Below are 57,671 nucleotides of genomic sequence, written 5' to 3' on the forward strand. Positions count from 1 at the left end.
AAAGCCGGTCCGTCGGCCCATCCCAGCCTGCGGCATAGCCCATCTTGTGGTCGGGGCGCAGACGGGCCACACCAACCTGTTGCTGGATGAAACCGATCAGGCCGGCCGGGTTCGGGAACTCGTTATTGCGCAGCGTGATCAATGCACCCTTGGGCCCCGCATCGAGCTTTTCGATATTGGCGACCCGACACCATTGTTTGATGGTAACCACATCCAGAAGGTTTTCGACTTCTTTGGGCAGCTTACCAAACCGGTCGATCATCTCGGCAGCAAACTGATCGACTTCTTCACGGGATCGCAATTCCGAGATACGGCGGTAAAGACCAAGGCGCACACCAAGATCGGGCACATATCGATCCGGAATCAGAACTGGCATGCCGATATTGATCTGCGGGACGAAGCTTGCTTCTTCTGATGCGTCGATCTCGCCCTTGGCTTCTGCCACGGCTTCTTCGATCATCTGTTGATACAGCTCGATCCCGACTTCCTTGATATGCCCGGATTGTTCTTCACCCAGCAGGTTCCCTGCCCCGCGAATATCAAGATCATGGCTTGCCAGATTAAAACCAGCCCCCAGGCTATCAAGCGTCTGCATGACTTCGAGACGCTTTAGCGCAGTCGCCGTCAGCTTCTTGCCATGTGGCAGCGTCATATAGGCATAAGCACGTTGTTTGGAGCGCCCGATGCGCCCGCGCAGCTGATAAAGCTGTGCCAGACCAAACATGTCGGCCCGATGGATGATCATGGTGTTGGCGTTCGGAACATCAATGCCAGATTCAATGATGTTGGTTGCCAGCAACAGATCAAATTTACGGTCGGTAAAGTCGGTCATGACCTGTTCAAGGTCACGTGCGCCCATCTGGCCATGCGCCACGTCAAACTTGATTTCCGGCACAAGGTTTTCAAGTTCCTTGGCAACCCGACCCAATTCGTTGACCCGTGGGCAGACATAGAAAATCTGGCCGCCACGATGGCGTTCGCGCAAGATGGCCTCGCGCACGACAACCGGATCGTAGGGCGTGATATAGGTTCGGACAGCAAGACGATCGACTGGCGGGGTTGCAATGATCGACAGTTCCTTGACCCCGGTCAGTGCCAACTGCAAGGTTCGTGGAATTGGTGTCGCGGTCAGGGTCAGAACATGCACATCAGATTTCAGTTCCTTGAGCCGTTCCTTGTGCTTCACGCCGAAATGCTGTTCTTCATCAACAATCAGAAGTCCAAGGTCCTTGAAATGTACACCGGTTCCCAAAAGGGCGTGGGTTCCACAAACAATATCAACATGTCCGCTTTCGATATTGTCCTTGACCAGTTTGGCATTCTTGCCAGTGACAAGACGCGATAGCTGTTCAACGCGAACCGGCAAACCTTCAAAGCGTTCCTTGAAATTCAGGTAATGCTGACGACACAAAAGGGTTGTGGGTGCGACCACGGCGACCTGCTTGCCCGACATGACAGCCGCAAAGGCAGCACGCATGGCGACCTCAGTCTTGCCAAACCCGACATCGCCGCAGACAAGACGATCCATCGGTTTGCCAGCCGAAAGGTCATCAAGCGTATCGCGGATCGCACGTGCCTGGTCCTCGGTTTCGGCAAACGGGAAGCCTGCGCAGAACTCGTCATAGGCGCCTTCAGGGGCCTGAAGTGTTGCGCCTTTGCGCAAGTGGCGTTCGGCAGCGACCTTGATCAGCTTGCCTGCCATGTCGCGGATGCGTTCACGCAGCTTGGCCTTACGCGCCTGCCACGCAACCCCACCCAGCTTATCAAGGATCGAGACACCCTCGTCCGAGCCATAACGTGACAGGACCTCGATATTCTCGACCGGGACAAACAGCTTGTCGCCCCCGTCATATTCAAGTTCCAGACAGTCATGGGGGGCTCCACCCGCTGTAACGGTTTTAAGGCCCAGATAACGCCCAATACCGTGTTCAAGGTGGACAACAAGGTCGCCTTCAGAAATCTCGGACGCTTCGCGCAGGAAGTTGTCGGCCTTGCGGCGCCTTCCGCCAGGGCGGCTCATGCGATCGCCAAGGATATCCTGCTCGGTTACAAACCACAGACCCTTGCGCCGGAAGCCTCGTTCAATATCAAGGATGACCACTCCGACATGTTCATGCGTCAGGTCATCGGTAACGTCTTCCCAGCACTCGCATGGGACGACCTTGCCCACCCCATGTTCGCGCAGCAGCGAGACAATCCTGTCGCGCGAGCCATCGGAATATGCCGCAATGACAACCTGGTTCTCCTTGCCGCGCTGGGTCGTGATGAAATCACGAAGCTCGTCATACAGATTGACGTCCGCACGTGCACGGATATCCCCAAAATCACGGCCTGCGCGCGCCCCAAGGTCATAAATGCCGCGTTCCGGATTTTCATCGTCATAGTACGGCGAAAATTCCAGAACCGGGCGGTCTGACAACAGGCGGTCAAACTCTGCCTGATCAAGGTAAAGCCGTTCTGGTGGTACAGGTTTGTAGACGTTATCGCCCGAAAGACCGCCACCCTTGATATTAAGGCGCGCCTGATAATAATCATCGATCATCTCCAGGCGGTTTTCGATGACCTCATTATACTGATAATCAAGGCTGATGATGGTTTCGGGCACGTAGGCAAAGATCGTGTCCAGACCGTCGTGGAATAGCGGCAACCAATGTTCCATCCCGCCATATTTCAGGCCATTGGAAATCGATTCATAAAGCGGATCGGTCTGCGAAACCGCACCGAACAGCTCGCGATAACCACTTCGGAAACGCGAAATGCTGTCCGGATCAAGATAGACCTCGCCCACAGGTAAAAGAGCTATTTCCTTGATCTTGCCAACGGTACGCTGGGTTTCGACATCAAAGCGACGGATGCTTTCGATCTCGTCGCCAAAGAAATCAAGACGCACCGGCTCTTTCATACCTGGTGCAAAGATATCAACAATGTCGCCGCGAACAGCGTAGTCACCCGGTTCCATTACCTGTTCGGCGCGGTTGTAGCCCATGCGCTCGAAATAAGCGGTCAGGTCTGCGCGGTCGTATTCACTACCAGCTTTGAAGGCCAGCTTGCCCTTGCGCATGACATCAACGGTCGGAACGCGTTGCATTACCGCAGCGGCGGTTGTCAGGACAATACGCCCGTTTCCGGCGGCGGATTCCACACTATCAGCAAGGGTTGTCAGCGTTTCAACGCGACGTGCCGTTACCTCGGAAATCGGTGAAACACGGTCATATGGCAGGCAATCCCAAGCCGGCAGGGTCAGGACTTCGATTTCACCGGCAAAAAATTGCAGTGCCTGGGCCAGTTGGGCCATGCGCTTGTCATCACGCGCTACATGAAGAACGGTTTTGTTCTTGCCGGCACTGTCGAGCAACTCGCGCAAGATCAGGGCGTCCGCACCCTCTGGTACACCGCCTACCCGTTTGCGACCGGTGGTCGATATAATTTCTTTGATTTTATTCAATGTCTTGTCAGGCGTTGCTGAGTGCACGGATCATGCGCAGGACATCGGTATCATACTGCGCCGGTGCCTCTTCCTTGCCGGTAGCCCATTTGAAGAAATCGGCATCCGGCACTTCGTTGATCAGGGTCTCGAATGTATCAAGCTGTTCTTTGGTGAGCGTCGCAAGATGCTTATCCATGAAACGGCCCATCAGGATATCGTTCTCCTTGGTGCCACGATGGCTTCCACGGAACAGCAGCTTTTTGCGGCGCATTTCAAGGTCCGATACGGTGTCGGTCATTATACGATCTCCTGACTTCCTGTGCAGTGCCTTGCGGGCAGCGGCTGCAGCCTGTTCTGTGGCATGGTTTGTACGGCAAAATCTCCTACGGGTCCATGCCGTGATCGGGTCATTTTGCATCAAATGATGACTTGATGGTTGTGGCGGGATAGTTTTGTTGTATACCCGTGCCATAAACGCAATTGTTCTATTAACGTTCTCATCGAAAGTTTCAACGAAAACCGTCATGCGTCCGGAAATTCTGTTCCCGCTTTTTGCTGAAATTGACACGCTGGCCGGTATCGGACCACGCTTGAAGCCGCTGGTCGCGCGCCTGATCGGTGGGGAACATGTCGCCGATCTGTTGTGGCATTTGCCATCGGGCATCATTGATCGCCGGTTTTCGCCGGACCTTTCGGACACCATCGACGGATCGATCGTTACCATGGACGTCTGGGTCGAACGCCATGACCCTGCGCCCAACCGTCGTCGCCCCTATCGTGTGGTCTGTAAAACCCAAAGCGGTACGCTTGTTCTGGCGTTTTTCAATGCACGGGCAAAATACCTGAATGACGTGCTTCCGGTTGGCGAAAAGCGGATTGTTTCGGGCAAGATTGACCATTACCGCGGTGAATTCCAGATCACCCATCCCGACCGGATCGGCACAGAGGCAGAACGTTCTGAAATCCAGACGGTCGAGCCAGTCTATCCGATGTCGGCCGGGGTCACAGGCAAAACCCTTAGCAAGGCGGTACGGGGCGCGCTTGAAACGCTTCCCGATTTACCAGAATGGCATGACCCGGCGCTGGTCGCGCGTCACAAATGGCCGGATTTAAAAACGGCACTCTATACCGTTCACAACCCGCAAGACGAAACCGACCTTTCTCCTGACCATCCGGCGCGCAAACGCCTTGCTTATGATGAGTTGCTTGCCAATCAGCTGGCACTGACATTGATCCGCGCCAAGATGCGCAAACTTGGCGGGCGTGTAACCAAGGGCGATGGACGTCTGCGCGAGGCACTTGGCAACCACCTGCCCTTTGCCATGACCGGTGCTCAGCAACGCGCCCTTGCTGATATCTATGACGACATGGCAAGCGAGGGCCGGATGCTTCGTTTGCTTCAAGGAGATGTCGGGTCGGGTAAGACCGTCGTCGCACTCATGGCCATGCTCAATGCAGTTGAGTGCGGACGTCAGGCGGCTCTGATGGCGCCGACCGAAATTCTTGCACGCCAGCATTTTGAAACCATTTCGCCGCTGCTAGAGAAAATCGGGATCAAATGCGCCATCCTGACCGGTCGCGATAAGGGTAAAGCCCGCAAGACTGCCCTTGAAGGCTTTGCCAACGGAGATGTCCAGATTGCTGTCGGGACGCATGCCCTGTTTCAAAATGATGTCGCCTTCCATGATCTTGCCTTTGCGGTTGTCGACGAACAGCATCGCTTCGGCGTGCATCAACGTTTAATGCTGGCGGGCAAAGGTCAGGCGGTTGATGTCCTGGTGATGACGGCAACACCGATACCGCGAACCCTGACCCTGACAGCGTTTGGAGATATGGAAGTTTCGCGGCTGGATGAAAAACCACCGGGACGCAAGCCGGTTGATACGCGCGTACTGCCGATCGACAAGGTCGATGATGTTATTTCAGGCATCGGGCGCGCCATGCGTAGCGGCACCAAGAGTTACTGGGTTTGCCCGTTGGTCGAGGATTCCGAGGTTCTGGACCTGCAAGCCGCAGAGGAACGTTATCGCGTGTTGGCAGAGCTTTTTGGTGCAGAGCGTGTCGGCCTTGTCCATGGCAAGATGAAGGGCAAGGAAAAGGACGAGGTCATGGAAAAGTTCGCCCATGGCGATACCTCCATCCTTGTCGCAACGACGGTAATTGAAGTGGGCGTGAACGTGCCGGAAGCGACGATCATGGTGATTGAGCATTCCGAGCGTTTCGGTCTGGCACAACTTCATCAGCTTCGCGGTCGGATTGGCCGTGGTGACGCGGCATCGACCTGTTTGTTGCTTTATGGCAGCCCGCTTGGACAGGTTTCCAAGGCGCGTCTCAAAATCATGCGTGAAACCGAGGATGGGTTCATCATTGCTGAAGAAGACCTGAAACTTCGTGGGGCTGGTGAGGTTCTGGGAACACGCCAAAGTGGCCTTCAGGAATACAGACTTGCCAATCTAGAACTGCATGGAGATTTGCTGGCCATCGCAAGGGATGATGCGCGTTTGATTGTCGAGCGTGATCCGGACCTTCAAAAGACCCGCGGTGATGCATTGCGTTTGTTGTTATATTTGTTCGAACGTGATGAAGCGGTTCGATATTTCAGGTCTGGATAAAAAACAAGGGCGCATCAAGATGATGCGCCCTTTTCTGTCGGACATTAACGATGCATTGCGATCACGCGTCTTCGGGTGTCTTGCCATCCTTTGCCTGCGGGTCAGAGTTTTCTGTCCGTGCAGGTATGTCGCGCGAGACCAGGATTGGAACGTTTTCCTTTTCGCGAAGGGTATCGACATCCTCATAGGTTTTTGCCGAGACCTTTGGCTGGTTGCGTTCTGCTTCCGGGCGACGGTCTGGCGGGGTCACGATACCACCCGACATGACCATCTTGATGGCTTCTTCAACCGTCATATCAAGGATCACTACATCACGCTTGGGCACGAACAGCAAAAAGCCCGACGTCGGGTTTGGTGTTGTCGGCAGGAAAATGTTGATGACCTTGTCTTCGGTCAGGTTCTGTACCTCACCAGTCGTTTCGCCGGTGATAAAGCCAATTGCCCACATGCCGCGGCGTGGATACTCCAGAAGCACCGCCTGACGAAACGCATTGGACTGATTGGCCAGAACCGTTTCCAGTATCTGCTTTACCGCACCATAGATGCTGCGCACCGCCGGGATACGGCCAAGAATGCGTTCGTAAAGTTTAATGAGCGCCCGACCGGCAAAGTTGGTGGTGAACCAGCCAACGACGGTGATAAAAACGATTATGACCAACAGGCCAAAACCGGGAATCCCGTATTCCTCATAGCCTACCGGAAGATAGGATTCCGGATTGTAATGGGCCGGGATCAGAGGGATGACCTTGCTATCGACGAACTCGATAAACCACCATGCAATGCCAAAGGTAATCGCAAGAGGTGCACTGACAAGCACACCTGTCAGGAAATAGGCTCTCATCCGGGCAAACATCCCCGGACTTGGAATGACATGATCCGAACCCTTGTTTTCCGGATCATCGTTATTGTCGCGCTTGGCGTTCATTGAGCACCTGTGCAAAAGAGCCAAATATCAAGAACCAAAAACTGCAAGATTAGTCTTTGGTTTTTGGTCATTGTACGTGAGAATATGGCAAAGCTGGGACTTAAGACCGGGTTGTTCCCGCTTATTAAAGTGATAGCAGTAATCAAGTTTGCGGTGCAACCAACAAACCGTAATTCGCAGATCAGAATTGTTGTGGAGACGTTTTGCAGGTCTGGATTGTTGAATATATTTACGATGATGACGGTTCGGTCGGGATCAAGACCGCGAAGGTCCGCGCCCCTGACTATGAAACCGCACGGCAGTTTGCCATCGGCGACGCCCCATCGCGGGATTTTGTGATGTCACTCCATCCGGAGTCCGAGGAACAGTTTCTTGGAACCCCGGGCATTCGGGCGCGTGAAATGACTGGTAAGGTTGTCCACGAAGTCCCCGACCCCGATGATGATTTGGAAGAAGATGATGACGATTACTGAACTTGATGATCAGCGAACCTTTTTGCCGCGTCCTCTTGTCGGGGTTGGTGCCGTTGTATGGCACAAGGACCATGTTCTGTTAATTCAGCGTGGCAAAGAACCCCATTTGGGAACCTGGAGTCTACCGGGCGGTGCGCAGGAACTTGGTGAAACCGTGCGTGATGCCGTTTGCCGCGAAGTTCTTGAAGAAACCGGGGTCAAAATCTCAAGCCCGATCCTTGTTGATGCGGTGGATATGATTTCGACCAACGAGGATGACAAGGTCGAGTATCACTATACACTGATCGACTTTGTAGCGGTGGCGCTTAATCCTGACGTTACGCTTGGCGGGGATGCCGCTGATGCAAAATGGGTTAATGTCAAGGATGTGACCAAGTACGCCCTTTGGAACAAGACCATTGAAATCATCGCCAAATCCCGCGATGTACTCTCGAAGGGTTGAGCGACTCCTTCGCGACGTCAGACAATATCGCATGAAAAAGGCGGCACCAGTTTGATCCCGCCTTTTGTTTTGAATGCAGTGTTGTGCTTACGCCGCTGAATGCTGGGTCAGGACGCTTTCCTGGATTTTCTTGAAAGCGCGCGCTTCGAGCTGACGAACACGCTCGCGGCTAACACCAAAACGTTCGCCAAGTTTTTCAAGCGTGATCGGATCATCGCTCAGGAAGCGGGCCTTGATGATTTCCTGTTCGCGTTCAGGCAATTCACCCAAGGCATTTTTCAGCATGCCGTTATGAAGAACACGTTCTTCGGCATCGGCAACCAGTGCTTCAGGGCTTGGTGCATCAGACGACAGGGTATCGAGATACTCCATCCCCTCGTCTTTTGGCATCGGCGTGTTAAGCGAGAAGTCACGCGCCGCAAGGCGACGGTTCATATCAAGCGCTTCCCGACCGGTCACACCAAGTTTTTCGGCGACCTGATCAGCTTCCTCTGGCGAAAGCTCACCATTGTCATAGATGTTAAGCTGACGCTTGGCCTTGCGCAGGCTGAAGAACAGCTTTTTCTGCGCTGCCATGGTGCCGAGTTTAACCATCGACCAGCTTTGCAGGATGTATTCCGTCACAGCGGCGCGGATCCACCACATTGCATAGGTCGAAAGACGGAAACCGCGTTCCGGGTCAAACTTCTGCACGGCACGCATCAGACCTGTGTTGCCTTCTGCAACGAGGTCGGCCATCGGCAGGCCGTAGCCGCGATAACCGAACGCAATCTTGGCAACAAGACGCAGGTGACTGGTCACAAGTTTATGGGCGGCCTCGGTGTCATCATGATCCTGATAACGGTGGGCCAGCATGTATTCTTCATCTGCCGTAAGCATGGGGAATTTCCAGACTTCACGGAGATAACCCGAGAAACCTTCTTCCTGAGGAACGGCTGGTAATTTAATGGCGCTCATTCTATGTCCTCCTGAGAGGTTTACACGTCGGGATGTGTATTGGATACGGAATCCATCACAAGCTAGATGACGCGCAAACACTATCGGTTGTGAAATAATTCACGTGGACGACCGGAACTCGTTCGAAGACAAGTGCAATCCGGTCGTATCTCATTCCAAAGTCACCTATGGAAGAGGACAGCAGACGCTAATAAGAAGTGTATTCATCGTGTCTCATCCTTACTCGAAGCAAATCGACAATTTACATGTCCGCCAATTGGCCGGACGTTGATCCGGCGGTGCCTTTGGGCCCCCACCCGCATTTATTAATATATCTAAACCCGACCAAATCCGTCAAGAACTTATGACCAGTGTTTCAGTTATATTAATTCCTCGATATCAGCGTTTTAGGATTTATAGCCGACAAAATCAGTCAGGTACTTAAAACGCCAATGGTTAACGCTAGGATCGATATAAGGCGAAACAAAGGCAGCCTTCCAAATTTCAGTTATTACACATCAAAACAGGATTTTTGACCTGATGCCGCCCCAACCGCCCCAACCGCCCCAACCACCACGATCGGCCCGCAGAGATGGATTCCATCAAACACCTGCCATAAGATGGTGGTGAATACAGTTTTGCCCGGAGTTAATATGCCCAGCTTGCCAACGAATGCGCCCTGCCCCTGTGGTACTGGCGACGCTTATGTATCCTGTTGCGGGAAATATCATTCAGGCAACACAAGTGCCGAAACTGCCGAAAAGCTGATGCGATCACGTTATTCTGCCTTTGTACTGCGTGATGGGACTTACCTTCTTTCAACGTTGGCAGAGGAAAATCGTTCCGGATTCAATGCGGACACGATTGCGCAGGACAAGACCAATTGGACTGGGCTGGAAATCATCGACGTTGTTTCGGGTGGTGTGCTTGATCAAACCGGCATTGTTGAGTTCATCGCCCATTTCGAAGAAAACGGAGCCAAGCACCAACTTCATGAGCGATCCAATTTCGAGCGTCGAAACGGCAGATGGCTTTATGTTGATGGTGTTTTTCCCGGGGCTAAGCGCGATGCCGGTGCAGCTTCCGTGAGTTCGGGATCGGTGAAAACCGGTCGGAATGACCCCTGCCCCTGTGGCTCAGGCAAGAAATTCAAGAAATGCTGTGGCTAACCCACAAATTCCAGTGCCCAGCGATGAAATGGTCGCAACAGGTTTTCATGCGCTTCTTTATAAGGCATCCAGATCAATTCGTGATCCTGATCTATGGGCGGGCCAAGCTTTTCGGTCAGCTCGCACTCAAAGAAGGTCGCACGCTTTAACCGATAGCGATCCTTCGCTGCGTTATTGACATACTGAGATGCGAAGCCCAACCGCGATATGATCTGAGCACGGTAACCGGATTCTTCGTAAGCCTCGCGATAGAGGGCATCACGTTCACTTTCGCCGTCCTCGACCCCGCCGCCTAACAGAACGATCCCTTTGGGCGTGCGGGCAACGGCAACATCGCCGTTGTCACGAGAGATAACGGCATAAACGCAGTCCTGAACGCTATAGCTTCGCCCCATGCGCGGGGTTCCAAATATCGGCCCGGCCAAAAAACACTCCCTTAAGCCGCCAAGTATGATCTTCAACCTTAAATCAGGTTTTCTTAAATATTTACAGTCTCGCAGCCAAAAACGATCTGATTTGGGAAGTCCATTTCATGTGTGGTCGGGGTGCTGTTTGTCAAATGCATATCACCCCAAAACCAAAACACCCCAAAACAACCAGTGCTTTGGGGTGCATTGAACTTGATTGGCAAATGATGGCCTAGAACGGGATCTCGTCATCAAGGTCCGGGCTACCGGCCGGTGCCGAACCACCACCCGACGATCCACCGTTCCCCCAACCGGCATCAGAGCCGCCGCCAAATCCGCCGCTGTCCTGGCCGCCGCCATAGCCGCCACCAGAGGACGAGCCGCCACCCATGCCCCCGCCATCGCCGCCGCCGCGGTTATCAAGCATGGTCAGGTTGGAGTTGAAGCCTTCAAGCACAACTTCGGTGGTGTAATTGTCTTTGCCGTCCTGTCCCTGCCATTTACGGGTGCGGAGCTGGCCTTCGATGTAAAGCTTGCTGCCTTTTTTCACAAAGCGCTCGACCACATCCGCAAGACCTTCATTGAACACGACAATGCGGTGCCATTCGGTGCGCTCGCGGCGCTCACCAGACTGACGGTCACGCCACTGTTCGGAGGTTGCGATGCTGAAATTGGCGATCTTTTTGCCAGCCTGGGTAAACCGGATTTCAGGATCGCGGCCAAGGTTCCCGACGAGAATGACTTTATTGACACTGCCAGCCATGGGTTATCTTCCAAAGTTTGTGTTGTCCGCTGTCCCGATTGGTCGGGACTTGTGGGTTATCATTGCGCAAAAATGCGCTGCATTAAAGTTTCAAGTGCAATGCGATCCGTTTCATCAAACGAATTGGCTTCGACACTATCTACGTCGAGCACCGCGATCAACTGTCCATCCGCATTAGTCACCGGCACGACGATTTCCGAATTGGTCCGGCTATCGCACGCGATATGCCCCGGGAACGCATGAACATCGGCGACCACCTGCGTTTCAAGTTTAGAGGCAGCAGCACCACAGACACCGCGCCCGAATGGAATGCGAAGGCAGCCAAGCGTGCCCTGGTACGGACCGACGACCAGTTCGTTTTCCTTATGGGGATCAACATTATAGAAGCCCGTCCAGAAGTAATAGTCGAACTTTTGCGAAAGGATACAGCAAACCGTCGCCATAAGCGCGGTCACGTCCGTTTCGCCTTCGGTAATGCTGATCAGTTCTTTTTCTGCTTCTTCGTAAAGCGCTTGTTTCTGTTCGGTCTGCACGATGTACTCCTTAACTTTCGCCGATAGGAACTACCCCGTTCCGGTCTGTTGAGACAAGGGTAAACTGGACAAATGGAAAACAAAAAACGCCCCTGACAGGTAAGTTGTCAGAGGCGTCAGATAGATAGCTGTTAACTGCGATATCGCTCAGATACGCTTGCCGCTTTCGACATCAAAGAGATGGATTTTCTCGGCCGGAACGGACAGATTTATTTTCTGTCCTTGCGTGAACTGATGGGTTCCCTGCAGTCGAAGCGTGACGTTATCTGCATTTGCGCCAAAATCCAGATATGCCAGCGTTTCCGCACCAAGTGATTCCACCATGCGCACACTGGCATCAATGCGGCCGTGACCATCACTATGCATTTGCAGATGTTCCGGACGGATACCGACCGTGACATCCCGTCCCCCGTCGACATCGTGATCAAGTTCGAGTTCGACACCATCGCCAACCGTCACATGCTTTTTGTCGTCCGAGACCTTGCCTTTGAGGAAATTCATCGCCGGCGATCCGATAAAGCCGGCAACGAACTGGCTTGCCGGCCTTTCATAGACGTCAATCGGTGAGCCGATCTGTTCCGCGACACCGCCATTCATGACAATCAGACGGTCTGCAAGCGTCATTGCTTCGACCTGGTCGTGGGTAACGTAGACCGACGTAATTCCAAGACGTTGCTGAAGATTCTTGATTTCAAGGCGCATGTCCACACGCAGCTTGGCATCAAGGTTTGACAGCGGTTCGTCAAACAGGAAGACCTTGGGTTGGCGCACAATCGCGCGCCCCATGGCAACACGTTGGCGCTGCCCGCCTGACAGCTGGCGCGGTTTGCGCTCAAGGTAATCTTCAAGCTGAAGGATGCGTGCAGCCTCACGGACCTTTGCATCGATCTCGGCTTTGCTATGACCGCGATTTTTAAGGCCATAAGCCATGTTGTCATAGTTGTTCATATGCGGATAAAGCGCGTAGTTCTGGAAAACCATCGCAATATCCCGATCAGCCGGTGCGACCTTATTGACGACCTTGTCATCAATGCTGATCTCACCATCAGAAATGCCCTCAAGGCCGGCGATCATGCGCAACAATGTTGATTTGCCACAGCCCGACGGGCCAACAAGAACGGTAAACTCTCCATCCTCGATTTTAAGGTCAATGCCGTGAATGGCCTTATAGCCATTCGGGTACGTTTTTTCGGCCTTGTTAAGCGTTACAGTTGCCATCTTAGTATCCTGTATGCGGATCGGTTGTTTTCAATTCAAACTCGTGGGAGACGGAGATCATTTCTCCGTCTCGACCAGTCCTTTGACGAACATGCGCTGAAAGATCACCACCACCAGTACCGGCGGGATCGATGCCATGATTGTCAGTGCGAATGCTTTGGGAAATTGCGGGATCTGCCCGCCTTCATAAAGCGAGTTATAGACCTGCTTGATCCCGATCACGATGGTGTAAAGCTGATCATCGGTCGTCATCAAAAGCGGCCAGAGATACTGGTTCCAGCCAACCACGAACATGATGATGAAGATCGCGGCAATCATGGTGACAGACAGCGGTACCAGAATATCGATAAAGAAGCGCAACGCCCCTGCACCATCTAGCCTTGCGGCCTCAAGCAATTCGTCGGGGACGGAACGGTAAAACTGCCGGAAGAAGAATGTACCGGTTGCCGAGGCGATCAACGGCAGGATCAGACCGGTATAGCTGTTGAGCAGCCCAAGGCTTGCCACGACCTCATAAGAGGGCACGATGCGCACTTCGAGCGGCAGCAACAGGGTCGAGAAGATGATCCAGAACAGCGGCACAGCCAGCTTGAATCGGAAATAGACAATCGCATAGGCCGCCATCATCGAAATGATCACTTTGCCAATCGCAAAGCCAAGGCCAAGCACCATGCTGTTAAACAGCATCTCAAGCGCGGTCACCCTGCCCTTTGTTGCCTCGGCATCAAACAGGATAGCCCCATAATTGGAAAAGAACTCACCGCCCGGCCAGAATTGAAGGCCGTGCTGGAAGACATATTCACGGGTATGGGTTGATGATGCAAAGGCGACCCAGACCGGAAGGATCATGAAAAGTGCGCCAAGCACCAGAATGGTGTGGTTGGTAAATATACGCCATTTGGACTGATACATGATGACGTTCCCCCTAGTAATGCACTTTGCGTTCGATGAAGCGGAACTGGAACACAGTCAGGACACTGACCATGATCATCAGCAAGACTGACTGGGCCGCACTGCCGCCCATATCCGCACCCAGGAAGCCATCGACATAAACCTTGTAGACAAGGGTTGCAGTCGAGCCACCCGGCGCGCCCTTGGTCGAAACGTCGATAATCCCAAAGGTTTCAAAGAAGGCATATGTCAGGTTGATCACCAGCAAGAAGAAGGTTGTTGGTGCCAGAAGCGGGAATGTGATGGTCCAGAAACGGCGTTCCGGGCTTTTGCAATCAAGGGTCGCGGCTTCCTGTATCGATTTCGGAATGCCTTGCAGTCCTGACAGGAAGAAGATGAAGTTCACGCTGACCTGTTTCCAGACCGCAATCAGAATGACGACAAACGCGGCGTCATTGGGGTTCTCGATGTGGTTAAACTCAAACCCGAAGCTGTTAAAGGCCATGTAAAGGTCGCCCATTAACGGGTTGAACATCATAATGCCAAGCAGGCCAGCCACCGGCGGTGCAATGGCATATCCCCACATCAGAAGTGTTTTATAGGTTTTTGCCCCGCGGATGACTTCGTCGGCGCGCACTGCAAGGAACAGCGAAATCGCGATCGAAAGTACGGAAACAAGAACAGAGAATACGACGGTAAAGATGGCGGAGCGCGTCCATGAACTGCTTGAAAGCACATCTTCAAAATTGCGGAACCAGACAAACTGCGAAGACAGGCCAAAGGCGTCTTCAAGCAAGAAGGACTGGTACAGTGCCTGGGCCGCAGGCCACAGGAAGAATATGGAAATAATCAGAATTTGCGGCGCGATGAAAAGGTATGGCACCGCGCTATGTTCAAATTGTACGCGCTTCATTGTGAACGCAACCTCAAGGCAGAATCAGAAAATGCAAAACAGGGCGGCCAAAAGATCGGCCGCCCCGCATTTGCGAAAAGCAGATTAGTTCGAATAGGTATCGTTGAAGCGATCCAGAAGACCGTTTGCTTCTTCTTCGATGGTCGCAAAGGCTGCATCAACGGTTTCTTCGCCGTTCATGATCTTGTCGACTTCACGATAGATGACTTCGCGGATCTGGACGTAGAAGCCAAGACGGTAACCTTTGGTCCACTCGCCGCCTTCTTCGGAAAGCTGGATGATACCAACTTCGGCATCTGGGCTTTCGTTGTAGTAGCCGTCCGATTTTGCGAGATCATATGCCGCGTTGGTGATCGGAACATAACCGGTTTCTTTGTGCCAGTAGTACTGGGTTTCCGGCTTGGTCAGGAATTTGAAGAATTCAGCTACACCGGCATCCTGTTCGGCATCATGCCCAGAGAACGCGAAAAGAGCAGCGCCGCCAATGAAGGTTGATTTCGGTGCTTCGCCAACATTTTCCCAGTACGGCAGGGTTGAGGTGCCGAAGTCGAACTGTGCGGATTTGCGAAGACCACCGAACGAACCGGAGGAACCGATCCACATTGCAACCTGCTGCTGAACGAAGGCATCCTGGTTGGCGCCCCATGCACGGCCGTAATAACCATAATAGCCAGCGTCTTTCCAGTCTTTGACGTGCTGCCAGTGGTCTTTCAGAGCATCGTTGTTGTAGAGGATTTCAACATCAGTGCTGTCATAGCCGTTGTTGCCCGTCGCCATCTGAAGGTTATGACGCGACATGAAGTTTTCGAAGAAGATCCAAGGGCTGTGCGACTGTGCAAGCGCGGTGTAACCGGCTTCTTTGAGCTTCGGCGCAGCAGCTTCGAATTCCTGCCAGGTTTTCGGAACGTCAACACCGGCTTTGGCCAGCGCTTCTTTGTTGTAATACAGAAGCGGGGTCGAGCTATTAAACGGCATGCCGATCATCTTGCCGTCTGAATCGGCATAGAAGTAGCGAACACCCGGGATGTAATCGTTGATGTTGAAGGCAACATCGTTCTCTTCGAGCAGATCCTGAACCGGCTTAACAGCGCCTTTGGCGTTGATGATGGTGGCTGCACCGGCATCGAAGATCTGAATGATGTTCGGCTGGTTGTTTGCACGGAACGCTGCGATACCTGCCGTCATGGTGTCTTCGTAACCACCTTTGTTGATGGATACGAGTTTGTATTCATCTTGGCTGGCGTTGAAGTCTTCGGTGATCTGGTTGACGACGTCACCCAGGGCGCCGTCCATTGCGTGCCACCAGGTGATTTCGGTTGCAGCCTGTGCGGTGTTGCCGATGGCAAACACGGCAGCAGCGGCCATCAGTGTCTTGCGGAACATTGTCAAGTAACTCCCTATTGAAAACTTGTCGCGAGACGCCGCCCGTAATCCGGCGCCCGGCTAGACGTTCGTTTTCTTCTCGAGGGCGTTTTCACTCAAGTGACAGTTTTCGGAAACTTACTTTTGATGTGCGAATTGGTTGTGATCTGACATAAAAACAGCCAATTTATGATCGAACGAACATCAAAAATATTCATTATGACGCTTGACCACAGCCATCCTCCGACCAGTCTCAACAACAAGAATTAGCTTGGGTTTTAAGGGTGTTGATCAAACCTCTTCGTTATTTCAGTGTGTTGCGGTGCTCTTGTTATGTTTCAGACAAATGAAGTTTTTACGACGGAAGCATGAAAACAGGTCGTTCCGGCGCACGCTTTCGCGATGTTCGAGAAATGTTCATGTTCGAATAATGCGAAAGTTTTCATTCACAGGCGGCATCGACCGCAAAATTGAACCTTTGATTTTATCCCGCAATACGATTGCGGCAGTCGCATCAGCCCTTTACGATGCATGAACCCCGTTTCCAGACACGCAGAGATCGGAGATTCAGGCGTGAGTGTATTTGCCATAAGAAATGCCCGAATCTTTGATGGTAGCGATTTTCTGGCTGATCATGCGGTGCTTGTGAGAGATGGAAAAATTGACGCGATCATTGCGGATGGCAGCGTACCTGATGGTGTCGAAACCATCGACGGCAAAGGACAAACCCTCGCACCCGGTTTGATAGATGTTCAAGTAAATGGCGGCGGCGGCGTATTGCTAAATAACGCACCTGATGTCGAGACGATCAAAACCATGGTCACGGCCCATCGCAAGTTTGGCACCACGGCGATGTTGCCAACCTTGATCACAGACACCCGCGAAAAGATGGAAGCCGCAATCACGGCTGTTCAGGAAGCCATTGACGGTGATCTGCCCGGTGTGATTGGTATTCATCTCGAAGGGCCCTACCTCAACCATCAAAGGCGCGGCGTGCATCCAGATGATCAGATCCGTCACATGGAAGACGATGCCATCGAATTGCTCTCAGGCCTGCGCAATGGTCGAACACTTGTGACACTGGCACCTGAAAATGTTGCGAAAGGCGCGATAAAGGAACTTGTCGCCCGCGATGTGCTTGTATGTGCCGGCCACACAGCTGGTACCTATGAAGACATGATGTCGGCAATTGACGAAGGCATGCAGGGCTTCACGCACTTGTATAATGCCATGAGCCCCCTTTCCCATCGTGCGCCCGGCGTCGTCGGCGCAGCACTTTCCGATGACAGGACATGGTGTGGTCTGATCGCCGATGGCTATCATGTGCATCCAGCGGTCATAAAGGCTTCTGTACGCGCCAAGGTCAAAGGCAAGATGATGTTGGTAACTGATGCCATGCCAACAGTAGGCGCCGTTGAGAAGCGGTTCAAACTGGGGGAAGAAGAAATCATTGCGGTCGATGGCCGCTGTGCGCTTGCGGATGGAACGCTGGCAGGATCGGATCTTGATATGATTTCGGCTGTCAGAAATTGCATGGGAATGGCGGAAGTCAGGCTTGATGAGGCCCTTCGCATGGCTTCGTTATACCCCGCGCAGTTTCTTGGCCTTGATCATGTTCTTGGGCGATTGGCGCACGGGTATCAGGCCGATATGATTTTGTTCGATGATCAGTTCGCGGTTACCCGGAGCTGGGTCAAAGGAGCCGAACAGGCCTGTGTCTGAGCAAAAGTGAGATTTTCCGAAAGTCTATAACGGAAAGCCTTGACCTGAGGCGGCATTTCGAAGATGCATTGGGCTCTGTAACAGTTTGTATGCAGGATCCTCAGGAGATTTTGCTGTTGACCTGTTTTTGCTCTGACCCCCAGGAGGAGTACCCACATGCCTTCCGTTAAACCCGGTGTTGTTACCGGTGCTGCCTACCGCGAACTCGTTGCTGCCTGCAAGCAGGACGGTTACGCCCTTCCCGCCGTCAACATTACGTCTTCAAGCACGATGAACGCAGCCCTTGAAGCTGCTGCAAATGCCGGTTCTGACATCATCATTCAGCTGTCGAATGGTGGCGCGCAGTTCTTTGCCGGCAAGGGCATCAAGGACGCTGCCACTGCCCGTGTTCTGGGCGCTGTTTCTGCTGCCCGCCATGCACAGCTTCTGGCTGAGCATTATGGTGTGGCTGTCGTCATGCATACCGACCATGCCAACCGCAAGTTCGTGCCGTGGGTCGATGAAATGCTGAAATGGAGCGAAAAGGCCTATGCCGAAACCGGCAAGGCGCTATACAGCTCCCACATGCTTGATCTGTCCGAAGAGTCCGTAGAAGACAACCTTGCGACCTGCGAGACCTTCCTGAAGCGGATGTCCGCCATTGAAATGAGCCTTGAGATCGAACTGGGCGTCACCGGTGGTGAAGAAGACGGTATCGGCCAGGAACTTGATACCTCGGTTGAGGAAATCGATCCGCGCCTTTACACCCGTCCGGAAGAAGTTGAAGAAGCCTATCGTCGTCTTTCCCCGCTCGGTCACTTCTCTGTCGCGGCTGCGTTTGGCAACGTGCACGGCGTTTACAAGCCGGGCAACGTCAAGCTGCGTCCGGAAATCCTGCTGGAAAGCCAGAAGTATGTCGCCGAAAAGCACGGCCTTGGGGATCGCCCGCTTGATTTCGTGTTCCATGGTGGCTCCGGTTCGGAGAAAGAGAAAATCGAAGAAGCGGTCAGCTATGGCTGCTTTAAGATGAACATCGATACCGACACCCAGTTCGCCTATGCCCGCCCGGTTGGCGAGTATGTCGAAGCCAATGATCGCGCCTTTAAGTACCAGGTCGATCCGGAAACCGATCAACCCTACAAAAAGCAATATGATCCGCGTGTCTGGATCCGCGAAGCTGAACTTTCCATGGCCGCTCGCCTTGAAGAGGCTTTCAAGGACCTTGGTGCAACCGGTCGCACGGTTACCAAAGGCTAAGTCAGAAAAAAACTGACCTTTTTGGTCACAGGATTTATGAAGCCCGCCGGTCTTGTCCGGCGGGCTTTTTCGTGGCCCCATCGCCTCTGGGATTGTTAATTGCCAGTCTCCTGACAAATACTGACAGGAACTGTCAGGGGTGCGCTTGCGTATAGCTAATGGCTCCTCTATACATTCCCCGAACAATTCAGGAACAAAAGGCCCGACATGCTGACGAAAATTTCGGTTCGCGGTGCGAAAGAACACAACCTTCAGAATATTGATGTGGAACTGCCGCGCGATTCTCTTGTGGTGATTACCGGCCTGTCGGGTTCCGGCAAAAGTTCGTTGGCGTTCGATACCATTTATGCCGAAGGCCAACGACGCTATGTCGAAAGCCTGTCAGCTTATGCACGCCAGTTCCTTGAACTGATGCAAAAACCTGACGTCGAATATATCGATGGCCTGTCGCCAGCAATTTCCATCGAACAGAAAACGACTTCCAAGAACCCACGCTCGACCGTCGGTACTGTCACCGAGATTTATGACTATATGCGTCTGCTCTGGGCACGCGTCGGCATTCCCTATTCGCCTGCAACCGGCCTTCCAATTGTCAGCCAGACGGTATCGCAAATGGTTGACCGCGTTATGGAAATGGATGAAGGCACGCGTCTTTATCTGCTGGCCCCGATCGTGCGTGGCCGCAAAGGCGAATATAAGAAAGAACTGCGTGAATTGCGCGCGCGTGGCTTCCAGCGCGTTAAAATCGATGGTGAAATGTATGACATCGACGAAGCACCGGAACTCAATAAAAAGCTTAAGCACGATATCTCCGTCGTGGTTGATCGCCTGATCGTCAAGGAGGGTATTTCCACGCGTTTGGCAGACAGTTTTGAAACTGCGCTTGAGCTGACTGACGGGATTGTGCTGACGGAAGATGCCAAAACCGGCGAAACCACAGTGTTTTCGGCAAAGTTCGCCTGCCCGGTTTCCGGCTTCACCATCGAGGAAATCGAACCGCGTCTGTTTTCATTCAACAACCCGTTTGGTGCCTGCCCGGCCTGTGATGGCCTCGGAACCCAAATGGAATTCGATCCGATGCTGGTCGTCCCGGATGAAAGCAAGACGCTCGAAAATGGCGCCGTCGCCCCCTGGGCCAGCACGACATCGAAATACTATCTCCAGACCCTGAAATCGGTTGCGAAGCACTTTGACTTCAAAACCAATGTCGCGTGGGAAAAACTGCCGAAGAAGGCCCAGGACATCATCCTGTATGGTTCCGGTGACGAGGAAGTCACGGTGACCTATGATGATGGTTCGCGCAGCTATAAGGTTTCCCGCCCGTTCGAAGGCGTCATTCCCAATATGTCACGTCGTTGGCGTGAAACAGATAGCCAGTGGGCGCGCGATGAGCTGTCAAAATATCAGATGGTGTCAAACTGCCCGACCTGTTCTGGCAAGCGCCTGAAGCCTGAAGCGCTGGCCGTCAAGGTTGATGGCTGCGACATTTCACAGATTACAGACCTGTCGATTGCCAAGGCAGGTGACTGGTTCCTGGCACTGGAAGAAAAGCTGAACGAGAAAGAAACCGAAATCGCGCGCCGTATCCTGCGTGAAATCAATGATCGACTGCGCTTCCTGCGCGATGTCGGTCTGGATTATCTTTCAATGTCACGCACCTCGGGCACGCTTTCTGGTGGTGAAAGCCAGCGTATCCGGTTGGCTTCCCAGATCGGTTCAGGTCTGACGGGCGTTCTTTATGTGCTTGATGAACCATCGATCGGCCTGCACCAGCGCGATAATGATCGTCTGCTTGAAACACTCAAACGCTTGCGCGATCTGGGCAATACGGTTCTGGTTGTTGAACATGACGAGGATGCCATTCGTGCAGCCGACTATGTTGTCGACATGGGGCCAGGTGCAGGTATTCATGGCGGCCGTATTGTTGCCGAAGGTACACCCGAGCAGATCCAGCAGAATCCGGACAGCCTCACGGGCAAATACCTTGTCGGGGTTGAACAGATCGCGGTACCAAAGGAACGCCGCAAGGGTAACGGCAAGGCCATCAGCATCACGGGCGCCACAGCCAACAACCTTCAGGGCATTGATGTTGACTTCCCGCTGGGCAAGTTCATTTGCGTGACTGGGGTTTCCGGTGGCGGCAAATCAAGTCTTGTCATCGAAACGCTGTATAAGGCGTTGGCAAAACGTATGCACAATGCGCGTCACCATCCAGGCGCCCATGACGAGATCAAGGGTGTCGAGCTGATCGACAAGATCATTGATATCGACCAAAGCCCGATTGGCCGAACCCCGCGTTCCAACCCAGTAACCTATACCGGTGCCTTTACGCCGATCCGCGAATGGTTCGCCCAATTGCCAGAGGCAAAAACACGCGGATACAAGCCCGGCCGGTTTTCCTTCAACGTAAAAGGCGGCCGTTGCGAAGCATGCCAGGGCGATGGCGTGATCAAGATTGAAATGCACTTCCTGCCCGACGTTTACGTTGAATGTGACCAGTGCAAGGGCCATCGATATAACCGAGAAACCTTGGAAATATCGTTTAAGGGCAAATCGATATCCGACGTCCTTGATATGACAGTTGAGGAAGGCGCGGACTTCTTCAAGGCCGTTCCATCCATCCGCGACAAGATGGAAACCCTCAAACAGGTCGGGCTTTCCTATATCCATCTGGGACAGCAGGCCACGACCCTATCGGGTGGTGAAGCCCAACGTGTGAAGCTCGCCAAGGAACTGTCAAAGCGCGCAACCGGTCGAACAATCTATATCCTTGATGAACCGACGACCGGTTTGCATTTCCACGACATTCGCAAGCTACTTGAAGTGTTGCATACGCTGGTTGATCAGGGAAATACGGTCGTTGTGATCGAACATAACCTGGATGTCATCAAGACCGCCGACTGGATCATTGATATCGGCCCCGAAGGTGGTGATGGTGGCGGTCAGCTTGTAGGTACAGGAACGCCAGAAGACATCATGGGCAACGAGCGCAGCTATACCGGACGCTATTTGAAGCGCCATCTAGGACTGGAATAAAACATAAGGGCAGCATCCCGCTGCCCTTATTGATTCTGGTGCTGTTTCATGGCCCTAGCCGGGATGCGTTACCCTGTCCTCAACCCGCTTCACCAGCGCAGTGCTGAGCCGTTCGCTAAAGCCAGACAGGAAGGCGAAGACCAGGACGATTGATATCTGTTGACCGGCGGCGGCGGATTGGCTGATTTCGTCAAGATCGTCGATCTTGTGCAATTCATCCAGTGGGATTGGGAGCATCCCGGCCCGCAATGCCAACAACACAAGAATGGCAAAGCAGAACCCCATGCACGGTCGGAACAGAAAATTGAAGAACACGGAAGCCGGCTCCATTTCATCCCACGGAACATCCTTGCCAAGCCGCATCATCATACTTGTCAGGGCCCCGATTGCGCCAAAGCTGCCAACCACGAACAGCAAATCATAGCTGAAACCGAACACCTTGCCGCTGCCCGCGCTGATGATGTTGTCGATCTGAACGAACAACAGCACGGCGAAAACCAGAACGATTGGTGAAAGTGCCAGTGCCAGGGCCGCAATTCGAAGGCTTTTGTTGAATGCCAGCTCTATTGGATTTTCAGGGAGAACCGCTTTGGGATTTTCTTGCTGCGCGTGCTTTAGGTCGTGAAGGTATCCTTGAACAAAACCGTCCCGCCCCTGGTTTAACGCCAGCAGCATGATAATGGCGTCGGATTGTTTACGGTCCCGGACGGCTTCGCTGTCATTGTCGTCATCTTTACGCCACCAACGCAAAAACGATCGTATGACCATCGAAGAGCGCCAGCCCTGACGGGTGGCAACGACGTATTCGATCATGCCTTCTATGTCGGCGGGGCCGAACGCGCTTTCGCCCTTACAACCGAACGGAAATCCAAGACGACGCTCCGATGGAACGGGCTTTTCTTCGATTTCTAGAGTTTCCGGCTCATCCCGGGCATCTGAACAGTCCACGTCGATGATATGACGCCTGCGCGGCACAAGACCAATGACCGGACAATGTGTTGGTTCGTAGCCATAGGGATGATGCGGGTAACTCATGATGCCATCTTCGCGTTATCGGGACAGAACGGCGCTGTTCTTCAAGACGGTTGGGATGTGGTGTTGTGAAAATTTCAGGTCACTACAACATCATGTGATCTTGTTTGCCCCACTTCCGGTGCAATTGACTTGAAATCTGCCCCCTTGCACCGCTATGTGTGTGCCACGTTATCAAATCCACTCTGGCAAGGAGTTCGCACACGTGAATACGGTCAAGCCTGTTCATATTATTGGCGCCGGTCTGGCAGGCAGCGAAGCCGCCTGGCAATTGGCAGAAGCCGGTGTGCCTGTCATCATCCACGAAATGCGACCAACGCGTCCGACCGACGCACATCATACGGACAAGTGTGCTGAACTGGTCTGCTCGAACTCGTTCCGTTCAGATGACAAGGAATACAATGCCGTCGGCCTGATTCATGATGAAATGCGCCGTGCTGGATCGATCATCATGCGCTGTGCTGATCAGCACAAGGTGCCTGCCGGTGGTGCACTTGCTGTAGACCGCGAGGGTTTTTCCGAAGCGGTAACAACCGCACTTGAAAACCATCCATTGATTACGATGGAACGCGGCGAAATTGATGGCCTGCCGCCCGAAGAATGGGAACAGACCATCATCGCAACTGGTCCGTTAACGTCCGGGGCCCTGGCAGACGCCATTCGCAAGGCAACTGGCGAAGAAAGCCTTGCCTTTTTTGATGCGATTGCGCCGATTGTCTACAAGGACAGCATCGATTTTGACAAGGCGTGGTTCCAGTCGCGCTATGACAAGGGCGATGGCAAGGACTACATCAACTGCCCAATGTATGAAGATGAATATAACCGCTTCATCGATGCCCTGATCGAAGGTGAAAAGACCGAGTTCAAGGAATGGGAAAAAGACACACCGTATTTCGACGGTTGCCTTCCGATTGAGGTCATGGCCGAACGCGGGCGTGAAACACTGCGTCATGGTCCAATGAAGCCTGTTGGTCTGACCAACCCGCATAATCCGACCCAAAAGCCACGCGCGATTGTTCAACTGCGTCAGGATAACGCACTGGGCACGCTCTATAATATGGTGGGTTTTCAGACCAAGCTTAAATATGGGGCACAGGTTGAAGTCTTCCGCACCATTCCCGGCCTGGAGAACGCGGAGTTCGCCCGTCTGGGGGGAATTCATCGCAATACTTTCCTGAATTCTCCGCGCCTTCTGGATGGAACTTTGCGTCTGAAATCGCGTCCGGATCTGCGTTTTGCCGGTCAGATTACGGGGTGCGAAGGCTATGTTGAAAGTGCGGCTGTCGGGCTGATGGTCGGTCGGTTCACCGCGGCGGAAAAAGCAGGCAAAAGCATCCCGACCCCGCCGCTTGCCACAGCCATGGGGGCCCTGCTGAACCACATTACCGGTGGCGCGGATGAAAGCACGTTCCAGCCAATGAATGTGAATTTTGGTCTGTTTCCCGACCTTGAGCTAACAAAACGGGTCAAGGGTCGTGACCGCAAAAAGCTCTATACTGATCGGGCCATTCCGCTATTTGACGAATGGCTTGGCGCCGTATCAGCCGCCTGAAGAATTAAAAGCCGCATCCTGTTCGATGCGGCTTTTTCGTTGGATCGTGAAAGACTGTATCAGTATGGGGAAGATTGGCGGGTCAATTTACCCGTGACATCGCGGATCTGTTCGCCATCGCGGAAGCGGCGAAACACCAGATCTAGGTTCCCCTCCTCATCAAGGGTGCGCTTGTAGACCTGCATCTCATACCCGCCTTCATCGTTGATATAGAGGGCGTGGATGGTCAGTGTCTTGTCGACGATCCTTGCCCAGAAGAACGGTTCACCCTTGAGCGGATCATTGGGAATACGTTTCCCGAACAGGCCTGAGCGCATGGCGCTGCCATAGATATCGGCGCGTTCGGTTGCATAAAACTCAACATCCAGTGATACAGTTTTTTCCCGACCATCCGCCTTGTGAATGACAGTCGACCAATCGACGACAAAGCCGCGGTCAGTTTTTTCGATTACAACATCAAGGTCACGTGCCTGAAGTTCATTTTCGGCATGTTCAATTGTCGTACCATGATACGACCCGACAAAGGGATCTATGCTGGCGGCCTGAGCCATGGAAATGGAAGCAAGACACAGCCATAGGGCAGCAATCAGGGTCAGATTACCAAACCAACGCATCCGGGAGTGTGAGATCGAAGTTGACATGTCGGTCCTCATCGCAGGGTTGCCCCTTGTGTCGTGCCCAATTTCAAAGCGTTATCAACGCTACCATGGACAGTTCAACACTGTCCTGACCTTTATCACCTCTTTAAGAGATACTTTTGTGATGATCACGGGGCAAGTGACATCCCATCAATATCTCTTGAGCATCCCATTCAGCGTCAAACGCAGGCTGGCCGGCCGGGCCAAACCAAATTCTGCAGAAAACGGATCGTAATTCGCCTTGGCCAGTTTCCGAAGATAACCATCTGCCAGAACGACCGGCAATGCAGCAGCATGGGCCTGCTTCGGCAAGGCCCGTCGATGTTTGCGGGCCTCATTGATCCGATCACGTGCGAGCAATGCCAACTCGCTGATGAAGTCGCGAATTTCCTGTTTTTTGCGAAATTCGAAGACATCGCCCTGCGCCACTTCATGATGATCCATTCGATCCTTGGGCAGGTAAAGGCGTTTCGAACGACCATGGAATACAATGGCGCGCATGATGCCAACCAATCCATAGGCATTACCGGCAAGACGTGCAGCTTGGCTTGCATCGTCGTCCTTTGCCCCCAGAAGCTTTGCCGCCAGAACACTGACTTGGCCGGATGTTTGATCGATGTAACGATCAAGTTCCTGCTGGGTGGCAGGTTGGCGATCTTCCAGATCAAATTCGCGGGCTGCAATAATCGCTTCAAGCTCCGGGACGTCAAGTTGGCCGTCTTTAACCAATTCGGCAAGGGGCTCGACAACCTCGTGTTTGCGCACCTGTCCTTCGCCCAGTTCAGTCAGGGTGTCACGCCACCATTGCAGGCGAATATGCCCCAGCATAACCTCGCTGACCATTTCACGGGTCTTGGAGACTTCCTGATTAAAGGCATAGAGCGTGAACAGTGATTCACGTTTCTCCGGTGCGGCAAAAAGCGTGCACAGGAAACGATCCCGGTCATGGCGCCTGACATAGTCTGCGCAATGAGAAAGTTTGGGCGTATCGGTCATTTATCCTATCCGATCTTACGTTCCGCACGTTGATCGTCATTTGGGCTATTGCTGAATTCCGGCATGCTTTCGACATATAGCGATTGTGACGGGAAGGCGAAAGCCGCCCCCTCTTCCTCGACAATGCGCTTGAAAGCGATGATGTGACGATTTCGGATGTCACGCCAGGTCACCCAATCCGTGGTTTTGGTGAAATAATAAAGATCAATATTGATCGAACTTGCACCAAAGTCCGAAAAATGAACCATCTGGGCCACGTCGGTCTGCGCAACATCTTCGTCGTTTTTCAGAAAATCACGCAGCTTGTCGACGATGGCTTCCATCTGCTTGGCGGTTGTTCTGTATTCAAGACCAATCACCATCTTGATCCGGCGATGTGTCATGCGCGACCAGTTGATCACCGGTGAATCCACGATCTGGGCATTGGGCATCGTCACCAAGGCCTTGGCAAAGGTGCGTACTTTGGTGGCGCGCAGGCCAACGACCTCTACCGTCCCTTCAAAATGCGGCGTTTCGATCCAGTCACCGCGCTTATACAGATTGTCGGCAAAGATCGTCAGACCGCCAAAGATATTGGCAACTGAATCCTTTGCTGCCAAGGCGACAGCCATCCCGGCAAGACCAAGACCACCGAGAAACGCCGAAACATCAATGCCCCAGTTTTCCAGAATGATAACGCCGCCGATAACGACGATGAGCGTTTTCACACCACGGATAAAGAATTGCCTGAGATCATCGCCAAGCCCGGCACCAAACCGGCCGACCAGCCGATTGAGCGAAACCCCCAGCGGTTCGACTGCCCGAAACAGCGCCCAAAAGACGCAGAAACCAGCCGCGATTGAAATAGCCTCAACAGCAAACGCATCAATTTCTTCGGGGAGTGTCAGTACCTCGGTCGCGAAATATACCCCAAACAGCATGAACAGCGCTTGGAGCGGCAAGGCAAACGCGTCGAGCACATTGGCCATCATGCTTTCCGAGCGCTGCTGTGCGATGCGGCGCAATATACCAAGCGCGCCGCGCACCAGAACACGTTTGAAGATGAAGAACACAACCAGCACCAAAAGCGCACCGATCAGTCTTCCGACCTCTCCGCCGCCAAGCATGTCGACCCAAGAATTCATTTGGCCGATGACCTCTTCATTGAGGTTGTCCAGTTCGGTGGTGATTTCATCCATGGCTTGTAAGCTATTCTGATGTTAAGGTTATTACGACTTCTGACATGACACGACTGTGTAGCACATCGTTCTCTGGCCTTTGTATAACAACTAAATTGGCTCAGGCATATGGCATCATTTGCGTCGGGAAGCATACATGTTATCGGTGGCGGCCTTGGTGGGTCAGCACTTGCAACCTGTATGGCAGAAGACGGCTTTGAGGTTACGCTTTATGACGAGGCGGAACCATTCGAAAGCCGCTGGACGCGCGGTATGCACACTGCGGCCGAGAGCCAAAATGCTGCCGAGCCAGAAGTATTCTATGACCCGCAAGGGCTGGTTGAAGGTTTCTTCGCGCAATACCCGGAAATTCCGAGAAAGCTGATCCGACCTGCCCATTGCGTAATGGGTTTGAAACGTGGACGGCGCAAACATGCCATCGTTTCACTTGATCAGGGTCTCTCACGATCATTGATATCTCGGCGTATCGGCCTGGCAGCAAGGGCCTATACGGCCCTTACTCTTTTTCAACAGCGCTATGCCAGCGAGGAAAGCCGTGTCGAGAGCACACTGGGATCTAGCACCTTTGATTCAGATGACAAAGCGCACCAGCCAGGTACATATCACCGAGATGCACTGACAGTGTTGGCTGAGGTGCTGTTCTCAATGCCAGCGCACAAATGCTCGAAAGCATTGCTGGCCCGTGTTCTGGTTCCCACGCTGCGCGAGATGCTGCGACGTCATCATGAACCGGTTTTTTCTGCTGTTGATCCAATCATTCTCAATGACATCGCCTTGCCTGCCCTGCGCGAGCGATTCATTGCAGCCGGCGGCAAGATCAAAGCGCGGACGAAACTTGGCGACATTGACAGCACATCGGATTACGCCACCGATCTATTGTTTGAGGATGATAGTCAGGTGGTTCTGAAACCCGATGATGCAGTCGTACTTGCGCTGCACCCCGGGCCGTTATGTGATGCGGTGCCAGACATCGGCATTACACCGGCCCCGGCCCGTCGTCTGAGCATGGCATTTGAGATACGCAAACCGTTTGTTGAACCGCGCGCTCTTCTTGCCGGCGACGATATTGTGCGCGCCATTTACTGCACCCGTCGGCACCTTCAAGTTAGTCTGAATAGTTCTTTGCCATTAACAGCTATCCAGAACGCCAATCAATTCGCACAACTTGTTTGGCAACGCTGTGAGTGGCTCTGTGATCAGTATCTTAATCTTGATCTGCAAGCGCGCATTGACACCAGTGATAATGCGGAACACCCCAAGCATCTTTTTATAAATGCAGAAGCCCCGTTTCCAGAAATGACACCAGGAATGGCTGCGGCCAGACAGCACCTGCGCGCCCCCTGGAAAAACCTGTTCCTGTGTGGTGACGCCTTTCCGGTCGATCAGGCACCGGGCCCTGCGGCCCTGTTTTCAAGCGTATCGGATGTGCGCCATCAGCTTGAAAGGTTCTTCGCATAGCATTCAGCTGAAGGGTCTAAACAGCGATCATTGCTGCGGCAACACGACGTGCTTCTGACACCAGAACGTTATAGGTTCGACACGCGGCACCGGTATCCATCGGTTCGATTACAATGCCGTGCGGTCTTAACGCCTGACGCCACTCAATTGGTACAGGTGTTAGACGTGTCCCCATGCCAAGCAACAGGATTTCGATTTCATCGGCCTTTTCTATCACCCGGGAAAAAGAGTCCGGCGTGATGTCGTCTTTTTTCGTAACGTTCCATGAATAGACGGCTTCAGGAAACAGCAGAATTGATCCCGTAACCGTCTCTTCGCCAAATCGAAAAATGCCATCGCCATAGCTGGTGACTATTTTACTGCCTTCGGCGACCAAGGTGCTTACTTCAAGAGACATGCGGGCCCCATTTGCGGTTGTTCGATTAATTTGAATTGGACTTAGTCTGGATTTCACGGAGTGTCGAGGTGCTCTTCAGTAATTTTTCTGCGCCAAAGAATGAACAACCCGGACAAAACGACGATACCGCAACCGACAATCATCAACAGGTCGGGCTCCTCGCCAAACAGGATCATGCCCAGTGCAATACCAAACAACAAGCGGGTGTACCTAAATGGCGTAACTGCGGAAACATCACCAATGCGCATCGCTTTCATTAAGGCAGCGTAGGCAAAAGCCCCCATCAGGATTGCGCCAACGAAATACAAAACGCTTTGCGTATTCATCCACGTAAACGCTTTTCCATCCCAGAATGAAAACATGATGCCAGCCAGTATAATGGCCACAAAACCATAGAAACCAAGGATGGACGTACTTAGTGATACAGGCGCTGCACGGCTGGCAAGATCACGCCCGGCAAAGCCAATCGTGCCAATAACAGCAAGCAGGGATAACGCAGAAAAGCTGTCAGCAGTCGGTCGCAAAATAATCAAAACGCCAATCAATCCGACGATGATTGCCGTCCATCTTCTCCAACCCACCTTTTCGCCAAACAGGAGTGCTGCTCCAAGAACGACAATAATCGGCGTCGCCTGAAGAATTGCGGTCGTCGATGAAAGCGGCGTTAATGCCAATGCGAGGACATAAAACAACCGGCCAATAACTTCAAAAACGATCCGTATGCCCATCGCGCGCGACAGCACGTCAGGATTAAGCAAGTGCTGTTTGTTGATCCGCGCGACAACTGCAAACAGGAGCGCCCCACCGACCCCGAACACAACCAGGACCTGACCAACGGCATGGGTTTCCGAGACAGCCTTGACAAAAGCATCCTCAAAAGAGAACGCCACCATCGCGGCCATCATCCAGATGCTTCCGATCAGATTTGCGCGATGTTCGGGAGGCGATGCGATATGGGGTGTCATCCGTTTCCGCCAGTTCTTGATGGACTTTTTATCGGCTCTCTAGGCACGGAAACCAAAGACCGCAAACGATCAAATCCCGTAAAGAAATGGCCGGGTTTGTTTTCTCACAAACCCGGCCATAGTGTAAATGTCTATCAATCCAATCCGGCAGATCAGGCGCCAGCTTCCTGACCTTCTTCTGCCTCGGGGATCTTGCGTTTCAGGCGCAGCACAACCAGAAGCGGCGAAGCGACACAGATCGAAGAATATGTCCCGATCACGATGCCAAAGATCAAAGCCATGGTGAAACCACGAATGGCTTCCCCACCGAACACAAACAGCGCAATCAGGGCCAGCAAAGTGGTCAATGACGTCATGGTCGTACGGGCCAGCGTCGAGTTGATCGACAGATCAAGAAGATCGGGGATTTCCATCTTGCGGAATTTGCGCAGATATTCACGGATCCGGTCAAACACCACCACGGTATCGTTGATCGAGTAACCTGCGACAGTCAGAACCGCAGCCAGGGTCGCCAAATCAAACTGAATGCCTGTAACGACAAAGAAACCCACGGTAATCAGCACATCATGGAGCAACGCTGCCACCGATGCGATGGCAAACTGCCATTCGAACCGCACCCAGATATAGACCATGATCAGGAATAGCGAGATCACGACCGAATAGAAACCGGCCTCCTTAAGCTCACCACCGACTTTGGGGCCGACAAGTTCGCTCCGGCGGATAGTCACATCATCACCAAGCGCCTCGGTAACCGCAGCAAGGGCTGCCATCTGGGCTTCTTCTTCTCCGTCCTGGCGTTGCAACTGGATCAGAACGTCGTCTGGTTCGCCGAATTCCTGAATGGAAACATCACCAAGGCCAAGGCTGCCAAGATTATCACGCAGCGCATTGATATCGGCCGGACCATCAGTCTTGATTTCAACCAGAATACCGCCACGGAAATCGATGCCAAAGTTAAGACCCTTGGTAAAGAACATCCCAACGGATGCCAGCACCATTACCAAAGACACGATATAGAAAATCTTCCGGAATTTAAGGAACGGGACGTTCACGTCATCCGGGATAAGATGTAAAGGTTTCATATCTTCCCTGTTCCCTTCCTTAAATAACCAGCTCGGTCGGACGACTGCGCTTGACCCATGTCGCAATTAGCAACCGAGTCAGCCAGATCGCCGAGAACATCGACGTGATAATCCCGATGGCCAGCGTCACAGCAAAGCCCTTGATCGGACCTGACCCGAAGCTAAACAGCACAAGCGCTGCAATCAGGGTCGTAATGTTGGCATCAAGAATGGTCGACATCGCGCTGCGATAACCTGCATCGATGGCATTGATGATTGACCTGCCATTTCGCCGTTCCTCGCGGATACGTTCAAAGATCAGAACATTGGCATCAACCGCCATACCGACCGTCAGAACGATCCCGGCAATCCCCGGCAAGGTCAGCGTCGCCTGAAGAACCGACATCACTGCCAGAACAAGGATAAGGTTCATCATCAGGGCGATGTCCGCATAAACGCCAAACCGACCGTAACTGATGATCATAAAGGCGATTACGAAAACAAGCCCGAGAACTGCTGCGAATTCACCTGCCTCGACTGAATCCTGGCCAAGGCCAGGACCGACCGAGCGTTCTTCGAGAATCTGCATAGGCGCAGGCAAAGCACCTGCACGGAGAAGAAGCGAAAGATCGTTGGCTTCTTGAACGCTGAACTGACCGGTAATGATACCGTTGCCACCAAGAATTGGTTCGTTGATGCGCGGTGCGGAAATCACTTCACCATCCAGAACGATGGCAAGGCCACGGCCTGCATTTTTGCTTGTTACATCACCAAACCGCGCGCCACCGGCCGCGTCAAAGCGGAAGGACACTACCGGGCGACCGTCGCTAAAGGTCGGCTGCGAATCAACAAGGTTGTCGCCCGACACCACGATACGACGATCAATCAGATATTCACGGATGCCGGCAGCCTGATCGCTGGCATCAGCAGCCGGCAAGATCATCGTTCCCGGCGGAAGACCCGTTGCACGGGCCTCGGCCGCGGTTTTCTCGTTATTCACCAGATGGAAGTTCATCTTTGCGGTACGGCCAAGAATGGCCCGCAGGCGCGTCGGATCATCAAGACCCGGTACCTGAACAACAATGCGGTTTTCGCCCTGACGCTGGATTGATGGTTCTGTCGTGCCCAACTCATCAACACGGCGACGGACCACTTCCAATGACTGCGCAATCGCGCGGTCTATCAGTTCACGGTAAGCAATTTCGTTATAGGTAACGGTGATGTTGTTACCTTCGCCGCCCAGCTCTGTATTCGGCTCCGCTGTTCGCGCGATTTCGCGGGCTTTTTCCACGTCTTCGGGGCTCAGAACGGTGATTTCTGCACCGTTGGCGCTCGATTCACGTGGGCGGTTGCGGATTCTTTCCTTACGCAGTTCTGTGCGGATTGCATCCGCAAGAGCATCATAGCGTTCGCGCAGGACCGTATCGGTGTCGACTTCAAGCAACATGTGCGAGCCGCCACGAAGGTCAAGGCCGAGATTGATCTGCTTGCCCGGCAAATAGCTGGACTCAGTCGGGAACGTTCCCGACGGCAGGAAGTTCGGCGCAGCATAAATTACGCCCAATGCACACACCAGAAGGACCAGTGCTGCTTTCAATTTGGTAAAATAAAGCATGTTTTTGTGACCGGATCTGTCTGGGTCAACCTTGGTCTGGTTCCAAGGTTCTTGGAACAACGGGTATTTGGTACCGCTTCAGGCCACCGGCAAAATGCAAGAAGGCGGAGCCGTGTGCCCCGCCTCGCTTGATACGAAGAGATCAGTCTTTTTTGGGCTCTTCTTCTTTTTCTTCTTTGTCTTCTTTAGCGTCGCTTTTGGCCGGTTCGGTTTTCGACAGAACCGTGGAAACCATACCGCGCGCTACTTTGACTTTGACGCCATCAGCGATCTCGACCGAAAGTTCATCATCGCCAACGACCTTGGCAACGGTACCGATCAGGCCACCAGCGGTAACAATCTTGTCGCCGCGACGGATCGCCTCGAGCATTGCTTTATGTTCTTTCTGCTTTTTCTGCTGAGGACGAATAAGCAGGAAATAGAAAACAACAAAAATCAGGATCAGCGGCGCAAACTGCATCAGCGCACCTGCGCCATCTCCACCACCAGCGGCCTGAGCGTAAGCCGTCGAAATAAACATTAGGAACTCCTAATTCCTCAGAACAAAAAATATCAACTGCCGGAATATAACGGGGTGTTGCGCCAAAGCAAGGGAGAACCGGTTTTAAAGCGGTAAAATCAACACTTGTGTGCGTTTGTTCACCTTGCGTTGCACGAAAGTCATTATAACAAACACTTCCATTGGCTTGCTGATGTGCTAGCTTTCCGGCCAACAAAAAGTGTCACCAGAAAAAGAAACACCCAAGAGGCCCCGATGACCAGCGATTTCGACACACTTTTACCCGCGCTCGAACGCATTGCCAATGCGCTGGAACGCATGGCACCACCAGCTCGCTCCAAGAACGACCTGAGTGCCGCGGATGCTTTTGTCTGGCAGGCCCAGACCAGCTACCTGCAGCCGGTGCGCAACGTGAATCGCGTCGATATCAGCCTGCTTCAGGGTATCGGGCAGCAAAAAGAAATTCTGTACAACAACACTAAGCGCTTTGCAGACGGCCTTCCGGCCAATAACGCCCTGCTTTGGGGGGCACGCGGTACCGGCAAAAGCTCTATCGTCAAGGCGATGCACGCCATGATCAATGCAGAAAGTCCGGCATCACTGGCACTGGTGGAAATACACCGCGAAGATATTCCGACCCTTCCCGATCTGCTGCATATCCTGCAGGAAAGCGGTCGTCGTACTGTTCTGTTCTGTGACGATCTGTCATTTGATATGCACGATGAAAGCTACAAGTCTCTTAAGGCTGTACTGGATGGTGGTATCGAAGGCCGCCCGAAAAACGTGATTTTCTATGCCACGTCAAATCGCCGACATCTGATGGCGCGCGACATGATTGAAAATGAACGTTCGACGGCAATCAACCCGTCCGAAGCGGTCGAGGAAAAAGTCTCCCTTTCGGATCGGTTTGGTCTGTGGCTCGGCTTCCACAATATATCCCAAGACGTTTATTTCGAGATCATTGATGGTTATGCCAAGGAATTCAAACTCGACATGCCAACCGAAGAGCTGCACGCACGCGCCAAGGAATGGACAGTGACGCGCGGCAGTCGTTCTGGTCGCGTCGCGTGGCAGTTTATTCAAGAGATCGCGGGCGAACTCGGCAAGTCGATCGACTAGCCCAAAACTGCTTGCAGGAAACGTTGATGGCACCCGGGCAATGTCCGGGTGTTTTTATTATCGCGAGACCATCACGCTTGGCAGATATTTAATCGGATCGGAAGACTTGCGCCCTTTGCGGACTTCAAAGTGAAGTTGCGGGAAAGTAACCGCCCCCGTCGTACCGACTGTGGAGATTTTCTGGCCGCGTTTTACAACGTCCCCCCTCGCAACCAGGGGGCTTTCCGTGTGCGCATATGCGGTCACGAAGTTATCGGCATGTTTGATCAGGATCAGGTTGCCAAAACCACGCAATTCGTTGCCGACATAAGTCACAACACCGTTTTCCGCTGCAAGGATGGGTGTGCCACGATTGGCCTGAATGTTGATGCCGTCATTAAACAGTCCGCCGGTGCTCGCCCCGTACTTCAGGACCACCTTGCCCTGTACCGGCCAGATGAACCCTTTTCGGGCGGATGGCTCGGCCAAGGCAACGTTCTGGCGAACGTTACTGCCCTGCCCGGCGACCGGTGTCGACCTGCTATCAGACACCCAACTGCGCGCAGACGCCATTTTGCGTTCGGCAGCGGCAGCAAAATCTTGTGGTTTCAGGCCTGGCGTCGGGATGCTTCCGCCGTTGCGCGGCGAAACCCGTGCAAGCGTCGTCGTTGGCCTTGTGGTTCGAGCTGGCGCGCTTGTTGAGTTCGTCGGCACGCTTACCACCTGACGTTTGCCGCCAATCGTGACAGTTTTGGTCGGTGCTGTGGTTCTCGATGCGATAGCCGTATCTGGCGGCATGCTGTCATAGTTCGGGGTCCACGGCGGCAACACAAGGCGCTGCCCCGGATAGATCACATAAGGCTTGCGAAGATCATTACGGTGGGTGAACTCGACGAAGTCCATGTGATAGCGCACGGCGAGTTCGGAAACTGTATCCCCCGGCGCAACAGTGATGACGCGTTCGCCGTTTTTAAGTTTTGGCATGCTGTAGGGGCTATAACTCGCCCCATCGCCATAAACCACCGGCACCGGAACGGAATTGAGCAAACAGCCGCCAAGCGCCGCACTTGCCGCGCAGACAAGCAGCAGGCGTTTACCGTGATCAACAGCGCGTTTGACACAATTTTCCACCATGGTTCCGATTGTCTCCGATCAGCGGTTAACAATCGGTAAGCATGCAGACACTTTGAGTCGGAATTTTTAGGGCCGAGAAGTCATCAGAATTCTTCGGTGCCGGGAAGCATCGGCACGAAACGGACCGGCATCAGTTCGGTCACATCGACGCCACTTGGCGTACGCAGAACACGTAGCAGCAATTGCGTGTGCGACACCTCACCAACGGGCACGACCATAATGCCGCCCACGGCAAGCTGATCAACAAGCACCGGCGGAACATCCTGTGCTGCAGCGGTCACGATAATACGGTCAAAAGGCGCCTGCGCCTTCCAGCCAAGTCCACCATCAGCATGCAGGGTGGAAATGGTATGCAGGCCCAGTTCACGAAACTTTTCTTCGGCTTCGCGCAACAGGGGCTTGTGACGTTCAAGGGTGTAAACCCGGCGCGCCAGCTTGGCCAGAATGGCCGCCTGATAGCCCGACCCGGTTCCGACTTCCAGCACCTTCATTCGGTCATTAAGCTCAAGCGCCTGCGTCATCAACGCAACGATATAGGGCTGTGAAATCGTCTGTCCCTTACTGATCGGCAAGGCGACATTTTCCCATGCGCGGGTCACGAAGGGGTCAGCAACAAAGGATTCACGCGGGATTTCAGCAAGTGCGGCCAGAACCTCTTCGTCGTGAATGCCATCTTCACGAAGAGTTTGCAGCAGATTAGCAATGGCGTTTTCGCGTGTCATCACCGGCTCGTTCACGGGAATGCCTTCGTCAGTTTTTCAAATGTTTCATAATGGGTGAAATCAAGACTGATTGGTGTCACCGAAATGTTGCCCTGTTCGATGACACGCAAGTCCGCAGCTTTATCGGCTGGCAGTTCGGATTGAATGGCACCAATCCAGTAATAAGGCTCGCCACGCGGATCAAGACGTTCTGCAATATGGTCACCGATCTTGCGCTGCCCCTGCTTTGCAATTTTGACCTCTGCCCCGCCTTTGGCCTCGTGGTCAGGGAAGTTAACGTTGATCAAAACGCCTTTGGGCCATGTGGTGGTGACCAGGGTTGCAAGAACGCCCTTCAGGTACTTCTCGGCAATCTTCCAGTCGATCATCTCACCGGCAAAATACTGTGAGAACGCGACGGCCGGTACGTTCAGAAGTGTTGCCTCCATCGCCGCAGCGACCGTCCCTGAATAGGTTACGTCTTCGCCAAGGTTCCCCCCACGGTTGATCCCGGACAAGACGATGTCTGGCGGATTGTCACGCATTACCTGCTGCAAGCCGAGCAAAATACAATCGGTCGGTGTTCCGTCGACTGCAAAATGCCTTTCGTCGCGCTTATGAATGCGCAACGGACGTCGCAGGGTCAGGGAATGCCCTGCCCCGCTTTGCTCCATTGATGGTGCGATCACCCAGACATCATCCGAAAACTCGCGCGCGAGCTGTTCGAGCAGCTTGATCCCGGGCGCGTCGATGCCATCATCATTGCTGATCAGGATACGGGCGTTGGTGAGGTCAAGCATGTCTGTTTCGTCCTAGCGCGCCGAAATGACCTCGATACCGCCCATATAGGATTTGAGCGCATCCGGAACACGGATCGAACCATCAGCCTGCTGATAGTTTTCCATAACCGCAATCAGGCAACGACCAACCGCAAGACCAGACCCGTTCAGGGTATGAACAAACTGGGTCTTCTTCTCGCCCGTCGCGCGATAGCGAGCGTTCATACGACGTGCCTGGAAGTCACGGGTGTTCGAGCAAGACGAAATCTCGCGATACTTGCCCTGTCCGGGCAGCCAAACCTCGATGTCATAGGTTTTGGTCGCCGAGAAACCGATATCACCGGTGCACAGGATCACAGTGCGATACGGCAGGCCAAGGCGCTCCAGAACCGTCTCGGCACAGCGCGTCTTGCGGGTCAGTTCCTCGTCGGACTTTTCGGCTTCAACCACCGAAACCATTTCCACCTTCGAGAACTGATGTTGACGGATCATGCCGCGGGTATCACGCCCGGCCGAACCGGCCTCCGAGCGGAAGCACTGGGTTAGCGCAGTATAGCGCAACGGCAACTTGGCCTGATCAACGATCTCGTCTGCCACCTGATTGGTCAGGGTGACCTCAGAAGTCGGAATCAACCAGTAATCATTGGTCGTTTTGAACAGATCTTCTGCAAATTTTGGAAGCTGACCGGTCCCGAAAACCGCATTGTCACGCACAAGCATCGGCGTGATGGTTTCTTCGTAACCATGTTCGGTTGTGTGCAGATCGATCATGAACTGCGACAAGGCGCGTTCAAGCTTTGCCAAACCGCCACGCAGAATAACAAACCGCGAACCCGAAAGTTTGGCCGCAGTTTCAAAATCCATCAGCCCCAGTTTCTCGCCGATTTCAAAATGTTCGAGCGGTTTGAAATCAAACTCACCTGGCGTCCCCCAGCGATTGACTTCGACATTATCGTCTTCGTCTTCGCCCACCGGCACTTCCGGATCCAGCACGTTTGGGAAAGAGGACAGCAAAAGATCAAGCTTGTCATTCAGGGATGCCTGCCCGTCTTCTGCTTCTTTGATCTTGTCCTTGAGCGTGGACATCTCGGCCATCAGGTCGTCGGCGTTTTCACCGTTCTTGCGCAGCTTTCCGATTTCACCGGAAATCACCTTGCGACGGGCCAGCATTTCCTGATGTTCGGTCATCAGTTTACGCCGCTCTACGTCGATATCGATCAAACGCTGTGCGGTAACGTCCTGTTTGCGCGCAGTCATTGCTGCGTCAAAAGCCTCGGGATTTTCCCGAATCCATTTAATGTCGTGCATCTAACGGCACCCTGTCAGTCTATCTATTTGTGGCTTTATACGATGGGGTGGACACAAGGTCCACCCCGTCAAATCGGACTGTTTTAGCGAGCATTTTCAATCAACGCGCGTTGTTGAAATCATCCTCGCCATCATCATTGTTCGACGGCCCGGACAATTTCGGTGCATCGCCGTCATCATCAGAAGATCGGGTCAAAGATGACTGGCCATCATCATAGGATGCAGCCGCCTCACCTTGCGCATCGACACTTTCCTGGGCTGTTGCCACTGTTGTGCCGGTTGACGCCTGTGCTTCTTCACCGTCATCAGATTCCGCTTCATCTTCATCGTCTTCGTCATCCTCGGCGTTGGCCTTTGCGCGCTTGCGCTCAGAAACCCGCGCCATGACGATCGAAATCTCGTAAAGAATGATGATCGGGATCCCCAGACCAATCTGTGAAATCAGGTCCGGCGGTGTCAGAACCGCCGCAAAGCCAAACGCAATCACAATCGCGTATTTGCGACGTCGCGCCAAGCCATCAGCGGTCACGATTCCGGCGCGCGCCATCAAGGTCAGAAGAACCGGCAACTGGAAGCAAAGCCCAAAGGCAAAGATCAGCTTCATCACCAGCGACAAATATTCGCCCACTTTGGCTTCGAGCTGGATCGCCAGATTGGCTGCGCCACCCGCCTGTTCGAAGCTCAGGAAGAATTTCCAGGCCAGCGGCATGATCAGGTAATAGACCAGTGCACCGCCCATCAGGAACAGCACCGGGGTCGCAAACAGGAACGGCATGAAAGCCGAACGTTCGTTCTTATACAGACCCGGCGCAACAAACGCCCAGAATTGACCAAGGAATACCGGTGCTGACACAAAGCAAGCCGCAAAGAACGATACCTTGACGTAGGTGAAGAACACCTCGGTCAAAGCCGTATAGATCATGCGCCGATCCGGTCCCATGATGTCGGCAAGCGGTCGCACGAGGAACCCGTAGATATCCTCGACGAAGTAGTAGCAGACACCAAATGTAATAAACAGTGCAAGAACCGCCCAGGTCAGACGATTTCTCAGCTCGATCAGATGCTCCATGATCGGCATCTGTCTGTCATGCGATTGCATGTTCACGCCTGGTTCTCCGGCTGATCTTTTTTCTTGCTCTCATCTGCGGACTTTCCAGCCGTGGTCTTCGCCGGTTTCGCAGGGACATCCGCCTTTGCGGCGGACTTGTCTGCGGTCGGTTTTGCCTCGGTCTTTGTCTCGTCGCTTTTGGGGCTTGAGATTTTGTTCTCGAGGAAGTCGGTCGGGTTGCTGTGCGAACTGTTGACCTGCTTGCGCAGATCATCAAGCTCCGCCTCGCGGATGATGTCATCAATTCCGCTTTGGAACTCGCGCGCCATTCCGCGCACTTTTTTCCAGTAACCCGCCAATTTATACAGCAGATGCGGTAGCTCTTTGGGGCCGACGACAAAGAGTGCGACGACGGCCACAAGAGCCATTTCGGTCCAGCCGATATCAAACATATGACACGCCTATCTGAAGGAAATCCGACAGACGATCAGGATTTCACAGAATCCTTCTCATTATCCTTGCTCTCGGAAGAAACCGATGCAGAGGTCGTGTTTTCGATGGTCTTGGCCGAAGCGCTCGCATCCTGTTCTTCTTTTTCATTGATGCCCGCTTTGAAGCTCTTGATCCCTTTGCCCATGTCGCCCATGACTTTCGGCAATTTGCCAGCGCCAAAGATGATCAGGACAATCGCAAGAATCAGAACGATTTGCCAAACGCCAATACCCATAACTTAAATCTCCAAAGATCCATTCTGCCTTCCGGCGACTTGCCCGGATAATGGCAGAAAGCCCCCCACTGTGCAATGCGACGGTTGGTTAATAACCGTGCACAACAAAATGCTTGTTAAACTTGCGTCGTTGCACTCGTCAGAGCCGCTAAAACCCCGATCGCTGCAACGCATCAAGTCATAGGAAACACGAAGGTCATCTCGGGATCAAGCGTTATAGCGACAGAGGGCTGATTAATCGGCGAAAGACGCCTTGGCACCCGTGCGTGAATATGGTCGCCCGCCTCGAGTGTCAGGTGAACCAGGTTGACTTCGCCAAGAACGCGCACAGCATCCACGTTGGCCAAAACGTCATGCCCGTTCACTGCTTCGGCGATATGAAGTCCTTCTGGCCGAATCAAAACTTCGACATCGGTGCCATTTTCAATCTCGTCGGCATGTATCGCCCCAAATGGCGTCGCCACCTTGCCATTCGCAACAGTTCCGGAAAACCTGTTCACTTCGCCAAAGAATGACGCCACGAAGCGGTTTTCAGGGCGGAAATAAAGCGTTTCAGGGGTACCGTCCTGCATGATCTGCCCTTCATTCATAATGATGATCCGATCCGCCATATACATGGCTTCCTGTGGATCATGGGTCACCATGACGGTCGCAATCCCGGCATCCTTGAGCACATGCAAGGTTGTATCGCGCAAATCTGCGCGGCGCGCCACATCAAGTCCCGAAAACGGTTCATCAAGCAACATGATCCGGGGTTTCGGGGCCAAGGCCCGAGCTAGGGCGATGCGCTGTTGTTGCCCGCCTGAGAGCTCGTGGGGATAGGCATTCAGATATTCCGACATGCCGACCTGGTCGAGCGCCGCTGCAATTGCATTCGTCCGATCTGCTTCACTGAAATGACGCAGGCCAAAACCGATATTTTTCGCGACGTTTAGATGGGGGAACAAGGCATAGTCCTGAAACACCATGCCGACACCCCGCTTTTCCGGTTCTACATAGCCACCGGGTTCCGCGACGATGTGGTTGTCGACCGCAATTTCGCCGACCTGCAGCTTTTCAAGACCTGCGGCCAGTCGAAGCGCAGTGGTCTTACCGCAACCGGACGGTCCCAGAAGGCACACCAGTTCGCCGGGTGCTACATCGAAACTGATATCGCGCAACACGCGGTTCTCACCAAACAGGTGCGATACATGCGACATCTTCAAGCCGTCGGTCATCGGGTACTCTTCTTGCAACAGGGAGCGAACACTTGCAGGTGCAAATGATTTGCGAAATCTTTCGGGGAACTTAAGGTCCCTGAACGCACGATGCAAGAAGATGGATCAATTGGTTTCCTGACCCTGCGCGTCAAACGGGCCGTTTTCCGCGCCCATCCCATTGCTCTGATCAGTTTCAACCTCTTCGACCGCCCTGCCCGGCTTCTTTTCATCTGCGTCGAGCAGATTTGGATTATCCGAGTAGATCGTTTCATCCAGATCGTCGAGATTACGGGTGGTAAGTGCTTCTTCGACCACAGAATCGGTCACCTCGCCGTCATCGACCAGGTCAGGCAAGGCTTCGTCATCGGAATTCGCGCCATAGCGGCCCATGCCCGGACGACTATCAAGCAGACCGGCTGCTTTGAGGTCGGCAAGCCCCGGAAGATCATCTCGGCTCTCAAGGCCAAAATGATCAAGGAAATTATCCGTCGTAGCCCAAAGCACCGGACGCCCCGGAACGCGTTTGCGGCCGCGTGGCCGGATCCATTTGGATTCAAGCAGGATGTCGAGCGTACCCTTGGAAAGGGCTACACCACGGATTTCCTCGATCTCGGATCGGGTCACCGGTTCGTGATAGGCAATGATGGCCAAGGTTTCCAAGGTTGCTCTGGTCAGTTTTTTGGCTTTTTCGACCTCGATATGCAGGTCCCCGGCCAGATCAACAGCGGTACGGAATGCCCATTTATCGCCGATCTGCTTCAAGTTTACACCACGTGGTGCATAGGTCTCGGCAATCGCATTCATGATTGCGCCGATATCAGTGCCCTCCGGCAGGCGCGCCGCAATCACCCGTTCACTGACCGGTTCGGCAGAGGCGAACAAAACAGCCTCAACAATACGAATATGTTGAAAGTCAATCTCCGGTCCGGATTCGACGCCTTCGATTTCAAGCTGCGTTTCTTCGTTCATTGAGTGCCCCTGCCCAACTTATTTCTTAAACGTGTCTGCGTCATAGTCATAGTTGCGTGGTAAATCCCCTTCCCGCGCAGTCTGTGGAGATCGCAGCAGAATCGGCCCAAAGGTTTCTTCTTGTGAAATTTCCAGTTCGCCGTCTCGGCACATCTCAAGACTTGCGACAAAGTGCGCAGCCAAAGCCGAGCGGGCCTTGAGTGGCGTACCCAAGCCACGAGGCATGAATTCAAGCAGCTTTGTCCATGTTGGAACGACGCGCCGACCAAACAGATCGCGCAAACGCTGAATAGCATCGTCCATAGCGTAAAGATCAAACGCCTCAATCTCGAGCGTTTTACTTTCCGATGTCAGCATGATCTGCGCATAGGCCTTCAGCAAATCATACAGCGACGCGTCATAAACTGATGCTGTCGTAACACGAACTTCTTCCGGGTCGCCGCGTCCAAAGAAATCACGCCCCAAATTGGGCCGTTCCAGAAGCTTGTCGCCCGCCGCTTTCATTGCCTCAAGACGCTTGAGCTGGAAGGCAAGAAGTTCCGCCATTTCCTCGGCGCTGAGCTCTTCCTCGTCATTTTCCTGCTTGGGCAGCAACAGGCGCGACTTCAGATAGGCAAGCCAAGCGGCCATCACCAAATAGTCAGCTGCAAGTTCAAGGCGCAAACCCTGTGCCGTGCTAATAAATTCGAGATATTGTTCCGCAAGATCAAGGATGGAGATCTTGATGATGTCGACCTTTTGGTCGCGTGCCAGTTCAAGCAGGACATCCAATGGCCCCTCGAAACCGTCCAGATCAAGAATCAGGCGTTCGGCAAGGCTCGGCCCATCGTCGACCGGTTTCTTGTCGAACACATCATCTGGAATTTCGAATTCGAACTGGTCTGCCATTTATCCCCGATCATCCCCCGTATATCGGCGTTCAGGCAAATATATCTGCCAGAAGCCTCACCAGTGCATTTGCCGGTTCAAGAACCAACCACTGGAACACCGGCAGGTCGATGCCAAGCTGCGTTGTCACATAGGGCAGCAGAAAGACCAAGCCGATCAAGATGATCATGCCGGTTTTTTCCATACGCGCCAAGACCCGCGCAACCGGCATTGGTGAAATCGCTGTCAAAACCCGCCCACCATCAAGCGGCGGAATTGGCAGCATATTGAAGACCGCCAGGATGCAATTCAGCCAAAGTGACTGATTAAGCATGGTGGCAAGCCAGTCATTCACCGCCGGAGAGAAGCTTGGCAGCCACACCAGTAGCAGGATGGATGCAATGGCAAGTGCAACGTTTGTTGCCGGACCGGCAATCGCAACGCCAATCACTCCCAAACGTTGCGGATGCAGGCGATGAAATGCCACTGGTACCGGTTTCGCATAGCCAAACAGAAACGGTGCTGCAGTCACCAACAGCAAACCCGGGATAAGGACGGTGCCGACCGGGTCAATGTGCCGGATGGGGTTCAAACTCAGTCGGCCCATCCGTTGCGCGGTGTCATCGCCAAACAATTTCGCGGCAAAACCATGCGCAGCTTCGTGCAAGGTCACGGCAAGTAGAACCGGAATAATCCACGTCGTTGCCGAGATGATCAGGTCAATCGTGTCATTCACTTCTGATCATCTCCTGCCGACCAGACCGGTGCCAGAAGTGTCGCCAGACGCACCTGCCAATCGGCGACCTGGGTGCCGTCGGGCACATCTGCCTTGAAAGTCGCGATCTGGTTGGTAAAGGTCTGAGCGCGTTGCAAAGAACTGCCCGACAAAAGCGGCGCCATAGAGACAACCTCTTCCATCTCGGTGCGCTTGCCATTGCAATGAAGTGCGATGTCGCATCCGGCTCGCAGGCACTCATGCGTGCGGCTGGCGATTGAACCACCAAGGGCTTCCATCGACAGATCATCACTGATCAGAAGGTTTTCAAAGCCGATTTCACCGCGAATAACGTCTTCAATGACCTTGGGCGATACTGTGCCGGGGCGCTGATCGTCAATGGCCGTAAACAGCAGGTGGGCCGACATTGCAGCCAACACATCCTTCATCTGCGCAAACGGCGCAAAATCAAACTCGGAAAGCGTATCGCGCGATACGCTGACAATTGGCAGATCCTTGTGGCTGTCGACTGTTGCCCGTCCATGACCCGGAATATGTTTGATGATCGGGGCAATGCCACCATCCAGAAGGCCAGCCGCCACGGCACTGGCGAGCATGATCACCTTACCGACCTCGGCGCCATACGACCGGTCCCCGATAACGTCACTCATACCTGGCAGGCGCAGATCAAGAACCGGCGCACAGGTCGTATTGAAGCCGGCTTCGCGCAAGTCCATGGCCATCAGCCGTGCATTGGTATAGGCCGCTTCGCGGGCATCATCTGGATTGCGATCAAACAGATCCCCAAATGCGCCAGCAGGCGCAATATGGCGCCAGTGCGGCGGCTTTAGCCGCATCACACGCCCGCCTTCCTGATCAACCAGAATGGGAACGTTGCTGTTGCCAACCGTTTCACGCAGCGCATCGGTTAGCGCACGTACTTGGTCATGATCTTTAACGTTACGGGCAAACAGAATGAAACCAAACGGATCAGCTTCGCGCAGAAACCCTTTTTCCCAATTGCCAAGCTCCGTCCCGGCAACCCCAAGAATACAGGCACGTGGCTTTTTGACTTCAAGGCCGGACAATGAGGCACCCCACACTGCGTTCTTTCAGATCTGCACAAAGCTTTTCGGCGGCACCTGCATCGCCAAGTGGGCCCGCCTGCAAACGATAGAAGATACCTTTTCCTTCGATATCAATACGTTGCACAAACATCTCAAGATTGCCAAGCAAGTCTTTGTTTTTCGATGATAACCGCGTCCACTCTGCCGCAGCACCCGCTTCTTCACGTACCGATGCAAGTTGAATACGAAATGCCCCCGCGTCTGCTACTTCTTGTTCGGCAGGCGCCGGTTCTTCTTTGGCTGCTTCCACCTGTTCGGTGGCCGCGGTTTCAGTGGACCGGCTTTTGGCGGCTGCAACCGCTTTTTCGGCGTCGGTCAGGTCCGGCTCGTCGATTTCAGGTGCTTCAACGACTGTATCAGCAGCTAGGCCTTGCGTCTCTTGCACCTGTTGGACGGTTTCTTCCATCGATGATTCTTCAACTGTTTCAGTCGTTTCATCATCCCCCTGTGCCTTTGCTGTCGGCACAGCTTCTGGCGCGCGTGGCATGTCCGGCAATTCCTGCAAAACCACATTCGCGTCCGGATCGACATCGCTTAGCTGATCGTAAACAGTCGTTTCGCGATGCGGAACTTCCATGCCACCCGGATCTTCCGGACGGATCTTGATCGGTGATGGATCAGGCAAAAGGATTGGCAAATTGCCGTCATCCTGAATTGGCTGCCCCTGATTGTAAAACCAGTAACCTGCCCCACCCAGCGCACCACCGATAACGACAAGACCAAGAAACACGGTCGCCAGCCCTTTGATCATGCTTTTGCCAGCGGGCTTTTCTGATCCGTAGTGATCGGCGCGCTCTGCATGAAGGCGGGAACCGTGTTCTTCGCTCATATCTTACATCTCCTCGACGGGCGTGACGCCCAACACCTCAAGACCGGATGCAATGACCGTCGCAACGGCACGGATCATTGCCAGACGTGCCAGAGTCGCCGGCAGATCATCGGCAACGATGAAGCGCAGTGCGGTGTTGTCACGTCCCTTATTCCACAATGCATGGAATTCTGCGGCAATTTCTGTCAGGAAAAAGGCAATGCGATGGGGTTCGTGTGCGATTGCCGCCTGTTCGACGATACGCGGCCATTCTGCCATGCGGCGAACCAGAAGCTTCTCTTCTTCGGTGCTTAGCAACGACAGATCTGCGGATGACAGTGTATTTTCCGAAAGGTCCTGCCCCGGGAATGCTTCAGCCGCCTGCCGGAAGACCGAATTGATGCGCGCATGGGCATACTGAACGTAGAAGACCGGGTTGTCCTTGGACTGTTCGGTCACCTTGGCGAAGTCAAACTCAAGAGCGGCGTCGTTCTTGCGTGTCAACATAATGAAACGCACCACGTCTTTGCCAACCCGCTCCACCACATCGCGCAGCGTAACAAAGGTTCCTGCGCGCTTGGACATTTTAACCGGCTCGCCATTGTCAAACAGGCTGACAAGCTGGCAAAGCTTGATATCAAGATCGCCCTCGCCGTGCGTAATCGCCTTGGTGGCAGCCTTCATGCGTTTGACGTAACCGCCATGATCGGCACCAAAGATGTCGATCATCAGGTTAAAACCGCGCTCGTACTTATCAAAGTGATAGGCGATGTCGGACGCAAAATAGGTCCAGCTGCCATCCGATTTCTTCAGCGGACGGTCTACATCATCGCCAAATTCGGTCGCTCGGAACAACGTTTGCGGGCGCGGCTCCCAGTCATCGGGCTTCTTGCCTTTCGGTGGCTCCAGCACGCCGACATAGATGTCACCCTTTTTCTCAAGATGCTCGAATGCTGACTGCACCTTTCCAGCCTTGACCAGTCCATCTTCAGAGGTGAAAACATCGTGGGCAACGCCAAGAAGACGCAAGTCTTCCTTGATCAAGGCCATCATTTCGACAATCGCAAAATTACGGAATTCCTCAAGCCAGTCTTCTTCGGGCGCGTTTTGCCATTTGTTGCCATCGCGCTCGGCCATTTTCTTACCCGGCGCTACCAGATATTCACCCGGATAAAGGCCTTGCGGGATTTCGCCAATATCTTCGCCAAGCGCCTCGCGATAGCGCAGATGAAGCGACCGGGCCAATACATCAACCTGCGCGCCGGCATCGTTGGTGTAGTATTCCTTGGTCACGGCGTAACCGGCCTTGCCAAGCAGATTGGCCAGAACGTCACCCACGACGGCCCCACGGCAATGACCAACATGCATCGGGCCGGTCGGGTTGGCTGAAACATACTCGACGTTGATCTTTTCACCCTTGCCAAGATCGCTGTTGCCGTATCCCGTGCCGACTTCAAGAACTTTGCTCACCTGGGACAGCCAGAACTGATCGGCCATGCGCAAGTTGATGAAACCGGGGCCAGCAATCTCGACGTTCTCGATATGATCAAGACCACGAAGCTTTTCTGCAAGTTTCTCGGCCAGATCCCGCGGCTTCATTCCAGCAGCCTTTGAAAGCAACATCGCCGCATTGGTTGCAGCGTCCCCGTGCGACGCATCGCGCGGCGGCTCGACCGTCACACGTGTCGTGTCAGTTCCGGAAGGAAGAACACCATCTTTTTCAAGGGCGAGAAGCTGATTCTCGATGTCGCTTTTCAACAGGCTGAAAACATTCATGACTTGGAACTTTATAATTTCTGGTTCTGACCGGACAGGCCAATTGACTGGCGCCTGTTTTGAGCCATTTCACCTTAAAACGCAAGTCACCCTTGTCCGGACCCCTGACAGGTTTTGACATTTCTGCCATGCGCGCTAAATAGAGACTTAAATACAGCGTTCCGACCATGCTATGATGTGTTCACAGAACGCAAACATGCCTGCCCCGGCAGGCTGGAGACCAAGGAGTGTTGAATGACCGATTCTTCTCGGCAAGTTCAAATGACTGAAAGTGCTGCGAAACGCATTCAGGAACTTATTGCAACCGAAGGTGCCGCGAACACGATGCTGCGCCTGCAAGTCTCTGGCGGCGGTTGCAGCGGGTTCCAGTATGAGTTCTCGCTCGATTCAGACACCACCGATGAAGATCTTATCTTCGAAAACCACGGTGCGAAAATGGTGATTGATGAAGTATCGCTCGACCTTCTGGGCGGTGCAGAGATCGATTTCGTGCGTGAATTGGTTGGTTCGGCGTTTCGTGTGAACAACCCGAATGCCACGTCCTCTTGTGGTTGCGGATCTAGTTTCTCGATTTGATCCGGATCTACAAACCGATTTATAAAACGGGGTTCGTTGATGGCGAACCCCGTTTTGTTTGACCAGATACCCCAAAAACCGAGGCCCGAATGAAAATCGCCACCTGGAATGTCAACTCAATCAAGGCCCGCCTGCCAAACATTCTTGAATGGTTACAGGACGGAAAACCGGATGTGGTTCTTTTGCAGGAAACCAAAACGGTCGATGATGCATTCCCGGCAATGGAGATCGAGGATCTCGGCTACAATATCGCGGTGCATGGTCAGAAAACCTACAACGGTGTCGCTATCCTCTCAAAGTTCCCGATTGAAGATGTCGAACGCGGTCTTCCCGGTAACGATGACGATGAGCAGGCACGGTATATCGAAGCGACCATTTCCTCGCCCAACCCGGTTCGGGTCGCCTCGATCTATGTTCCGATGGGAACCGCCGTTGGCGACAAGAAGTTTGATTACAAACTGAACTTCCTTGACCGTCTGATCACCCGGTTTGATAAAATTCGCGCCAGCGGTGAGGCCGCAGTCATGGGCGGTGATTACAACATTGCGCCCGATGACATGGATGTCTATGACCCGGTGAAGCTGCGCGAAACCGTGTTGTGCACAACGGTTGAACGCAAGCGTCTGCGCACCATGATGAATATGGGCTTTACCGACGCATTCCGGACCTTCAACCCGAAAGGCCATCAATATAGTTGGTGGGACTATCGTGCAGGTGCGTGGAACAAGGATAATGGCCTTCGTATCGACCATCTTCTTTTGACCCCGGCCGCGGCAGACAGACTAAGTGCATCAGATATCGACCGCGATCCGCGTGGCAAGGAAAAGGCATCTGATCACACACCTGTATGGTGCATGATCGACGACTGACCAGTTGCGTTCATGGATATAACAAAGGGCCGCACCAGTCAGGGTGCGGCCCTTTTTATTTGTTGTACGTTTCGGGTCTTATTCAGCTGCCTGCTGCATCGCGCTGCGATAGGCAACGATGTCTTCAATGCTGATGACGACCAAATCGTGGGATTTGGCATATTCGATCAATTCGGGCAGTCGCGCCATGGTGCCATCCGGGTTGGTGACTTCACACAGTACACCTGCGGGCTTAAAGCCAGCCAGACGCATCAAATCAACAGTGCCTTCGGTATGGCCACGACGTTCCAGAACCCCACCTGGACGGGCGCGCAGCGGGAACACATGACCCGGACGCGCCAGATCGCTTGGCTTGGTGCCATCCGCTATGGCCGTTTTGACCGTTGTGACGCGGTCCGCGGCAGATACGCCGGTGGTTACACCCACCTTGGCTTCGATGGTGACGGTAAATCCGGTCCCCATGCTTGAGGTGTTGTCTGAGACCATGGGCGGCAGTTCAAGTTCCGTTGCCTTTTCATCGGTCAGGCACAGGCAGACGATCCCGCTGCAATCGCGGATCAACATCGCCATCTGTTCATTGGTCAGATTTTCTGCGGAAAAGATAAGATCGCCTTCATTTTCGCGATCTTCGTCATCAACAACCAATACACCTTTACCCTGGCGCAGATCATCAAGCGCACGTTCCATGCGCACATGCGGATCGCCAAAGATCGACAGATCGGATTGTTTTTCAATACTCTGATTCATAACCGTCCTCTACGGATGGGGCTTACGAACCAGGGCAACAAAGAAAGGCCCGCTCTGCGGCAAATTGCCACATTGCGGTCGCAGTCAAACGGCACGTCAGTCACGCAAAAGCGCTCCTGTCATTACCGTCACGCTTTATCCTCTCCCATCCGGACTATTACCGTCGGCTCCGGAATCTCACCGGATCTGCTGACCCAAAAAGTCTTTCGACCTGTGGGCGCTCGCGGGCTTCCCAGAAAACTGGATTACCGCCGGTCGGGATTTGCACCCTGCCCTGAGAATAAGCGCCGTGTTTCAACGACAAACGCCGATCACAATTGATCGACAGGCGCACTTTATGAAAGCGCATCTGCGTTGTCAAACACCTTAAAACCATTGAAAAGTTGGCAGCTAAATTTCCGAAAGAACTTTGCCAGCACGGAAATGGAAATCACAACCGGTTTTGCGTGCCTCGCGCGGGGCCCACTGGCAAACCGCACATCTTTTGTCCGAAGTACGGCGCTTTGATTTGCATTCCCGATGTAGATAGCTGCCAAGCATTGCGTCGATATAACTGCCTTCAAATACATCGACGCCCAAGCTACGCCCCATTCTAAGGGCGGTTCGACTGTCGCACCGCGTCAGGATAAGACTCTGATCCGCAAACAGAGCGGCAAATTCGCGTAATCTGTCTGCGACCTCTGCACGACGGGACCCGACAATGTTTTGATCCCAGATCACCTTGATAAAATCGACATTCACTTTGCGTGGCGACAGGAACTCCAGTGCAGGTAATGTTATTCGATCCAGACCGACCTGAATTCCCAGCGAGTGCAGGAACTCACAGGCATCTTCGAATTCCCACCAGTTCGCAATCGCGTTCTCCATGGAAAATTCAATCGCCATATTCTCAATCAGCCTTCCATCATGCTCGGCGATGAAATCGGTGAACTTGTCGGTATGTACTGTCTGAATTTGCATATTCAAATGCAATTTATCGGGCAAGATTGCAGGTGCTATGGACGCTGTGACTTCCATGATCTTTTCATCAAGCACCCGCGACAGAATTTCGATCTCACCCGGTCCTTCCAGAAGAAAACTGGCAAGATGATGTTGGCGCAGGTAATCCAGTGAACAATAGATTTCATGGCCAAGGATTTCGCGGCGACTGTCTTCAAAACCGACAATTGCCTGTCTGCGGCACGAATCAAATACTGCTTCGGTTGTAATCGCACCGCGGAGCATTTCGGCCATGTCAAAACGCTCTGCCGCTGCACTGGCCGGCCGCTCTGCAAGTGAAATGCCCAACAAATCGCCAAGCTTTTCCTGGTCTTTTGGCCATTCGAAACGGTTCCAGAGATTGTCCGGAATATGGCCAAGCCCTTGCCGGTCAATCACGTCCGTCAGGATTTCACGGATATGCTCGACAAAGGTCTGATCATCGCTGTCCCAAGCACCGGCGCGTGCAAACGCCACCATCCCGTTTTCAAGACGGTGGACTTTGGTATTTTCAGGCAGATTGTGAAAAGCATCGCGCGTGATCGCCTGATAATCTTCTGTACCAAGACGAAGATCAGCCGGAATATTCAGGATGCCCAATGAAGGGGACTTGCCGTTAGCTGCGTGTTTGCGCAAGCTTTCGATAAATCGGTTTATGGTCAGCGCGGGTTTGGTCGAGTGGGAGTTCATGAGCATTCCTGTGTGAATCGGTCACACCATATGCCACAAACTTGGTTAACTCAACCTAAACAACTATACCATTGCATAGTGATTCCTCCACCTTTAGAGCGAGTTTGGTGAAGAAGGTACTTGCTGGCACGCCGACAACATAGCCATCAATGCGATCAACAACCCGCAGCCCCTGAAGCGCGTTGGCGGTGAAGACCGCATCAAACTCACGCAATTCCTCGGGCGTTTTGGGATCAGTGCTGATTTCAAGTTCTGCTTCCTCGGCCCACTGCAGGACATAATCCCGGGCAAGGCCACAGAGAATCCCGGTATCTTCATCCGGCGTCCACAGGCTGTCACCAGCGATACCAAACAGGTTGGCAACACTTGTCTCCGCCACGTGACCGTCTGCCGACAGGATAATGGCATCATCTGCACCGTATTTCCGGACTTCCTGTTTGGCGGCGATGTTATCAAGGTAGTTGGTGCTTTTGATGCTACCCGCCACCGAATGCGCGTTCCGGCGCACTTTTTCCGATGTTGCAACGACAAGGCCAACATTGGGATCGACCGGGTCGAACGGTGCAGCTGTGATCAGGATGGTCGGGTCCGGTGAATCTGGCGGCAAAATGCCACGCTCTCCCGGACCACGAGAAACTGTCATACGGACAACTGCGTCCTTGCGGTGAACTTGCTCAAACAAGGTTTGGACAACGCTTTCGACTTCTTCGGTCTCTGGCAAAAGATCAAGCGGAAACTCGATTAGCTCTGCGTGATGATCAAGCCGTCCCATATGAGCATCAAGCCAGGCAATCTTTCCTTCGTGGGCGCGCATGGTTTCGAAAAAACCGTCACCAAGAAGAAAGCCCCGGTCCGTTACCGGAATCGACGCTTCATCAAGATCGCAAAAACTGCCATTCATCCAAACCTGCATAGCCCGATCCCTTTTAGTCGTTATCGGCTCCCTTCCCGGAAGCGCATTTCAGAAAGTTGGCCAAAAGCATGTGGCCCTGCTCCGTCAGGACAGCCTCGGGATGAAACTGAACGCCATAAAGTGGCAGGGTTGCATGGGCAAATGCCATGACCTCCCCGTCTGGTCCCGTTGCTGTCTCAATCAAACTGCCATCATTTGGCAAATCAACAATTAACGAATGGTAGCGCGTTACTTGCAAAGGATTGTTTAATCCGGCGAACAAACCAGTCCCGGTGTGTTTGATGTATGATGTCATGCCATGCACAGGGCGCTTTGCCCGTTTCACGGTTCCGCCAAAGGCCTGCGCTATCGATTGATGACCAAGACATACCCCCAACATCGGGTAGTCGTTCTTAAGGGTGCTGATAAGTTCAAGACTGTTGCCTGCTTCATCCGGCCCGCATGGTCCGGGTGAGAATACAATTGCCTCAGGCATCATGCGACGAACATCATCCGCGGTAATATCGTCATTTCGAACAACTTTGACCGCATGACCCAGTTCCTCGAGGTAACGAGCAAGATTAAAAACAAAGGAATCATAGTTATCAATCAGCAGGATCATTTCAGATCCTTTGCATCAATGCCGAACAGTTCGAACATCTTCGCGGCCTTGACCAGTGTTTCTTCGTATTCCAATGCCGGGTCACTATCAGCAACAATTCCGCCGCCCACGTTAAAGGCCAGTCTACCACCATTCACGCTGAGTGTTCTGATGGCAATATTGGTGTCCATGGTGCCATCAAACCCGACATACCCAATCGCACCACAATAGGCGCCGCGCGTCGTGCCTTCGAGTTCTGTAATGATTTCCATCGCCCGAATTTTCGGAGCACCAGTAATAGACCCACCCGGAAAACAGGCCCGCAACGCATCAATGGCAGTCTTGCCTTCTTTGAGTTCACCCGTCACGGTCGACACCAGGTGATGCACGTTAGCATAGCTTTCAAGTGTACAAAGCGCAGGTGTCTTCACAGTATGAGGATTACTCACTTTCGACAGGTCGTTTCGCAAAAGATCAACAATCATAACGTTTTCTGCGCGATCTTTTGCAGAAAGCATTAATTCCTGAGCCAATTCCGCGTCACTCAACGGGGTCTCTCCGCGCGGCCGGGTTCCCTTGATCGGTTTGGTTTCGATCTGTCCGTTGGTGACTTTCAGAAACCTTTCAGGTGAATTGGAAAGTACCGCGACATCGCCAAAGTTCAGGAACGCGCCAAAAGGTGCGGAGCTGATGTCACGCAGGCGTCGATACAGGTCAAAGCGCATCGGTATTGCATCGGTTGGATACTCTGCCCGGAAACTTTGAGATAGGTTTGCCTGAAAAATGTCGCCCGCAAAAATGTAATCAATGACGCTTTGTACAGCTGCCTCATATGCCTTGCGATCAAAGTTCGATTGCCAGTTCGAGATGATCGGCGCGTGCGGAACTGCGGGCGTATCGATCAAGGGTTTGGCAAGTTTCAGGTACTTGCGAACCAGGCTCATACGATCCTTGGCGCGTTGATCACGTTTCGGCCCGGGCGTTTCAGGAATACCACTAGAAATCAACCACATGCGTCGATCATGCTGGTCAAACGCAATCACCAGATCATAGATGCCAACCGCCATATCCGGCATCGAAAGCCAGTCATTCGCTGCTTTGGGCAGGACTTCGGTCTGGTGCGCCAGTTCATATCCAAAATAGCCAACGGCCCCACCCTGAAATGGTGGAAGCCCCTCGTCAGTCTGAACTGGATATCGTCCCAGAAGATCATCAAGCACATCAAACGGATCGCCGGGTACGTCAAAACCATCAAGTACCACCTGCCCGTTCTTTGCCGTTAGCTTGTGTAATGGCGACACCACAATGTAGGAAAACCGGTCCCGGTCTCCGGAATCAAGAAAGTGGCTGTCGGCAAAGACCGAAAACGCGCCGTAGGCATCGACCGGCTCGATATAGGGACATTCTTCTATCAGCATTCAACAGGGGCAATCTTGCGGGAAAAGGGATCAAAACCGCCGCGAAGTGCGGATCACAGCCAAGTCTGTAACAAGGAATGCAAAATTAAGCGATTCTTTTGCAATATGGCGAAGGGTTTTTATCGATCACAGATGATTTTCGAACCTAACAAAAGAAAAGGCCAACCCATCAAGGTTGGCCTTTTTTCATTCCAGATCGAACTTCCGATCACATCGAGGCGATACGTGCGAAAGCATCGTTGAGTTTGGCCAACGTATCCTTGGCCTCTTCAAGTTTGGCTTTCTCCGCACTCACGATATGTTCAGGCGCGCGGCTAACAAACTTCTCGTTCGACAGTTTGCCTTCCTGAGCCTTGATGTATTTCGTCTTGTCCTGAATTTCCTTTTCAAGACGTGCTTTTTCGGCAGCCACATCGATGAAATCGGCGACAGATACGAAGACCGTTACCCCGTCAACCACAGTCTGGATCGCGCCCTTGGCAATTGCTTCAACATCACCCTGCCCTTTGAAGGCAATCTCGGCCACGCGTGCAAGGCGTTTAACCTGGGCTTCCTGTGCGGAAACAGCAGCCTTCATCGCGTCAGATGCATCCACCAGATAAACTGGAACTTCGGCCGCCGGCGGAACATTCATTTCCGAACGCACGCCACGGATATTTCCGATCAGGCGGATGGCAAGATCAACTTCGGCTTCTGCCTCACGATCAATCAGGGCGTCGTCAAATGACGGATAACCTTCGGCAATCAGCATTTTGGCACGACCATCAGCCGTCTTATCCCATAGTTCCTCGGTGATAAATGGCATGATCGGGTGCAAGATCAGAAGGATCTGATCAAGAACCCACGCGGTGACGGCCCTGATTTCAGCCTTGGCTTCTTCGTCATTGCCCATCAGAACCGGTTTGGCCAGCTCCAAATACCAGTCGCAGAAAGAACCCCAGACGAACTGATAGGCACTGCTGGCCGCATCGTTGAAACGATAGGTCTCGATACCGGTGCCGACCGACTTCGCAGCTTCAACCGTTTTACCAACGATCCATCGACCAAGGACCGATTTCACTTTGCTTGGGTCAAAGCCGTCAACCGGCTTGCATTCGTTCATCTCGGCAAAGCGCGCAGCATTCCAAAGCTTCGTTGCGAAGTTTCGGTAACCTTCAACACGTGAAGCGGCAAGTTTGATGTCGCGTCCCTGTGCCGCAAGGGCTGTCAGGGTGAAACGCAGGGCGTCACAACCGTATTCATCTATGATTTCAAGCGGATCAATCACGTTGCCCTTGGACTTGGACATCTTCTGGCCGTGTTCGTCGCGAACAAGTGCATGAATATAGACATCACGGAACGGTACTTTGCCGTCCATGAAATACATGCTCATCATGATCATCCGGGCAACCCAGAAGAAGATGATGTCAAAGCCGGTAACCAGAACATCGCCCGGGTAATATTTGGCAAGCTCAGGTGTCTTTTCCGGCCATCCCAGCGTTGAATAGGGCCACAGGCCAGACGAGAACCAGGTGTCAAGAACGTCGGTTTCCTGCGTCAGTTCGACATCCTTGCCATAATGGGCCTTGGCAGCTGCCTTGGCTTCTTCTTCGGTCTCTTCGACAAAAAATTCGCCGTCCGGGCCGAACCATGCGGGGATACGATGCCCCCACCACAGCTGACGCGAAATACACCATGGCTGGATGTTACGCATCCACTCAAAATAGGTGTTTTCCCAGTTCTTTGGCACAAAGCGAATGCGGCCGTCTTCAACCGCTTCGGTTGCCGGCTTCGCAAGAACCTCAGCATTTACAAACCACTGATCGGTCAGATAAGGCTCGATCACGACGTTGGAACGGTCGCCATAGGGGACCATGTGGACGGTATCTTCGATCTTCTCAAGCAGACCGAGTTCATCCATCTTGGCGACAATCTGTTTGCGTGCTTCAAAGCGATCCAGACCGCGGTATTCCTCGGGCGCTTCGTCATTGATGCACGCGTGGTCATCCATGATGTTGATTTTTTCAAGTCCGGCGCGTTTGCCGACCTCAAAGTCATTGAAATCATGGGCTGGCGTGATTTTAACAGCGCCAGAACCTTTTTCCGGATCGGCATATTCGTCTGCAACGATTTTGATACGACGCCCGACAATCGGCAGGATGCAGTATTTACCAACCAGATCCTTGTAACGTTCGTCTTCCGGATGCACGGCAATACCTGTATCGCCCAGCATCGTCTCCGGACGCGTGGTCGCAACCGTTACAAATTCGCCGTCGCGCCCCTCAATCGGATATTTGAAGTGCCAATAGTGGCCTTTGACCTCTTTCTGAACGACTTCTAGGTCGGAAATCGCCGTCAGTAGTTTCGGGTCCCAGTTGACCAGACGCTTGTCACGGTAAATCAGACCATCTTTGTGCAGCTTGACGAATACCTTGCGCACAGCGGCCGACAGGCCATCATCCATTGTGAAGCGTTCACGCGGCCAATCCGGTGACGCGCCCAGACGACGCAGCTGATTGGTGATGGTCCCACCGGATTTTTCTTTCCACTCCCAGACCTTCTCAACGAATTTTTCACGGCCAAGGTCATGACGCGTGACATTCTGTTCGCCAAGCTGGCGCTCAACCACCATCTGGGTTGCAATCCCGGCGTGGTCAGTACCTGGTTGCCAAAGGGTATCTTTACCCTTCATCCGGTTGTACCGTATCAGGATATCCTGAAGCGTAAACGTCAGTGCGTGCCCCATGTGGAGGCTGCCGGTCACGTTGGGCGGCGGCATCATGATGACATAGGGATCGGCACTTGAGCTCACATCGCAGGCAAAGGCCCCTGCTTTTTCCCATTTATCGTAAAGTCTGCCTTCAACATCGGCCGGGTTGTAGGTCTTCTCCAACATGGTCTTTTGATCCGCTGCGGGTTTCATCAGTTATACAAAGAAAAAGCGGCGCACCGTTGGCGCGCCGCTCGAATGTTAAAATCGGCTCGCCTACAGGTCTTCGGCGCGGTTCACGATCCGCTCGATTTCCTTTTTCACAAGGCGTTCGATCATATAGGGAAGGTTTTCGTCAAGCCATTCCTTAAGCAACGGACGAAGCATGTCTCGCACCAGATCCTCTAGGGTGGCATGCCCGGCATTGACGCCAAGGGCCACAGCGCGTTTCTTTGCAACAGCTTGCGCCAATTCCGAGATGGTTCCGGTCGCTGTTGAT

General features: G+C 53.2%; 53 protein-coding genes and 1 riboswitch (1 of these 54 only partly in view). Of the genes, 12 read left to right on the forward strand and 41 right to left on the reverse strand.

Features of this window, described 5'->3' with window-relative positions; genetic code table 11:
• The coding region (gene mfd / locus B2R48_RS00365) for a transcription-repair coupling factor (RefSeq protein ID WP_296996399.1) at positions 1 to 3,445 on the reverse strand (3,445 nt) is incomplete at its 3' end.
• A 7-nt stretch (positions 3,446 to 3,452) separates the two neighbouring features.
• Positions 3,453 to 3,725, reverse strand: coding sequence for a succinate dehydrogenase assembly factor 2 (locus B2R48_RS00370; protein ID WP_296996402.1), 273 nt, complete (start codon positions 3,723 to 3,725; stop codon positions 3,453 to 3,455).
• Between the two features lie 226 nt (positions 3,726 to 3,951).
• On the opposite strand from B2R48_RS00370, the gene recG reads away from it, so the two are divergent.
• Positions 3,952 to 6,039: an ATP-dependent DNA helicase RecG gene (gene recG, locus B2R48_RS00375; protein ID WP_296996405.1), complete on the forward strand. Its 2,088-nt coding sequence runs from the start codon at positions 3,952 to 3,954 to the stop codon at positions 6,037 to 6,039.
• Between the two features lie 61 nt (positions 6,040 to 6,100).
• Here the strand turns inward: recG and B2R48_RS00380 are convergent, their stop codons facing one another.
• On the reverse strand, positions 6,101 to 6,964 hold the full coding sequence (locus B2R48_RS00380) for a DUF502 domain-containing protein (protein WP_296996408.1): 864 nt from the start codon (positions 6,962 to 6,964) through the stop codon (positions 6,101 to 6,103).
• A gap of 203 nt (positions 6,965 to 7,167) precedes the next feature.
• On the opposite strand from B2R48_RS00380, the gene B2R48_RS00385 reads away from it, so the two are divergent.
• The gene (locus B2R48_RS00385) at positions 7,168 to 7,437 is read left to right on the forward strand and encodes a hypothetical protein (RefSeq protein WP_062954899.1); all 270 of its coding nucleotides are present in this window, start codon (positions 7,168 to 7,170) and stop codon (positions 7,435 to 7,437) included.
• Positions 7,424 to 7,879, forward strand: coding sequence for an NUDIX hydrolase (locus tag B2R48_RS00390; RefSeq protein WP_062954900.1), 456 nt, complete (start codon positions 7,424 to 7,426; stop codon positions 7,877 to 7,879). Before B2R48_RS00385 ends, B2R48_RS00390 begins: the two co-directional genes overlap by 14 nt.
• Positions 7,880 to 7,966: 87 nt before the next feature.
• Here the strand turns inward: B2R48_RS00390 and rpoH are convergent, their stop codons facing one another.
• A complete protein-coding gene (gene rpoH, locus B2R48_RS00395) occupies positions 7,967 to 8,836 on the reverse strand; it encodes an RNA polymerase sigma factor RpoH (protein ID WP_062954901.1) in 870 nt (289 codons plus the stop codon).
• A gap of 632 nt (positions 8,837 to 9,468) precedes the next feature.
• On the opposite strand from rpoH, the gene B2R48_RS00400 reads away from it, so the two are divergent.
• Positions 9,469 to 9,984 carry a YchJ family protein gene (locus tag B2R48_RS00400; RefSeq protein WP_296996420.1) on the forward strand — a complete coding sequence of 172 codons (516 nt, stop codon included), beginning with the start codon at positions 9,469 to 9,471 and terminating at the stop codon, positions 9,982 to 9,984.
• Here B2R48_RS00400 and B2R48_RS00405 read toward each other — a convergent pair.
• From B2R48_RS00405 to B2R48_RS00435, 7 genes are all read right to left on the reverse strand, one after another.
• Positions 9,981 to 10,379 carry an NUDIX domain-containing protein gene (locus B2R48_RS00405; RefSeq protein ID WP_232310578.1) on the reverse strand — a complete coding sequence of 133 codons (399 nt, stop codon included), beginning with the start codon at positions 10,377 to 10,379 and terminating at the stop codon, positions 9,981 to 9,983. The genes B2R48_RS00400 and B2R48_RS00405 overlap by 4 nt on opposite strands.
• A 244-nt stretch (positions 10,380 to 10,623) precedes the next feature.
• Entirely contained in the window at positions 10,624 to 11,154 is a 531-nt protein-coding gene (ssb, locus tag B2R48_RS00410; protein ID WP_062954904.1) for a single-stranded DNA-binding protein, read from the reverse strand.
• A gap of 59 nt (positions 11,155 to 11,213) precedes the next feature.
• The gene (locus B2R48_RS00415; protein WP_296996426.1) at positions 11,214 to 11,687 is read right to left on the reverse strand and encodes a GAF domain-containing protein; all 474 of its coding nucleotides are present in this window, start codon (positions 11,685 to 11,687) and stop codon (positions 11,214 to 11,216) included.
• Positions 11,688 to 11,834: 147 nt separating this feature from the next.
• Complete coding sequence (locus tag B2R48_RS00420) at positions 11,835 to 12,905, reverse strand: sn-glycerol-3-phosphate import ATP-binding protein UgpC (protein WP_296996429.1); 1,071 nt, start codon at positions 12,903 to 12,905, stop codon at positions 11,835 to 11,837.
• Between the two features lie 57 nt (positions 12,906 to 12,962).
• Positions 12,963 to 13,817: a sn-glycerol-3-phosphate ABC transporter permease UgpE gene (gene ugpE, locus B2R48_RS00425; protein ID WP_296996432.1), complete on the reverse strand. Its 855-nt coding sequence runs from the start codon at positions 13,815 to 13,817 to the stop codon at positions 12,963 to 12,965.
• Between the two features lie 13 nt (positions 13,818 to 13,830).
• Positions 13,831 to 14,709 (reverse strand): ABC transporter permease subunit, encoded by an 879-nt coding sequence (locus tag B2R48_RS00430; protein ID WP_296996435.1) that lies wholly within the window; start codon positions 14,707 to 14,709, stop codon positions 13,831 to 13,833.
• Between the two features lie 84 nt (positions 14,710 to 14,793).
• Positions 14,794 to 16,092: an extracellular solute-binding protein gene (locus tag B2R48_RS00435; RefSeq protein ID WP_296996439.1), complete on the reverse strand. Its 1,299-nt coding sequence runs from the start codon at positions 16,090 to 16,092 to the stop codon at positions 14,794 to 14,796.
• Between the two features lie 552 nt (positions 16,093 to 16,644).
• Between B2R48_RS00435 and nagA the strand changes: the two genes are divergently transcribed.
• The 3 genes from nagA (at position 16,645) to uvrA (ending at position 22,065) form a co-directional block, all read left to right on the forward strand.
• Positions 16,645 to 17,793 (forward strand): N-acetylglucosamine-6-phosphate deacetylase, encoded by a 1,149-nt coding sequence (nagA, locus tag B2R48_RS00440; RefSeq protein ID WP_296996442.1) that lies wholly within the window; start codon positions 16,645 to 16,647, stop codon positions 17,791 to 17,793.
• Positions 17,794 to 17,949: 156 nt separating this feature from the next.
• A complete protein-coding gene (fbaA, locus tag B2R48_RS00445; protein ID WP_213473115.1) occupies positions 17,950 to 19,029 on the forward strand; it encodes a class II fructose-bisphosphate aldolase in 1,080 nt (359 codons plus the stop codon).
• A gap of 207 nt (positions 19,030 to 19,236) precedes the next feature.
• On the forward strand, positions 19,237 to 22,065 hold the full coding sequence (gene uvrA, locus B2R48_RS00450) for an excinuclease ABC subunit UvrA (protein WP_296996450.1): 2,829 nt from the start codon (positions 19,237 to 19,239) through the stop codon (positions 22,063 to 22,065).
• A 54-nt stretch (positions 22,066 to 22,119) separates the two neighbouring features.
• Here uvrA and B2R48_RS00455 read toward each other — a convergent pair whose 3' ends face one another.
• Positions 22,120 to 23,040, reverse strand: coding sequence for a hypothetical protein (locus B2R48_RS00455; protein WP_296996453.1), 921 nt, complete (start codon positions 23,038 to 23,040; stop codon positions 22,120 to 22,122).
• Positions 23,041 to 23,302: 262 nt separating this feature from the next.
• On the opposite strand from B2R48_RS00455, the gene trmFO reads away from it, so the two are divergent.
• Positions 23,303 to 24,649 carry a methylenetetrahydrofolate--tRNA-(uracil(54)-C(5))-methyltransferase (FADH(2)-oxidizing) TrmFO gene (trmFO, locus tag B2R48_RS00460; protein ID WP_062955262.1) on the forward strand — a complete coding sequence of 449 codons (1,347 nt, stop codon included), beginning with the start codon at positions 23,303 to 23,305 and terminating at the stop codon, positions 24,647 to 24,649.
• A gap of 59 nt (positions 24,650 to 24,708) precedes the next feature.
• Here trmFO and B2R48_RS00465 read toward each other — a convergent pair whose 3' ends face one another.
• The 3 genes from B2R48_RS00465 to B2R48_RS00475 form a co-directional block, all read right to left on the reverse strand.
• Entirely contained in the window at positions 24,709 to 25,290 is a 582-nt protein-coding gene (locus B2R48_RS00465) for a hypothetical protein (RefSeq protein ID WP_232310579.1), read from the reverse strand.
• A gap of 147 nt (positions 25,291 to 25,437) precedes the next feature.
• Positions 25,438 to 26,283, reverse strand: coding sequence for a phytoene/squalene synthase family protein (locus tag B2R48_RS00470; RefSeq protein ID WP_296996461.1), 846 nt, complete (start codon positions 26,281 to 26,283; stop codon positions 25,438 to 25,440).
• A gap of 5 nt (positions 26,284 to 26,288) precedes the next feature.
• Positions 26,289 to 27,461: a mechanosensitive ion channel family protein gene (locus B2R48_RS00475; protein ID WP_296996464.1), complete on the reverse strand. Its 1,173-nt coding sequence runs from the start codon at positions 27,459 to 27,461 to the stop codon at positions 26,289 to 26,291.
• A 108-nt stretch (positions 27,462 to 27,569) separates the two neighbouring features.
• Between B2R48_RS00475 and B2R48_RS00480 the strand changes: the two genes are divergently transcribed.
• Positions 27,570 to 28,919: an NAD(P)-binding protein gene (locus tag B2R48_RS00480; protein WP_296996467.1), complete on the forward strand. Its 1,350-nt coding sequence runs from the start codon at positions 27,570 to 27,572 to the stop codon at positions 28,917 to 28,919.
• 16 nt (positions 28,920 to 28,935) lie between these two features.
• Here the strand turns inward: B2R48_RS00480 and B2R48_RS00485 are convergent, their stop codons facing one another.
• The 5 genes from B2R48_RS00485 to yajC all read right to left on the reverse strand — a co-directional run bounded on the left by B2R48_RS00485 (position 28,936) and on the right by yajC (position 33,477).
• The gene (locus B2R48_RS00485; protein ID WP_296996469.1) at positions 28,936 to 29,316 is read right to left on the reverse strand and encodes an Mth938-like domain-containing protein; all 381 of its coding nucleotides are present in this window, start codon (positions 29,314 to 29,316) and stop codon (positions 28,936 to 28,938) included.
• 53 nt (positions 29,317 to 29,369) lie between these two features.
• Positions 29,370 to 30,281, reverse strand: coding sequence for a DMT family transporter (locus B2R48_RS00490; protein WP_296996472.1), 912 nt, complete (start codon positions 30,279 to 30,281; stop codon positions 29,370 to 29,372).
• A gap of 152 nt (positions 30,282 to 30,433) precedes the next feature.
• Positions 30,434 to 31,363, reverse strand: coding sequence for a protein translocase subunit SecF (gene secF / locus B2R48_RS00495; protein WP_062954919.1), 930 nt, complete (start codon positions 31,361 to 31,363; stop codon positions 30,434 to 30,436).
• 19 nt (positions 31,364 to 31,382) lie between these two features.
• Complete coding sequence (gene secD, locus B2R48_RS00500; protein WP_296996478.1) at positions 31,383 to 32,957, reverse strand: protein translocase subunit SecD; 1,575 nt, start codon at positions 32,955 to 32,957, stop codon at positions 31,383 to 31,385.
• Positions 32,958 to 33,099: 142 nt separating this feature from the next.
• Positions 33,100 to 33,477, reverse strand: a complete 378-nt coding sequence (gene yajC / locus B2R48_RS00505) for a preprotein translocase subunit YajC (RefSeq protein ID WP_062954920.1) — start codon at positions 33,475 to 33,477, stop codon at positions 33,100 to 33,102.
• Positions 33,478 to 33,711: 234 nt separating this feature from the next.
• On the opposite strand from yajC, the gene B2R48_RS00510 reads away from it, so the two are divergent.
• The gene (locus B2R48_RS00510) at positions 33,712 to 34,575 is read left to right on the forward strand and encodes an ATP-binding protein (RefSeq protein WP_296996483.1); all 864 of its coding nucleotides are present in this window, start codon (positions 33,712 to 33,714) and stop codon (positions 34,573 to 34,575) included.
• Between the two features lie 57 nt (positions 34,576 to 34,632).
• Here B2R48_RS00510 and B2R48_RS00515 read toward each other — a convergent pair whose 3' ends face one another.
• From B2R48_RS00515 to argS, 14 genes are all read right to left on the reverse strand, one after another.
• Positions 34,633 to 35,688, reverse strand: coding sequence for a peptidoglycan DD-metalloendopeptidase family protein (locus B2R48_RS00515; protein WP_296996486.1), 1,056 nt, complete (start codon positions 35,686 to 35,688; stop codon positions 34,633 to 34,635).
• An 83-nt stretch (positions 35,689 to 35,771) separates the two neighbouring features.
• Positions 35,772 to 36,410 (reverse strand): protein-L-isoaspartate(D-aspartate) O-methyltransferase, encoded by a 639-nt coding sequence (locus B2R48_RS00520; RefSeq protein WP_181838576.1) that lies wholly within the window; start codon positions 36,408 to 36,410, stop codon positions 35,772 to 35,774.
• 11 nt (positions 36,411 to 36,421) lie between these two features.
• Positions 36,422 to 37,189 (reverse strand): 5'/3'-nucleotidase SurE, encoded by a 768-nt coding sequence (gene surE / locus B2R48_RS00525; protein ID WP_296996492.1) that lies wholly within the window; start codon positions 37,187 to 37,189, stop codon positions 36,422 to 36,424.
• A 12-nt stretch (positions 37,190 to 37,201) separates the two neighbouring features.
• Positions 37,202 to 38,476, reverse strand: a complete 1,275-nt coding sequence (gene serS, locus B2R48_RS00530; protein ID WP_296996494.1) for a serine--tRNA ligase — start codon at positions 38,474 to 38,476, stop codon at positions 37,202 to 37,204.
• Between the two features lie 100 nt (positions 38,477 to 38,576).
• Complete coding sequence (tatC, locus tag B2R48_RS00535; RefSeq protein ID WP_309471158.1) at positions 38,577 to 39,575, reverse strand: twin-arginine translocase subunit TatC; 999 nt, start codon at positions 39,573 to 39,575, stop codon at positions 38,577 to 38,579.
• Positions 39,576 to 39,577: 2 nt separating this feature from the next.
• Positions 39,578 to 39,976: a Sec-independent protein translocase protein TatB gene (gene tatB / locus B2R48_RS00540; RefSeq protein WP_296996496.1), complete on the reverse strand. Its 399-nt coding sequence runs from the start codon at positions 39,974 to 39,976 to the stop codon at positions 39,578 to 39,580.
• 35 nt (positions 39,977 to 40,011) lie between these two features.
• The gene (gene tatA, locus B2R48_RS00545; protein ID WP_062954927.1) at positions 40,012 to 40,251 is read right to left on the reverse strand and encodes a twin-arginine translocase TatA/TatE family subunit; all 240 of its coding nucleotides are present in this window, start codon (positions 40,249 to 40,251) and stop codon (positions 40,012 to 40,014) included.
• 173 nt (positions 40,252 to 40,424) lie between these two features.
• Complete coding sequence (locus tag B2R48_RS00550; RefSeq protein ID WP_296996499.1) at positions 40,425 to 41,468, reverse strand: ABC transporter ATP-binding protein; 1,044 nt, start codon at positions 41,466 to 41,468, stop codon at positions 40,425 to 40,427.
• Between the two features lie 105 nt (positions 41,469 to 41,573).
• On the reverse strand, positions 41,574 to 42,419 hold the full coding sequence (scpB, locus tag B2R48_RS00555; protein ID WP_296996501.1) for an SMC-Scp complex subunit ScpB: 846 nt from the start codon (positions 42,417 to 42,419) through the stop codon (positions 41,574 to 41,576).
• Positions 42,420 to 42,437: 18 nt separating this feature from the next.
• Positions 42,438 to 43,307: a segregation and condensation protein A gene (locus B2R48_RS00560; protein WP_062954929.1), complete on the reverse strand. Its 870-nt coding sequence runs from the start codon at positions 43,305 to 43,307 to the stop codon at positions 42,438 to 42,440.
• 31 nt (positions 43,308 to 43,338) lie between these two features.
• Complete coding sequence (locus B2R48_RS00565; RefSeq protein WP_296996504.1) at positions 43,339 to 44,022, reverse strand: site-2 protease family protein; 684 nt, start codon at positions 44,020 to 44,022, stop codon at positions 43,339 to 43,341.
• Positions 44,019 to 45,089, reverse strand: a complete 1,071-nt coding sequence (gene nagZ, locus B2R48_RS00570; protein ID WP_296996507.1) for a beta-N-acetylhexosaminidase — start codon at positions 45,087 to 45,089, stop codon at positions 44,019 to 44,021. Before nagZ ends, B2R48_RS00565 begins: the two co-directional genes overlap by 4 nt.
• Positions 45,076 to 45,957, reverse strand: a complete 882-nt coding sequence (locus B2R48_RS00575; protein WP_296996510.1) for an SPOR domain-containing protein — start codon at positions 45,955 to 45,957, stop codon at positions 45,076 to 45,078. Before B2R48_RS00575 ends, nagZ begins: the two co-directional genes overlap by 14 nt.
• A 3-nt stretch (positions 45,958 to 45,960) precedes the next feature.
• Entirely contained in the window at positions 45,961 to 47,712 is a 1,752-nt protein-coding gene (gene argS / locus B2R48_RS00580; RefSeq protein ID WP_296996512.1) for an arginine--tRNA ligase, read from the reverse strand.
• Positions 47,713 to 47,946: 234 nt separating this feature from the next.
• On the opposite strand from argS, the gene erpA reads away from it, so the two are divergent.
• Positions 47,947 to 48,288 (forward strand): iron-sulfur cluster insertion protein ErpA, encoded by a 342-nt coding sequence (gene erpA, locus B2R48_RS00585; RefSeq protein WP_062954934.1) that lies wholly within the window; start codon positions 47,947 to 47,949, stop codon positions 48,286 to 48,288.
• Between the two features lie 89 nt (positions 48,289 to 48,377).
• A complete protein-coding gene (gene xth / locus B2R48_RS00590) occupies positions 48,378 to 49,157 on the forward strand; it encodes an exodeoxyribonuclease III (protein WP_296996519.1) in 780 nt (259 codons plus the stop codon).
• 78 nt (positions 49,158 to 49,235) lie between these two features.
• On the opposite strand, the gene ribB is transcribed toward xth, so the two are convergent.
• The 7 genes from ribB to B2R48_RS00625 all read right to left on the reverse strand — a co-directional run.
• A complete protein-coding gene (gene ribB / locus B2R48_RS00595; protein ID WP_296996523.1) occupies positions 49,236 to 49,904 on the reverse strand; it encodes a 3,4-dihydroxy-2-butanone-4-phosphate synthase in 669 nt (222 codons plus the stop codon).
• 133 nt (positions 49,905 to 50,037) lie between these two features.
• Positions 50,038 to 50,190: riboswitch (FMN riboswitch) on the reverse strand.
• 104 nt (positions 50,191 to 50,294) lie between these two features.
• Complete coding sequence (locus tag B2R48_RS00600) at positions 50,295 to 51,572, reverse strand: EAL domain-containing protein (protein ID WP_213473084.1); 1,278 nt, start codon at positions 51,570 to 51,572, stop codon at positions 50,295 to 50,297.
• 55 nt (positions 51,573 to 51,627) lie between these two features.
• Positions 51,628 to 52,485 (reverse strand): aminotransferase class IV, encoded by an 858-nt coding sequence (locus B2R48_RS00605; protein ID WP_296996528.1) that lies wholly within the window; start codon positions 52,483 to 52,485, stop codon positions 51,628 to 51,630.
• 13 nt (positions 52,486 to 52,498) lie between these two features.
• Positions 52,499 to 53,086 (reverse strand): anthranilate synthase component II, encoded by a 588-nt coding sequence (locus tag B2R48_RS00610; protein ID WP_062954939.1) that lies wholly within the window; start codon positions 53,084 to 53,086, stop codon positions 52,499 to 52,501.
• Positions 53,083 to 54,483 (reverse strand): aminodeoxychorismate synthase component I, encoded by a 1,401-nt coding sequence (gene pabB / locus B2R48_RS00615; RefSeq protein WP_296996534.1) that lies wholly within the window; start codon positions 54,481 to 54,483, stop codon positions 53,083 to 53,085. Before pabB ends, B2R48_RS00610 begins: the two co-directional genes overlap by 4 nt.
• A 208-nt stretch (positions 54,484 to 54,691) precedes the next feature.
• On the reverse strand, positions 54,692 to 57,358 hold the full coding sequence (locus tag B2R48_RS00620) for a valine--tRNA ligase (protein ID WP_296996537.1): 2,667 nt from the start codon (positions 57,356 to 57,358) through the stop codon (positions 54,692 to 54,694).
• A 90-nt stretch (positions 57,359 to 57,448) separates the two neighbouring features.
• Positions 57,449 to 57,671, reverse strand: the 3' portion of a protein-coding gene (locus B2R48_RS00625; RefSeq protein WP_062954941.1) for a DUF2497 domain-containing protein. Its footprint extends 401 nt past the window's final position; the window shows 223 of its 624 coding nt (coding positions 402–624); its start codon lies beyond the right edge, outside the window; it ends in the stop codon at positions 57,449 to 57,451.

Origin of the sequence: Thalassospira sp. UBA848 (assembly GCF_002295455.1) — a bacterium.
In the GTDB taxonomy this organism is placed as follows: domain Bacteria; phylum Pseudomonadota; class Alphaproteobacteria; order Rhodospirillales; family Thalassospiraceae; genus Thalassospira.

Bases quoted from the DNA above. Each gene is read 5' to 3' on its own strand.
- B2R48_RS00370 (WP_296996402.1), bottom strand. From the start codon at position 3,725: ATGACCGACACCGTATCGGACCTTGAAATGCGCCGCAAAAAGCTGCTG.
- recG (WP_296996405.1), top strand. From the start codon at position 3,952: ATGCGTCCGGAAATTCTGTTCCCGCTTTTTGCTGAAATTGACACGCTG.
- B2R48_RS00380 (WP_296996408.1), bottom strand. From the start codon at position 6,964: ATGAACGCCAAGCGCGACAATAACGATGATCCGGAAAACAAGGGTTCG.
- B2R48_RS00390 (WP_062954900.1), top strand. From the start codon at position 7,424: ATGACGATTACTGAACTTGATGATCAGCGAACCTTTTTGCCGCGTCCT.
- rpoH (WP_062954901.1), bottom strand. From the start codon at position 8,836: ATGAGCGCCATTAAATTACCAGCCGTTCCTCAGGAAGAAGGTTTCTCG.
- B2R48_RS00400 (WP_296996420.1), top strand. From the start codon at position 9,469: ATGCCCAGCTTGCCAACGAATGCGCCCTGCCCCTGTGGTACTGGCGAC.
- B2R48_RS00405 (WP_232310578.1), bottom strand. From the start codon at position 10,379: ATGGGGCGAAGCTATAGCGTTCAGGACTGCGTTTATGCCGTTATCTCT.
- ssb (WP_062954904.1), bottom strand. From the start codon at position 11,154: ATGGCTGGCAGTGTCAATAAAGTCATTCTCGTCGGGAACCTTGGCCGC.
- B2R48_RS00420 (WP_296996429.1), bottom strand. From the start codon at position 12,905: ATGGCAACTGTAACGCTTAACAAGGCCGAAAAAACGTACCCGAATGGC.
- ugpE (WP_296996432.1), bottom strand. From the start codon at position 13,817: ATGTATCAGTCCAAATGGCGTATATTTACCAACCACACCATTCTGGTG.
- B2R48_RS00430 (WP_296996435.1), bottom strand. From the start codon at position 14,709: ATGAAGCGCGTACAATTTGAACATAGCGCGGTGCCATACCTTTTCATC.
- B2R48_RS00435 (WP_296996439.1), bottom strand. From the start codon at position 16,092: ATGTTCCGCAAGACACTGATGGCCGCTGCTGCCGTGTTTGCCATCGGC.
- fbaA (WP_213473115.1), top strand. From the start codon at position 17,950: ATGCCTTCCGTTAAACCCGGTGTTGTTACCGGTGCTGCCTACCGCGAA.
- uvrA (WP_296996450.1), top strand. From the start codon at position 19,237: ATGCTGACGAAAATTTCGGTTCGCGGTGCGAAAGAACACAACCTTCAG.
- B2R48_RS00465 (WP_232310579.1), bottom strand. From the start codon at position 25,290: ATGTCAACTTCGATCTCACACTCCCGGATGCGTTGGTTTGGTAATCTG.
- B2R48_RS00470 (WP_296996461.1), bottom strand. From the start codon at position 26,283: ATGACCGATACGCCCAAACTTTCTCATTGCGCAGACTATGTCAGGCGC.
- B2R48_RS00475 (WP_296996464.1), bottom strand. From the start codon at position 27,461: ATGGATGAAATCACCACCGAACTGGACAACCTCAATGAAGAGGTCATC.
- B2R48_RS00480 (WP_296996467.1), top strand. From the start codon at position 27,570: ATGGCATCATTTGCGTCGGGAAGCATACATGTTATCGGTGGCGGCCTT.
- B2R48_RS00485 (WP_296996469.1), bottom strand. From the start codon at position 29,316: ATGTCTCTTGAAGTAAGCACCTTGGTCGCCGAAGGCAGTAAAATAGTC.
- B2R48_RS00490 (WP_296996472.1), bottom strand. From the start codon at position 30,281: ATGACACCCCATATCGCATCGCCTCCCGAACATCGCGCAAATCTGATC.
- secF (WP_062954919.1), bottom strand. From the start codon at position 31,363: ATGAAACCTTTACATCTTATCCCGGATGACGTGAACGTCCCGTTCCTT.
- secD (WP_296996478.1), bottom strand. From the start codon at position 32,957: ATGCTTTATTTTACCAAATTGAAAGCAGCACTGGTCCTTCTGGTGTGT.
- yajC (WP_062954920.1), bottom strand. From the start codon at position 33,477: ATGTTTATTTCGACGGCTTACGCTCAGGCCGCTGGTGGTGGAGATGGC.
- B2R48_RS00510 (WP_296996483.1), top strand. From the start codon at position 33,712: ATGACCAGCGATTTCGACACACTTTTACCCGCGCTCGAACGCATTGCC.
- B2R48_RS00515 (WP_296996486.1), bottom strand. From the start codon at position 35,688: ATGGTGGAAAATTGTGTCAAACGCGCTGTTGATCACGGTAAACGCCTG.
- B2R48_RS00520 (WP_181838576.1), bottom strand. From the start codon at position 36,410: ATGACACGCGAAAACGCCATTGCTAATCTGCTGCAAACTCTTCGTGAA.
- surE (WP_296996492.1), bottom strand. From the start codon at position 37,189: ATGCTTGACCTCACCAACGCCCGTATCCTGATCAGCAATGATGATGGC.
- serS (WP_296996494.1), bottom strand. From the start codon at position 38,476: ATGCACGACATTAAATGGATTCGGGAAAATCCCGAGGCTTTTGACGCA.
- tatC (WP_309471158.1), bottom strand. From the start codon at position 39,575: ATGCAATCGCATGACAGACAGATGCCGATCATGGAGCATCTGATCGAG.
- tatB (WP_296996496.1), bottom strand. From the start codon at position 39,976: ATGTTTGATATCGGCTGGACCGAAATGGCTCTTGTGGCCGTCGTCGCA.
- tatA (WP_062954927.1), bottom strand. From the start codon at position 40,251: ATGGGTATTGGCGTTTGGCAAATCGTTCTGATTCTTGCGATTGTCCTG.
- B2R48_RS00550 (WP_296996499.1), bottom strand. From the start codon at position 41,468: ATGACCGACGGCTTGAAGATGTCGCATGTATCGCACCTGTTTGGTGAG.
- scpB (WP_296996501.1), bottom strand. From the start codon at position 42,419: ATGAACGAAGAAACGCAGCTTGAAATCGAAGGCGTCGAATCCGGACCG.
- B2R48_RS00560 (WP_062954929.1), bottom strand. From the start codon at position 43,307: ATGGCAGACCAGTTCGAATTCGAAATTCCAGATGATGTGTTCGACAAG.
- B2R48_RS00575 (WP_296996510.1), bottom strand. From the start codon at position 45,957: ATGAGCGAAGAACACGGTTCCCGCCTTCATGCAGAGCGCGCCGATCAC.
- argS (WP_296996512.1), bottom strand. From the start codon at position 47,712: ATGAATGTTTTCAGCCTGTTGAAAAGCGACATCGAGAATCAGCTTCTC.
- erpA (WP_062954934.1), top strand. From the start codon at position 47,947: ATGACCGATTCTTCTCGGCAAGTTCAAATGACTGAAAGTGCTGCGAAA.
- xth (WP_296996519.1), top strand. From the start codon at position 48,378: ATGAAAATCGCCACCTGGAATGTCAACTCAATCAAGGCCCGCCTGCCA.
- ribB (WP_296996523.1), bottom strand. From the start codon at position 49,904: ATGAATCAGAGTATTGAAAAACAATCCGATCTGTCGATCTTTGGCGAT.
- B2R48_RS00600 (WP_213473084.1), bottom strand. From the start codon at position 51,572: ATGAACTCCCACTCGACCAAACCCGCGCTGACCATAAACCGATTTATC.
- B2R48_RS00605 (WP_296996528.1), bottom strand. From the start codon at position 52,485: ATGCAGGTTTGGATGAATGGCAGTTTTTGCGATCTTGATGAAGCGTCG.
- B2R48_RS00610 (WP_062954939.1), bottom strand. From the start codon at position 53,086: ATGATCCTGCTGATTGATAACTATGATTCCTTTGTTTTTAATCTTGCT.
- pabB (WP_296996534.1), bottom strand. From the start codon at position 54,483: ATGCTGATAGAAGAATGTCCCTATATCGAGCCGGTCGATGCCTACGGC.
- B2R48_RS00620 (WP_296996537.1), bottom strand. From the start codon at position 57,358: ATGTTGGAGAAGACCTACAACCCGGCCGATGTTGAAGGCAGACTTTAC.